44 protein-coding genes and 1 pseudogene are annotated in these 44,993 nt (G+C 67.5%); 19 read left to right on the top strand and 26 right to left on the bottom strand.

Annotated features, from left to right (window positions below):
• Positions 1-304: 304 nt before the first annotated feature.
• The 6 genes from scpB to K3F48_RS19530 all read right to left on the bottom strand — a co-directional run bounded on the left by scpB (position 305) and on the right by K3F48_RS19530 (position 7,296).
• Positions 305-1,048, bottom strand: a complete 744-nt coding sequence (scpB, locus tag K3F48_RS19555) for an SMC-Scp complex subunit ScpB (protein WP_222577122.1) — start codon at positions 1,046-1,048, stop codon at positions 305-307.
• A gap of 46 nt (positions 1,049-1,094) precedes the next feature.
• Positions 1,095-1,919, bottom strand: a complete 825-nt coding sequence (locus tag K3F48_RS19550; RefSeq protein WP_222577121.1) for a ScpA family protein — start codon at positions 1,917-1,919, stop codon at positions 1,095-1,097.
• Between the two features lie 40 nt (positions 1,920-1,959).
• Positions 1,960-2,967, bottom strand: a complete 1,008-nt coding sequence (gene nagZ, locus K3F48_RS19545; RefSeq protein ID WP_222577120.1) for a beta-N-acetylhexosaminidase — start codon at positions 2,965-2,967, stop codon at positions 1,960-1,962.
• 25 nt (positions 2,968-2,992) lie between these two features.
• The gene (locus K3F48_RS19540; protein ID WP_222577119.1) at positions 2,993-4,330 is read right to left on the bottom strand and encodes an SPOR domain-containing protein; all 1,338 of its coding nucleotides are present in this window, start codon (positions 4,328-4,330) and stop codon (positions 2,993-2,995) included.
• Between the two features lie 78 nt (positions 4,331-4,408).
• The gene (gene argS / locus K3F48_RS19535) at positions 4,409-6,187 is read right to left on the bottom strand and encodes an arginine--tRNA ligase (RefSeq protein WP_222577118.1); all 1,779 of its coding nucleotides are present in this window, start codon (positions 6,185-6,187) and stop codon (positions 4,409-4,411) included.
• A 407-nt stretch (positions 6,188-6,594) separates the two neighbouring features.
• Positions 6,595-7,296 (bottom strand): YqgE/AlgH family protein, encoded by a 702-nt coding sequence (locus K3F48_RS19530; RefSeq protein ID WP_222577117.1) that lies wholly within the window; start codon positions 7,294-7,296, stop codon positions 6,595-6,597.
• A 90-nt stretch (positions 7,297-7,386) separates the two neighbouring features.
• Between K3F48_RS19530 and K3F48_RS19525 the strand changes: the two genes are divergently transcribed.
• Positions 7,387-8,181 carry a protein-disulfide reductase DsbD domain-containing protein gene (locus K3F48_RS19525; RefSeq protein WP_222577116.1) on the top strand — a complete coding sequence of 265 codons (795 nt, stop codon included), beginning with the start codon at positions 7,387-7,389 and terminating at the stop codon, positions 8,179-8,181.
• An 81-nt stretch (positions 8,182-8,262) separates the two neighbouring features.
• Here the strand turns inward: K3F48_RS19525 and rnhA are convergent, their stop codons facing one another.
• The 3 genes from rnhA to ispH are packed head-to-tail and all read right to left on the bottom strand — an operon-like array spanning position 8,263 to position 10,721.
• Entirely contained in the window at positions 8,263-8,742 is a 480-nt protein-coding gene (rnhA, locus tag K3F48_RS19520) for a ribonuclease HI (protein WP_222577115.1), read from the bottom strand.
• On the bottom strand, positions 8,739-9,701 hold the full coding sequence (gene thrB / locus K3F48_RS19515; RefSeq protein ID WP_222577114.1) for a homoserine kinase: 963 nt from the start codon (positions 9,699-9,701) through the stop codon (positions 8,739-8,741). Before thrB ends, rnhA begins: the two co-directional genes overlap by 4 nt.
• Before the next feature lie 51 nt (positions 9,702-9,752).
• Positions 9,753-10,721: a 4-hydroxy-3-methylbut-2-enyl diphosphate reductase gene (gene ispH / locus K3F48_RS19510; protein WP_222577113.1), complete on the bottom strand. Its 969-nt coding sequence runs from the start codon at positions 10,719-10,721 to the stop codon at positions 9,753-9,755.
• A gap of 216 nt (positions 10,722-10,937) precedes the next feature.
• Between ispH and K3F48_RS19505 the strand changes: the two genes are divergently transcribed.
• The 3 genes from K3F48_RS19505 to K3F48_RS19495 are packed head-to-tail and all read left to right on the top strand — an operon-like array spanning position 10,938 to position 12,265.
• Positions 10,938-11,309 (top strand): hypothetical protein, encoded by a 372-nt coding sequence (locus K3F48_RS19505; RefSeq protein ID WP_222577112.1) that lies wholly within the window; start codon positions 10,938-10,940, stop codon positions 11,307-11,309.
• A 24-nt stretch (positions 11,310-11,333) separates the two neighbouring features.
• Complete coding sequence (locus K3F48_RS19500; RefSeq protein WP_222577111.1) at positions 11,334-11,897, top strand: glycoside hydrolase family 19 protein; 564 nt, start codon at positions 11,334-11,336, stop codon at positions 11,895-11,897.
• A 23-nt stretch (positions 11,898-11,920) separates the two neighbouring features.
• Positions 11,921-12,265 carry a DUF4087 domain-containing protein gene (locus K3F48_RS19495; RefSeq protein WP_222577125.1) on the top strand — a complete coding sequence of 115 codons (345 nt, stop codon included), beginning with the start codon at positions 11,921-11,923 and terminating at the stop codon, positions 12,263-12,265.
• A gap of 217 nt (positions 12,266-12,482) precedes the next feature.
• Here the strand turns inward: K3F48_RS19495 and K3F48_RS19490 are convergent, their stop codons facing one another.
• On the bottom strand, positions 12,483-14,849 hold the full coding sequence (locus K3F48_RS19490; RefSeq protein ID WP_370631456.1) for a TonB-dependent receptor: 2,367 nt from the start codon (positions 14,847-14,849) through the stop codon (positions 12,483-12,485).
• A gap of 360 nt (positions 14,850-15,209) precedes the next feature.
• On the opposite strand from K3F48_RS19490, the gene K3F48_RS19485 reads away from it, so the two are divergent.
• Positions 15,210-15,917: a DUF937 domain-containing protein gene (locus K3F48_RS19485; protein WP_222577109.1), complete on the top strand. Its 708-nt coding sequence runs from the start codon at positions 15,210-15,212 to the stop codon at positions 15,915-15,917.
• A gap of 7 nt (positions 15,918-15,924) precedes the next feature.
• Here the strand turns inward: K3F48_RS19485 and K3F48_RS19480 are convergent, their stop codons facing one another.
• Positions 15,925-16,092, bottom strand: a complete 168-nt coding sequence (locus K3F48_RS19480; RefSeq protein WP_222577108.1) for a Flp family type IVb pilin — start codon at positions 16,090-16,092, stop codon at positions 15,925-15,927.
• A 337-nt stretch (positions 16,093-16,429) separates the two neighbouring features.
• Between K3F48_RS19480 and K3F48_RS19475 the strand changes: the two genes are divergently transcribed.
• Together K3F48_RS19475 and K3F48_RS19470 are read left to right on the top strand one after the other, a co-directional pair.
• The gene (locus K3F48_RS19475) at positions 16,430-17,803 is read left to right on the top strand and encodes a glutamate--cysteine ligase (protein ID WP_222577107.1); all 1,374 of its coding nucleotides are present in this window, start codon (positions 16,430-16,432) and stop codon (positions 17,801-17,803) included.
• A 235-nt stretch (positions 17,804-18,038) separates the two neighbouring features.
• A complete protein-coding gene (locus tag K3F48_RS19470; protein WP_222577106.1) occupies positions 18,039-18,377 on the top strand; it encodes a CCDC90 family protein in 339 nt (112 codons plus the stop codon).
• Between the two features lie 11 nt (positions 18,378-18,388).
• Here the strand turns inward: K3F48_RS19470 and K3F48_RS19465 are convergent, their stop codons facing one another.
• Positions 18,389-18,703: a hypothetical protein gene (locus K3F48_RS19465; RefSeq protein WP_222577105.1), complete on the bottom strand. Its 315-nt coding sequence runs from the start codon at positions 18,701-18,703 to the stop codon at positions 18,389-18,391.
• A gap of 202 nt (positions 18,704-18,905) precedes the next feature.
• A complete protein-coding gene (locus K3F48_RS19460; RefSeq protein WP_222577104.1) occupies positions 18,906-19,649 on the bottom strand; it encodes a 16S rRNA (uracil(1498)-N(3))-methyltransferase in 744 nt (247 codons plus the stop codon).
• Between the two features lie 128 nt (positions 19,650-19,777).
• Between K3F48_RS19460 and K3F48_RS19455 the strand changes: the two genes are divergently transcribed.
• The 3 genes from K3F48_RS19455 to K3F48_RS19445 are packed head-to-tail and all read left to right on the top strand — an operon-like array spanning position 19,778 to position 21,478.
• The gene (locus K3F48_RS19455) at positions 19,778-20,215 is read left to right on the top strand and encodes a hypothetical protein (RefSeq protein ID WP_222577103.1); all 438 of its coding nucleotides are present in this window, start codon (positions 19,778-19,780) and stop codon (positions 20,213-20,215) included.
• A gap of 41 nt (positions 20,216-20,256) precedes the next feature.
• Positions 20,257-21,168 carry a 4-hydroxybenzoate octaprenyltransferase gene (gene ubiA / locus K3F48_RS19450; RefSeq protein ID WP_255609416.1) on the top strand — a complete coding sequence of 304 codons (912 nt, stop codon included), beginning with the start codon at positions 20,257-20,259 and terminating at the stop codon, positions 21,166-21,168.
• A complete protein-coding gene (locus tag K3F48_RS19445; protein WP_255609415.1) occupies positions 21,158-21,478 on the top strand; it encodes a hypothetical protein in 321 nt (106 codons plus the stop codon). The genes ubiA and K3F48_RS19445 overlap by 11 nt, the downstream gene beginning before the upstream one ends.
• Positions 21,479-21,646: 168 nt before the next feature.
• Here K3F48_RS19445 and K3F48_RS19440 read toward each other — a convergent pair whose 3' ends face one another.
• Positions 21,647-22,180, bottom strand: coding sequence for a DUF6101 family protein (locus K3F48_RS19440; RefSeq protein WP_222577101.1), 534 nt, complete (start codon positions 22,178-22,180; stop codon positions 21,647-21,649).
• Positions 22,181-22,409: 229 nt separating this feature from the next.
• On the opposite strand from K3F48_RS19440, the gene K3F48_RS19435 reads away from it, so the two are divergent.
• The 4 genes from K3F48_RS19435 (at position 22,410) to lpxK (ending at position 25,831) form a co-directional block, all read left to right on the top strand.
• Positions 22,410-23,228 (top strand): 3'(2'),5'-bisphosphate nucleotidase CysQ, encoded by an 819-nt coding sequence (locus K3F48_RS19435; protein ID WP_222577100.1) that lies wholly within the window; start codon positions 22,410-22,412, stop codon positions 23,226-23,228.
• Positions 23,225-23,482 (top strand): DUF4170 domain-containing protein, encoded by a 258-nt coding sequence (locus K3F48_RS19430; protein WP_222577099.1) that lies wholly within the window; start codon positions 23,225-23,227, stop codon positions 23,480-23,482. The genes K3F48_RS19435 and K3F48_RS19430 overlap by 4 nt, the downstream gene beginning before the upstream one ends.
• Positions 23,483-23,558: 76 nt before the next feature.
• Complete coding sequence (locus K3F48_RS19425; RefSeq protein WP_222577098.1) at positions 23,559-24,836, top strand: 3-deoxy-D-manno-octulosonic acid transferase; 1,278 nt, start codon at positions 23,559-23,561, stop codon at positions 24,834-24,836.
• Positions 24,836-25,831: a tetraacyldisaccharide 4'-kinase gene (lpxK, locus tag K3F48_RS19420; protein WP_370631457.1), complete on the top strand. Its 996-nt coding sequence runs from the start codon at positions 24,836-24,838 to the stop codon at positions 25,829-25,831. The genes K3F48_RS19425 and lpxK overlap by 1 nt, the downstream gene beginning before the upstream one ends.
• Here lpxK and K3F48_RS19415 read toward each other — a convergent pair.
• Positions 25,815-26,036 carry a DUF2093 domain-containing protein gene (locus K3F48_RS19415; protein WP_222577096.1) on the bottom strand — a complete coding sequence of 74 codons (222 nt, stop codon included), beginning with the start codon at positions 26,034-26,036 and terminating at the stop codon, positions 25,815-25,817. The genes lpxK and K3F48_RS19415 overlap by 17 nt on opposite strands.
• 361 nt (positions 26,037-26,397) lie before the next feature.
• On the bottom strand, positions 26,398-28,026 hold the full coding sequence (locus tag K3F48_RS19410) for an OprO/OprP family phosphate-selective porin (protein ID WP_222577095.1): 1,629 nt from the start codon (positions 28,024-28,026) through the stop codon (positions 26,398-26,400).
• A gap of 635 nt (positions 28,027-28,661) precedes the next feature.
• Here K3F48_RS19410 and K3F48_RS19405 point away from each other — a divergent pair.
• Positions 28,662-30,272 carry an OprO/OprP family phosphate-selective porin gene (locus tag K3F48_RS19405; RefSeq protein ID WP_255609414.1) on the top strand — a complete coding sequence of 537 codons (1,611 nt, stop codon included), beginning with the start codon at positions 28,662-28,664 and terminating at the stop codon, positions 30,270-30,272.
• A gap of 438 nt (positions 30,273-30,710) precedes the next feature.
• The gene (locus tag K3F48_RS19400) at positions 30,711-32,381 is read left to right on the top strand and encodes a porin (RefSeq protein ID WP_222577094.1); all 1,671 of its coding nucleotides are present in this window, start codon (positions 30,711-30,713) and stop codon (positions 32,379-32,381) included.
• An 8-nt stretch (positions 32,382-32,389) separates the two neighbouring features.
• Here the strand turns inward: K3F48_RS19400 and K3F48_RS19395 are convergent, their stop codons facing one another.
• From K3F48_RS19395 to erpA, 3 genes are all read right to left on the bottom strand, one after another.
• Positions 32,390-33,517 (bottom strand): Ppx/GppA phosphatase family protein, encoded by a 1,128-nt coding sequence (locus K3F48_RS19395; protein ID WP_222577093.1) that lies wholly within the window; start codon positions 33,515-33,517, stop codon positions 32,390-32,392.
• Between the two features lie 271 nt (positions 33,518-33,788).
• A complete protein-coding gene (locus K3F48_RS19390; RefSeq protein ID WP_222577092.1) occupies positions 33,789-34,688 on the bottom strand; it encodes a PfkB family carbohydrate kinase in 900 nt (299 codons plus the stop codon).
• A 250-nt stretch (positions 34,689-34,938) separates the two neighbouring features.
• A complete protein-coding gene (gene erpA / locus K3F48_RS19385; RefSeq protein ID WP_222577091.1) occupies positions 34,939-35,283 on the bottom strand; it encodes an iron-sulfur cluster insertion protein ErpA in 345 nt (114 codons plus the stop codon).
• Between the two features lie 113 nt (positions 35,284-35,396).
• Here erpA and K3F48_RS19380 point away from each other — a divergent pair, with 113 nt between their 5' ends.
• The 3 genes from K3F48_RS19380 (at position 35,397) to K3F48_RS19370 (ending at position 38,293) form a co-directional block, all read left to right on the top strand.
• Complete coding sequence (locus K3F48_RS19380) at positions 35,397-36,584, top strand: deoxyguanosinetriphosphate triphosphohydrolase (protein ID WP_222577090.1); 1,188 nt, start codon at positions 35,397-35,399, stop codon at positions 36,582-36,584.
• Between the two features lie 136 nt (positions 36,585-36,720).
• Positions 36,721-37,725 (top strand): complex I NDUFA9 subunit family protein, encoded by a 1,005-nt coding sequence (locus tag K3F48_RS19375; RefSeq protein ID WP_222577089.1) that lies wholly within the window; start codon positions 36,721-36,723, stop codon positions 37,723-37,725.
• A gap of 16 nt (positions 37,726-37,741) precedes the next feature.
• A complete protein-coding gene (locus K3F48_RS19370; RefSeq protein ID WP_222577088.1) occupies positions 37,742-38,293 on the top strand; it encodes a GNAT family N-acetyltransferase in 552 nt (183 codons plus the stop codon).
• 43 nt (positions 38,294-38,336) lie between these two features.
• Here the strand turns inward: K3F48_RS19370 and K3F48_RS19365 are convergent, their stop codons facing one another.
• The 7 genes and pseudogenes from K3F48_RS19365 to K3F48_RS19335 all read right to left on the bottom strand — a co-directional run.
• Positions 38,337-39,026, bottom strand: a complete 690-nt coding sequence (locus K3F48_RS19365) for a sulfate transporter family protein (protein WP_222577087.1) — start codon at positions 39,024-39,026, stop codon at positions 38,337-38,339.
• 89 nt (positions 39,027-39,115) lie between these two features.
• Complete coding sequence (locus K3F48_RS19360) at positions 39,116-40,216, bottom strand: GSCFA domain-containing protein (protein WP_222577086.1); 1,101 nt, start codon at positions 40,214-40,216, stop codon at positions 39,116-39,118.
• Positions 40,213-41,013 carry a hypothetical protein gene (locus K3F48_RS19355; protein WP_222577085.1) on the bottom strand — a complete coding sequence of 267 codons (801 nt, stop codon included), beginning with the start codon at positions 41,011-41,013 and terminating at the stop codon, positions 40,213-40,215. The genes K3F48_RS19360 and K3F48_RS19355 overlap by 4 nt, the downstream gene beginning before the upstream one ends.
• Positions 41,014-41,372: 359 nt before the next feature.
• The gene (gene ychF, locus K3F48_RS19350; RefSeq protein ID WP_222577084.1) at positions 41,373-42,470 is read right to left on the bottom strand and encodes a redox-regulated ATPase YchF; all 1,098 of its coding nucleotides are present in this window, start codon (positions 42,468-42,470) and stop codon (positions 41,373-41,375) included.
• 313 nt (positions 42,471-42,783) lie between these two features.
• Positions 42,784-43,215, bottom strand: a complete 432-nt coding sequence (locus K3F48_RS19345; protein ID WP_222577083.1) for a hypothetical protein — start codon at positions 43,213-43,215, stop codon at positions 42,784-42,786.
• A gap of 359 nt (positions 43,216-43,574) precedes the next feature.
• Positions 43,575-44,129, bottom strand: coding sequence for a 16S rRNA (guanine(966)-N(2))-methyltransferase RsmD (gene rsmD, locus K3F48_RS19340; protein ID WP_222577082.1), 555 nt, complete (start codon positions 44,127-44,129; stop codon positions 43,575-43,577).
• A 113-nt stretch (positions 44,130-44,242) separates the two neighbouring features.
• Positions 44,243-44,993: pseudogene (locus K3F48_RS19335) on the bottom strand (hypothetical protein); the annotation flags it as partial.

Genomic DNA, 44,993 nt, shown 5'->3' with positions numbered 1-44,993 from the left:
GACCCACGCCAATACGAGATAATACTATGCCTATCTTGAACCGGACAGCCGTGCGACAAGCGCGGGCATGACGCGGTTGCACGGAATTTTGTTAACCTGGATTCGAAGCCGTGCCTCCGGAGCCCGGGGCGATCGGGTGAAGGACTACCGGCGTGATTCAGCCGATTTGACAGGATGAAAGGGCGAGCCTGAGAGGCTCGCTGTCGAAGCCCGGCGAATTCGTCGACGCGAGCCGCTACAGCCCATCGCCCGATCGCCCTGCTCCGAAGCCGATCCTGGGGATTTTATGCGGGCTCCCCGGGAATTACTCGGCCTCTCGCGCGTCGTCGGGCGTCTCCGGCTCGTCGAGAAACTCCATTTCCAGGGCCTCGGCGGCTTCGGCTTCCAGAGGGTCTTCGTCCTCCTTCAGCGTCGCGTCGTCGGAGGGCTGCGGCACGCCGAAACCCTTCGGCAGCGCGCCGTCGAACAGGCCGGCGCCCTTCAGCTCGTCGAGCCCCGGCAGGTCGCCGATCTGCTCGAGCCCGAAATGCATGAGAAAAGCGTCGGTTGTTCCATAGGTGAGCGGCCGGCCCGGCGCGCGGCGCCGGCCGCGCAGACGCACCCAGCCGGTGTCGAGCAGCACGTCCAGCGTGCCCTTGGCGACCGCGACTCCTCTGATCTCCTCGATCTCGGCGCGCGTCACCGGCTGGTGATAGGCGATGATGGCGAGCGTCTCCAGCGCCGCGCGTGAGAGCTTCTTCTGCTCCACCTGCGCGCGGGCCAGCACCCAGCCGAGATCGGCCGCCGTGCGGAAGAACCATTTGCGGCCCGCGCGCGTCAGCTGCACTCCGCGCGGGGCGTAATCCTCGCGCAGGCGCTGCAGCACGGCCTGCGCATCGGTTCCGGCCGGAAGGCGGCGCGCGATCTCGGATTCGTCCAGCGGCTCGCTCGCGGCGAACAGCAGCGCCTCGGCGATGCGCGCGGCCTCGCGCAACGCGGCCTCCGCCCCGGCGGCCGCCGCGTCGTCGCGCGCATCGAACAGATCGATGGGTCTTGCGGCTTGCGCCATCTCCTCTCCCTGCTTATGGACCGTGAGCCTCGCGGCTCGCTTCGCTTCAGGCGTCCTCGTGCGAGCCCGAAGGCTCGTGGTCCGCTTCCTCGTTCCGGCGCCTCAGCCAGATCGGCGCGAAAGCGCGATCCTGGCGAATCTCGAACCGGCCCTCCCGCACCATTTCCAGCGAGGCCGAGAAGGAGGAGGCGCGGACCGTGCGCGCGGTCTGAGCGTCGACGCAATAGCGCAGAAGATAATCGTCGAGCGCGGTCCATTGTGTGGCGAGGCCGGCGAATCGCTCCAGCGCCTCGCGCGCCTCGGCGAGCGACCAGACCGTGCGCTGGCGCAAGGTGACCTTGGATTTGGCCTGCTTCTGGCGCTGGCGCGCATAAGCGGTGAGGAGATCATAGAGGCTCGCCTGATAATCCGACGTCGTCTCGATCTCGATTCCCTCCGGCCCGCCGCGCAAAAACATGTCGCGGCCGAGGAGGGCGCGCTCCTGCAGCCGGTCGGAGGCGGCGCGAATCGCCTCGAGCCGCCGCAGCCGGCTGGCGAGCGCGGCGGCGAGATCGGCGGCGGAGGGCTCGTCGCCGGTTTTCGGCGGCTCGGGCAGCAGCAGGCGGGATTTGAGATAGGCGAGCCAGGCCGCCATCACCAGATAATCGGCGGCGAGCTCGAGGCGCAGCCGGCGGGCCGCCTCGATGAAGCCGAGATATTGCTCGGCCAGCGCCAGGATGGAGATGCGGGCGAGATCGACCTTCTGCCGCCGGGCGAGCTCCAGCAGCAGGTCGAGCGGCCCCTCGAATCCGTCGACGTCGACGAGGAAGGCGGGATCGGTCTCGGCGCGATCCTCGGAGCCCGCCGTCTCGAATGCCAATTCCCGCGCCATTCGCCCTCACGCCCACGAAAGAGGGGCGAGATTGGTCCGATCAGGCGGTCGCCGCAAGCGCCGCGTCCAATTCGCGGGCGCCGTCCACAGGATCGAAATCCTCCGGGGCGCCGCGGCGGGCCAGCGCCGCCTGCGCTCTCGCCAGCGCGCGGCCGGCGAGCTCGCCCGCGCCCTCGGCCACGGCGCGCGCTTCGTCCAGCGCGCCGTTGCAATGGAGGACGATGTCGCAGCCGGCGCGAATCGCGCCCTCGGCGCGGTCGCGGAAGCCGCCCGAGAGCGCCTTCATCGAGAGGTCGTCGGTCATCAGCAGCCCGTCGAAGCCGATCCAGCCGCGGATGATCTCGCCGATCACCGTCGGCGACAGCGTGCCGGGCCGCTCCGGGTCGATGGCCGTATAGACGACATGGGCGGTCATGGCGAGCGGCAGGTCGGCGTCGGCGCGAAAGGGGAGGAAATCCTGGCCCTCGAGCTCGGCGCGCGCGGCGTCGACCGCCGGCAGCTCCAGATGGCTGTCGGCGCGGGCGCGGCCGTGCCCCGGGATATGCTTGATGACCGGCAGCACGCCGCCGGCGAGGAGGCCCTCGGCCGCCGCCCGTCCGAGCCGCGCGATCTCGGCGGGGTCGCGGCCATAGGCGCGGTCGCCGATGACGTCATGGGCGCCGTCGCAGGGCGTGTCCAGCACCGGCAGGCAGTCGACGTCGACGCCGACCTCGCGGAGGTCATGGGCGATGAGCCGGGCCGACAGTCGGATGAGGCGGGCCGTCGCCGCGCCGTCGCGGCCGAGCCGGGCGAAGGCCGCGGCGGCGGGATAGGCGCGCCAATGCGGCGGGGCGAGCCGCTGCACCCGGCCGCCCTCCTGATCGACGAGGATCGGCGCGTCGGCGCCGAGCTGCGCGCGGATCTCGCCGGTCAGCGCCCGCAGCTGCTCGCGCGAGGCGACATTGCGCCGGAACAGGATCGCGCCGAAGGGCCGCGCCTCGCGCAGAAAGGCTTTCTCCTCCGCCGAGAGGCTCGTCCCGGCGCAGCCGCAGATGAAGGCGCGGGTCATCGGCTCCTCGCTGTCCGGCGCGCGGTCAATTGCCGGCGACGAAGCAATTGCCGCCTGACGCCTTGACCTTCTGGCAGACGCCGACCGCCGCCTCGCGGCTCATGCCGGCCGCCCGCACGCGATAGACGGATTTGTCGCCGACCTTGGCGAATTGGAAGGAGGGGCGGCGTCCGCCGAGCTGCGCGCCGAATTTGGCCGAGACGTCCTGGATCATCTTGCGCGCCTCCGCTTCCGAGCCGGCGGCGCCGAATTGCACGGCGAAGGCGCCGGTCGCGGCGGTCGGGGCCGGATCATGCGCAGGGACCTCGGCCGAGGCGGTCTGTTCGGCCGCCGGCTTGGCGGCGGGCTTTTCCACTTTCGGCTGAGCCGGCGCGGCGGCGCGCGGCGTCGTCGCCGGCTTGACCGGGCTCTTGGGCGTCGCGGCGCCGCCGTCCGGGGATTGCGTCGCCTTCGCGGCGCCGGGCGCGGGCTGCCGCGCCGCGGCGGGCGGGGCGGCAGGCGCCGGGCGGGCGAGGGCTGGCGTCGGCGCATCGCGCTCGATGACGGTGCCGTCCGGACGCACCGAAACGGTCTTGACCCGCTTCGGCTCCGCGCCGCCATAGGGCGCCGGGGCCGGCTCATGCGGCGCGTCGACCGGGCCGTCGCCGAGCCGCACCACCCGCACGGCTGCGGCCGGATCGATCGGCCGCTCGTGATTGGCGATGACCTGCTTGACCGGCGCGCTCTGGCTGCGGTCGAGAATGGTCGCGCCGGGCTTGGGCGCGGAGGCGTCGGCGACGGCGCTCGGCTGCACCTTGGCCGGTCCCTCCGGCGCGCGAATGGTGGCGATCTCCTGCGGCGCGACCACGCCGCTGCGATGGCCGAACACCATGCCGACGCTGACCGCGCCGAGCGTCGCCAGGCCGGCGACCGCATGCCAGGGCTTCAGTCGCGAGCGCAGAGTGGAGAAGAATCCCTGCGGCCGCTCCGGCTCCCCCTCGGCGCTCTCGTCGGGATCGACGCCATAGTCGAGATAATCATGCGCCTCGTGCTGCGCCCAGTCGGTCGGCGCGGCGGCGGGCTCGTCCTGGTGATAATAGGGCTCGGCCTCGACGGTCGGCGGCAGCGTGCCGCGCAGATCGCCAGGCGTGAAGGCCGGCGGTTGCGGCGCGGAGCGCGGCTGCGGCTCGGCGCGCCCGCTCTCGGGGGCGAACATGCGTCCGTAAGGGTCGTGCGGCGCCTCGGCGTCGTCGCCGTGCAGCAGCCGGGCCAGCTCGGCGAGCGGATCGCCCGCCGGCTTCTGCTGCTTGGGCTCGGAGCCGCGCAGGCGCCGTTCGAACTCGCTGATGTCGATGGAAGGCCCTCGGGCCGTCGCCTCGCGCATGCTGCACCTTCCCGCTCACTGGTCGACAAGGGCGTCGACGCGCCGGCCGCTCACCTCGCCGCGGCCTGGCCGCACGGATCACCGCATTTCGTCGGGAGCGCTCACGCCGAGCAGTCGCGAACCCGACGCCAGGACGCAAGCCAGTGAAGCGACCAATGCGATACGCGCGCAGGTCGAATTTCTATCGTCTGCATTAACAAAGCGTAATTGTGGCCGATCTTTGCCTTTGTTCCAATGGGCGTGGAAGATGCTCGCGAGGTCGTGGAGATAGAAGGCGACGCGATGCGGCTCATGCGCCGCCGCCGCCTGCTCGACGAGCCGCGGATAATGCGCGATGGCCTTGGCGAGCGCGACCTCGCCCTCGTCGGCGAGCAGATCCAGCGGCGCGCCGGCGAGCGCCGCGGGCGTGACGTCGAGGTCGGGGAAGGCCGCGAGCGCCTGGCGCACCGCCGACTTCGCCCGCGCATGGGCGTATTGGACGTAGAACACCGGATTATCCTTCGACTGCTCGATCACCTTGGCGAGATCGAACTCCAGCGGCGCGTCATTCTTGCGATAGAGCATCATGAAGCGCACCGCGTCGACGCCCACTTCGTCGACCACTTCGCGCAGCGTGACGAAATCGCCGGAGCGCTTCGACATCTTCACCGGCTCGCCATTGCGCATCAGCTTCACGAGCTGGCACAGCTTCACGTCGAGCTCGACCTTGCCCGCCGAGAGCGCGGCGACGGCGGCGGCCATGCGCTTCACATAGCCGCCGTGATCGGCGCCCCAGACATCGACCAGGGTCGTGTAGCCGCGGTCGATCTTCGATTTGTGATAGGCGATGTCGGCGGCAAAATATGTGTTGGAGCCGTCCGACTTCTTCAGCGGCCGGTCGATGTCGTCGCCGAAGTCGGTCGAGCGGAACAGGGTCTGCTCGCGGTCCTCCCAATCGTCCGGCAGCTGGCCCTTGGGCGGCGGCAGGCGCCCCTCATAGACGAGGCCGCGCGCGCGCAATTCGTCGATCTCCTTATCGATCTGCGAGACGCCATTCACCTTTTCGTGCAGCGTCCGCTCGGAGAAAAACACCTCGTGGCGAATGTCGAGCGCGGCGAGGTCGTCGCGGATCATCGCCATCATCGCATCGATGGCGGCGCGCTTGACCGGCTCCAGCCAGTCGCTCTCCGGCTTGTCGAGCAGAGCGCGGCCATGCGCCTTCGCGATCGCCTCGCCGGCGCTTTTCAGATAATCGCCGGGATAGAGCCCTTCGGGAATCTCGATCGTCTCGCCGAGCGCTTCGCGATAGCGGAGAAACGTCGAGCGGGCGAGCACGTCGACCTGGGCGCCGGCGTCGTTGATGTAATATTCGCGCGTCACCTCGGCGCCGGCGAACTCGAGCAGATTGGCGAGGGCGTCGCCGAAGACGGCGCCGCGGCCGTGGCCCACATGCATGGGCCCGGTCGGATTGGCCGAGACATATTCGACATTGATCCTGCCCGCGAGCGCGCCGCGTCCCTGCGGGCGGCCGTAGCTTTCGCAAGCGGCGAGCACGGAGCGCAGCACATCGGCATAGACGGAGGGCTTCAGGCGGATGTTGATGAAGCCGGGCCCGGCGACCTCGGCCTCCGCTACATTCGGCTCGTTCGCGAGCGCCGCGGCGATCTCGACCGCGAGCTGGCGCGGATTGGGGAAGTGCGGCTTCGCCTCCTTGGCGAAGACCATGGCGGCGTTGGTGGCGAGATCGCCATGCGTCGGGTCCTTGGGCGGCTCCACGACGAAACGCGAGGCGTCGAGCGTCTCCGGCAGCCGCCCGGAGGCTTTGATCCATTCGAGAATGGCGGCGATGATCGCGTGGAAGTCGGAAAAAATGTTCATCTCGGGTCCCGGGCCGAAGGTTTCGGCCGGGCGGTTTAGCAGACCGGGGCCGAGAACGCACCTTCGGGGGCGGAGGCGCGTCCAGGGCGAGCGAGTGAAGGAATGCAGAGACGTTACCCCCTTCAGGGGCTACCGCCCTGCTATGCATGCCGCGGTCATGGCCGGGCTTGTCCCGGCCATCCACGCCAAGCCGCGGAGACATGCCGGAAAAACAGACTCGATCTGCGGATTTCACGCTTCAAGCCAAGTCGTCGAGCCTATGGCCGCAACGTCGACGCCGTGCCTAAAATTGCGAGAAACCTCGGGGTTACGGCGTGGATGGCCGGGACGAGCCCGGCCATGACGGTCTCCTGGAAATGTGTGATTCCCTTAGCCTTCAGAGGGCTTCGTCCCCGCTCCCGGGAATGTCAGCCGTGGCCGGCGGCGGTGGACAGGCGTCCGAGATCGATGCCCATCAGCCGCATCGCCCGCGCATATTTGGACTCGAGGTCGGTGTCGAACACGATGGCGGGGTCGGCGGGGCAGTGGAGCCAGCCGTTGAGCTGGATCTCATTCTCGAGCTGGCCCGGGTCCCAGCCGGCGTAGCCCAGCGCGAGCAATGCGCGATGCGGCCCCTCGCCCTGGGCGATGGCGCGCAGAATGTCGATCGTCGCCGTCAGCGAGACGGTCTCGTCGATCGGCATGGTCGAATTGTCGATGAAGAAATCGGCCGAATGGAGCACGAATCCGCGGTCGGTGTGCACGGGCCCGCCATGCAGCACCTGAATGTCTTCGGCGCCCTGGGGCAGAGTGATGCGCTCCTGCGGCCGGATGACTTGCAGCTGCACCAGAAGATCGGGGAAATTGCGGACCTGCGACGGCTGATTGACGACGAGGCCCATTGCCCCGTCCTCGGAATGGGCGCAGAGATAAATGACGGAGCGGGCGAAGCGCGGGTCGGTCATGCCGGGCATGGCGACGAGCAGCTGCCCGTCGAGATAGCGGCGGCCGGTCGATTTCGTCCCCGCTCCCAGCGCCGGGGGAGCGTCGGACGCGCCGAGGGTCGGCTCGCCTCGCTTCCTGCGGGAGCCCGGCTCCTTATGGCCTTGTTTCTTCCCGATCGGGCTCATAGGATCGATATTACCCCTCGCGTCCCCCCTTCACAAGCGGCGTTCGACGCGCGAAAAAGCGGCGCAGGGGCGCTCTACGGACATCCTCGCATGAACAAAAGACGATTCGTCGCGCTCGCGGCCTGCGCGCTGCTCGCGCTGCCCCTTCTCGGCGCCGCCCGGGCGGAGCCTTTCGCCTCGGAGCCGGCGCGGGCGACGCGCTCGACCGCGCGCCTCATCGCCGCGCCGGGTCCGAACGGCGGCCTCTATCGCGCCGGCGTCGAGATCGCGCTCGACCCGAAGACGATCACCTATTGGCGCCAGCCGGGCGATTCCGGCGCGCCGCCGGTGTTCGATTTTTCCGGGTCGGAAAATCTGGCCTCGGCCGAGCCGCTCTTTCCCGTTCCCAAGCATCTCGACGAGGCGGGCCTCGTCGTCGCCGGCTATGACGAGAGCGTCGTCTTTCCGCTGCGCGTCACGCCGAAGGTCGTGGGCGAGCCGGTGGTGCTGAAGCTCGCGCTCGATTACGCCGCCTGCGGCGACATGTGCCTTCCCGCCAAGGCGAAGCTGTCGCTGACCCTGCCGACGAGCGGCGCCTCGCCTTACGCCGAGCGGCTCGCCGCCGCCGAGGCGCTGGCGCCGAAGCGGATCGGGGACGCCGAGGCGCGCGCCCTCGTCTCGCTGACCAGGGCGGGCGACGGCTGGACGCTGCGTTACACCGGCAAGGGCAAGGCGGAAGACGTCTTCATCGAGGCGCCGGAGCCCTACATCATCGACGCCGCCCGCGACGACTCCGGCGGCTTCTCGCTGAAGCTCGCGGCTGGCGAGCGGGGACGCGTGATCGGCGCCCGCGCGACGATTCGGACGGGCGAGGGCGGCCTCGAGCTGCCGCTGCGTCTGGAATAAGAGGAGATAAGACCGGAGCGGCCGCCGCGGCCGCGCCGGAGTAGAGAAGAAGAGTTCTACGCCAATCGAAATGGGGGCCCGCTAGGCGCCCGGCAAGGGGTCGGGCGCGGCGGCCCGGCGATTTCGCTGGAACGGCGCCATGCCCTTGCGCGCCAGCGCATCGGCGCGCTCGTTCATCTCGTCGCCGGCATGGCCGCGGACCCAGTGCCAGGCGACGTCATGGCGTTCCTGCGCCGCGTCGAGGCGCCGCCAGAGCTCGGCGTTCTTGACCGGCTTGCGGTCCGCCGTCTTCCAGCCGCGCGCCTTCCAGCCGTGAATCCAGGAGGAGACGCCGTCGCGCACATATTGCGAGTCGGTGTAGAGGTCGACCGGGCAGGGGCGCGTCAAGGCCTCGAGCGCCATGATCGCCGCGGTCAGCTCCATGCGATTATTGGTCGTCGCCGCCTCGCCGCCGCAGATTTCCTTCTCGCGGTCGCCGAAGCGCAGGATCGCGCCCCAGCCGCCGGGACCCGGATTGCCCGAGCAGGCGCCGTCGGTCCAGATCGCGACCCGCCCGCTCATGCGAGGCCGTAGTCGCGCGCGGCGCGGATCGTGCGGTGGAAGCGCAGCCGGGCGAGATATTCGCGCGGGTCCTTGGGCCGCACCAAGGCGCCCGCCGGCACGTCGAGCGAATCGACGAAGCGCGTCAGCAGGAAGCGCATCGCGGCGCCGCGGGCGAGCAGGGGAAAGGCGTCGATCTCCGCCGCGCTCAGCGGGCGCAGCCGCCGATAGGCGTCCAGCATGGCCGCGCCCTTCTGCGCGTCGTAATTCCCCGCGGCGTCGAAGCACCAAGCGTTGAGGCAGATCGCGAGATCATAGGCGAGTGCGTCGGTGCAGGCGAAATAAAAATCGATGAGGCCGGAAATCTGGTCTCCGAGGAAGAACACATTGTCGGGAAAGAGATCGGCGTGGATGACGCCTTCGGGCAGGCCGCGCGGCCAGTCGCGCTCCAGCAGCGCGAGCTCGGCGGCGATGAGCGCGCCGAAGTCGGCCGCCACCTCGCCGGCGCGCGCGGCGCAGGGCGCATAGAGCGGCCGCCATCCCGCGACCGAGAGCGCATTGGCGCGGCGCATCGGAAAATCGGCGCCGGCGAGATGCAGCCGCGCCAGCGCCGCTCCGAGCCGCGCGCAATGGACCGCCTCGGGATGATGGATGGAATAGCCGTCGAGAAAGGTGACGATGACGGCGGGCCGTCCCGCGAGCCGGCCGAGCGCCGCGCCGGCGCGATCGCGCACCGGCTGCGGGCAAGTCACTCCTCGCGCGGAAAGATGCTCCATCAGGCCGAGGAAGAAGGGCAGATCGGCCTCGGCGACGCGCTTCTCATAGAGCGTGAGGATGAAGCTGCCGGCGCTGACATGGAGATAGAAGTTCGAGTTCTCGACTCCCTCCGCGATGCCCTTGCAGGACAGCAGGGCGCCGAGATCATAGGCGCGCAGGTAGCCGATCAGCTCCTCGTCGTCGACATCCGTGTAGACGGCCATGGTCTTCGCGTTTCCGGGAGTTGGGCGACGGCGGATCGGGCGGCGCGCGCGTCAAGCGTGCGCGCGCAGCTCCTTGGGCAGCGGGAAGGAGACGTCCTCATCGGCCGCCGAGACGGTCTCGACCGTGATCTCGTAGCGCTCGGCGAAAGCGTCCATGATCTCCTCGACCAAGACCTCCGGCGCGGAGGCGCCGGCGGTGATGCCGAGCGTGGCGATGGAGCCGAACAGGTCCCAATCGATCTCGGCGCGGCCCTGCAGCAGCCGGGCGGGGGCGCCGGCGCGCTCGGCGACCTCGCGCAGGCGCTGGGAATTGGAGGAATTGGGCGAGCCGACGACGATGACGGCGTCGACCTGCGGCGCCACCTGCTTGACCGCCGCCTGGCGGTTGGTGGTGGCGTAGCAGATATCCTCCTTGTGCGGCCCGACGATCTGCGGAAAGCGGCGGGTCAGCGCCGCGACGATCTCCTGGGAATCGTCGATCGACAGCGTCGTCTGCGTGACATAGGCGAGATTGCTCTCGTCGCCGAAGGCGAGATCGGCGATCGCGCCGACCGATTCGACCAGCACCACGGCGCCCGGCGGCAGCTGGCCCATCGTGCCGACCACTTCCGGATGGCCGGCGTGGCCGACGAGGAGGACCGTGCGGCCCCGCTTCCAGTGAATTTCCGCCTCGCGATGCACTTTGGTGACGAGCGGGCAGGTCGCGTCGATGGCGAGCAGGCTGCGCTCCTCGGCCTGCGCGGAGACGGATTTGGCGACGCCATGGGCGGAGAAGATGACCGGCGCCTGCGTGTCCGGCACTTCCTCCAGCTCCTCGACGAAAATGGCGCCCTTGGCCTTCAGCGCCTCGACGACATAGCGATTGTGCACGATTTCGTGGCGCACATAGACCGGCGGCCCGAATTTGGCGATGGCGCGCTCGACGGCGTCGATGGCGCGCACGACCCCGGCGCAGAAGCCGCGCGGCGAGCACAGCAGGATCTTCAGCGGCGGCTTGGGCGGGCGGGGCTCGAACGTCATGGCTTCACGCCTCTCCTCGGAGACTGCGGGTCGTTTGCGCCGCTGGGTTCTAATGTCCCGCGCGAGGATAGGCGTCAAGTGCAAGCAAACCGGCCGACGATCGCAGAAGCGGCGAAGCAACGACATTTTCGACGCGAATGGCGATATCAGCCGGTATCGCTGGTTGCATCGGCGGCGACCCGTGCTATGATTCAGTATAAGCGGAAGAGGTGTTTCATGCGTTTTGCCGGCATTGCCGCGATGCTATTCGTTGTTTTGACGCGGAATGCGTCAGCCGAAGAATTTGTCTGCACGAATCAAGATGTGGAAGTTGCGTGCAGTAAAGGAAAATGCGAAAAATCGGACGGATTCACGCCGTCGAGCGTCAGTATCGACACCAAGAGCGGCGCCAGGTCTGTCTGCATGTATTCGATGTGTCTCGAAGGAACGGCGGATCGGCTCGATGTGAGCAAAGGATTCGTGGTCGCACGCAGCGATCAGCTGAAGAGCAATACGGGAAGCGGCGCCATCGTCATAAATCTCGAAAATTACGCCGCTGCTATGGTCTCGCGGGCGTTTATCAATCCGATGATTTGCGAGAAGCATTGAGCGGTTATTTGGAGGTCGAAGGCCATGTCGCAAATAAATCGCAAGTTCTTCTTCGACTATACGCGCAAGGCGCTGTTCAACGGCTCGTTCAGTCAGAGCCAGGTGGATGGTCTCGACACGTTGCTCGACGTGTGGGAGGACAGTTATGCGGCCGAAGACGATCGATGGCTGGCCTATATTCTCGGCACAGCTTATCATGAAGTCGATCGTACGATGCAGCCGATCAGGGAATACGGAAAAGGCAGGGGGCGCCGCTATGGCGCGCCCGATCCTGAGACCGGCAAGGTCTATTATGGCCGTGGATTCGTGCAGCTGACATTCAAGGCGAACTACCAGAGGATAGGCGATCTCATATCGGTCGATTTGGTGCATAATCCAGATTTGGCGTTGGAACTCGATAACGCATCAAAAATATTATTCATAGGCATGATAAAAGGAATTTTTACCGGAAAGAGCTTGAATGACTATTTTAATGATGATGTCGAAGACTGGACGAATGCGCGCCGTATCGTCAATGGCACGGATCGGGCCGAGACGATCGCCGATTATGCGCAAGCATTCTACGCGGCCATCAGCTATATGAAATAGGAGGGGACGTGGCGCGAACGGTCATGCCAATCGCGGCATTGTTTCTCCTCGGTCTGGGTTGCGGTTACGCCTCGGCGGAGACGCGTTGCGGTTGGCTCCATAATCCAACGCCGGCCAATTGGTGGTTGACGGACACTGAAGCCACATGGACGATCATGACTCAGGGCGGACCAGAACCACCCGGATTCGAACACGTCGCCGACATTTCACGAAAGCGCTTCGTCGGCACAAATCGGAATTACGGCTATGCGTGCGCCTGCATCGGAGGCGAGTTCGACGTCTCCGCCGGCAAAGTCGTTCGCATCACCGCCTTTAAGCAGATGCCTCTCCGAGTCTGCCGGAGCAATCGGGCTCTCTCGAAGCCTTGAATAGCGACGCGTCCGAGGTGCGCTTCGATATGTCAGGATTTTTGTCGTTTGCCTGCGCTGTCCGCTCGGTGAAGGCGACGCAGGCATAGTGCATCCTGGCGAGAGCGACGACAATCAGAGCATCCGGCCCAGCCATCGAGAATTATCGCCCCGGCGGTGACCGGACTGTGGAGCCGGCGGCCGCGCGCTGTTCCGCTCGCGCATCCGCCTTCCGCTTTCAGAGCGTGAATCTCAACGTTCCTCCGATCGTTCGAGGGAAGCGGTAGAAATTGACGGTCGCCGGCGCCGTCGCCGTGCCGGCGTCGATCGCTGTCGCCCCCGTGTTCACGATCGGAATCTGATTGGTCAGATTTTTCACCCAGGCGTTGAGGCTGACGCTCTCGTCCTCGGTCTTGATTCCCAATCCGAGATTAGTGATGGCGTAGGCGGGCTGCCAATAGGTGACGACCGCGTCCGGATTGGTCACCAGCGTCTTGTTCTGCCAGGCCACATTCACATAGGCGAAGCCGACGAGCGGCTTGCTCCACCACTCTCCCTCGCCCTCGAAGAGACGGCCGAGCCTGGTCTCGTAATTGGCGCCGATGTTGAACTGGAACGTCGGCACGGCGTTGAAGCGCGTGTTGCTGCGGCTGACCTTCGTCGGCGCCCTGAGGCCGGCGTAGGGGCCCGTCGTCGCGATCGTGCTCCAGGTCCAGGACGGATCGAGTGGCGCGTCGTCGAAGTCGATCCAGCGCGCCTCGATGACGGCGCCGGAATAATTGAGCCAGAAGCCCTCGAAAGCGTTCCAGCGCCCGTCGAACTCGAAGCCGCGCAGGCGCGCATGTGGGGCGACGCCGAGATAGGTCTGGCGGGTCGGCACGCCATTGCCGTCGAGGATCGAGGCGTCGACGAAGTTCGTCTGGAAATTATAGATGTCGTTCCAATAGAAGTTGCCGTTGAGGACGAGCCTACCCTCGTCCCAGACGGTCTTGATCCCGGCCTCGTAATCCCAGGATACTTCCGGCTTGGTGACCACCGGCTGGAACTTCTGGAACACGCCGTCGACATAGATCGCCTGGGCGCCCGTGTTGACCGCGCCGGCCTTCTCGCCGCGGCCGACCAAGCCGTAGACCGTCACATTTTCGGTGACCTTGTATTGCGGATTGAAGATGCCCGTGAGCGCGTTGAGCGTCGACTTCTGTCCGCCGGTGTCGTAGGCTCGTTGCCCTCCGCCCGCGACGATCGCCGCCTGCTGCTCCTCGAAGGTTCCATTGCCGGGGACGAAGGTGAACCAGCTGAAATTGGAGCCGGACCGCACTTCCCAGCTGTCGCGCAGTCCGAGCGTCACGCTCAGCTGATCGTCGAAATGAAAGGTTCCATTGCCATAGGCCGCGACCTGGATGTCGCGCGCGTTGCCGTCGCGATTGCTGGCCATGTCGCGCAGCAGATGAGAGTTGCTGAACCAGGCGGCGGCGTCGGCGCCGAAGATGGTGTTGGCGCGATTCCAGACGTAATCATAGAAGCCGAACAGCCCGACCTGCCATTCGAGCGGCTGGTCGCGTGGCGAGGTCAGCCGGACCTCCTGCGAGAACTGATCGACATAAGTATCGGTCGCGCCTTTGCTGATCTCGGTCAGATTATTGCCGCGCGAATTGCGCGGCAGCAGCCGGAAGTGGCCGTAGGCGCTGATCGAGGTCAAGACGTTTTCGCCAATATTGACGTTCAGCTCGTTCGACACGGTGTGCAGGCTCTGGTCGAGCGTGCCCTGGTCGGTGTTGGCGGGGCTGAAAGGATCGAGAGTGCGCAACGGCCGGCCGAGCCGCGAGGCGAGATTCTGCGCATAGGTGCGGGCGGGGCGCGTTCCGTTCCAGTAGGTCAGGAACGTGTCGGCGTAGGGGCCGCTCGCATTATTATTGTATTCGTGGGACTGCGAAATATTGAAGATGAGGCGGTCGGTGAAATCCTCGCCGACATAGAGCAGCTGGCCGCGTGCGCCCCATCGATTATTGTTCAGATAAGTCGCTCCGGAAACCTGATCGGTGATCCAGCCGTCGCCCCGATCGATGTAGGCGGCGACGCGGTAGGCCAGCTTGTCGTCGATGATCGGCCCGGTGGTGTTCACCTGCTGGAGGACATGCGAATAGCTGCCGAACTGTGTTTCGAAGGTCGTCTTGCGCTCGAAGGACGGCAGTTGCGTGCGGACGATGAAGCTGCCGACCGTCGTATTCTTGCCGCCGGCTGTTCCCTGCGGTCCAAGGGCGATCTCCGCCGAGTCGATGTCGATGAAATTCGCCCATTGAAAGCCGACATGCTTCCAAAACACATTGTCGATCATGAATCCCGTGTCGAATTCGGAGCCGTCGCCGGTCCCCGCGCCGGCGCTGACGCCACGAATGGCGGGACGCGCGGTGCGCGGATTGCCCGAGCCGGGATTGTAGTTCGGGATTTTCTGGGCGAAGTCCTCGAGGCGGTACAATTGCTCGCGCTGCGCCGTCTTCGGATCGACGACGACGATGGGACGCGGGATTTTCTGCACCTGAGCCTTTCGTTTCGACAATTCTCCCGGCTTGTTCTTGTCACTGCTCGTGACGACGACATCCTGCACGGCGGCGTCCTGTGCAGCGGCGTCTTGGGCGCGTGCTGCGCCATGAACCGACAGCGACGCGACCACGCTCCAAAATACGCCAGAACGGAAAAAACTCTTCGAACGCTCGACCCCGACCATCGCCCTCACTCCAATAAATACATTTACATACTATAAAAGTATGATTTAAGCGTGAGCGCAAGCGAATTTCGAGCCTTGGCGATCATTTGCCGCGCGCCTCCCGCCCGAGGGCGCTCGATCGCCCTGCGGAACGCCTCCTCCTCCCTCGCCGGAATTCGCAAAAACGGTTAAGAAGGTGCATTGGAGACGATGACCGGCCGCGCCCAGGTCTCGCGGCCTCACGAGGGGACGGGAGGGCATATGTCGAATATCGACGATATCGTGAAATCCGCTCAGGGCGGCCGGCTCATCGACAATCTTTCCGAGCGGATCGGCCTCGCCTCCTGGCAGACCGAGGCGGCGGTGCTGGCTTTGACGCCGGCGCTTTCCGCCGCTCTGACGAGAGCGGCCGAGACGCCCGAGACGCTGCGTCCGCTCATCGCCGCGATGGGCGACCCGCGCTACAAAGCGGCTTTCGAAAGCGCCGAGAGCGCGCAGTCCGACGCGAGCGTCGAGGCGGGCGACGCAATGGTCGCGCAGTTGTTCGGCTCCCCGGCCGCGGCCGGGGAGGTCGCGCAGCTCGCCGCGCGCGCGAGCGGCCTGCGCGCCGACGTGTTGCAGCGCCTCCTGTCCGCGCTCGTCGCGCTCGTCGCCGGAGGGATTTCGTCGACCTTGTCCCAGCGCGGCCTCGACGAGGCGCTCTTGCAGGCGGGGGCGTCCGCCGCGTCTGCGCCCGTCGCCCCGCGCCCCGCGCCGGTGGGCGGCCTGACCGGATTTCTCGCCTCTCTGTTCGGCAAGCGCCCGGCGCCGGTCGCCGCGCAGCCCGAGGAGCCGTCTCCCGCGCCGGCTCCGGAGGAGGTCGCGGCTCAAATACGACAGATCTTCGCGACCAGCGCGCCTGTCGCGACGGACCAGGAGGCAGAGCTCGATGCGCTGCTCGGCAGGGTCTCGGCTCCCCCGCGCAGCTGAGTTTCGGTCAGGTCAGATTGCCCACCACGGGCATGAGATAGGTCGAGGACAGCTTCGTTCCGATGAATTTCGTCGCGGAGTAGATGAGGATCGATACAAACGCGCCGATGGTCGCATATTCGATCGCGGTCGCCCCGCTGCGGTCGGCGAGAAATCTGCGGAGCGGTTCCGGCATGCTCTGATCCTCTCGTCGCGGCGCGGTCGCCTCGGACCAGCATGGCGAACGAAGCCTTTCCGGATCGGGCGAACCATCGGAAGGCCGTCGACTGCACCATAAGCCTGCGGGGCTGTCGAAAGCGTTAACAGCTTCGAAGAACGGAGTTTTTCCGCGCGCTCTTGCGCGCGGGCGGCTTTTCGGCCAATTCAGCCGCCGGAACGCAGTTTGCTTCGGCGGCCCTCGCCGGAGGCGGCTTTGTTCACGCCACCCTTCCGTCCCCCCGCGCGGAAGGCGCGACTAGATAATCTTAAGGACTGCGACGCGCTTGCGGCCGGTCCCGCTACGAAAGTTGCCGATGGCTCGTGACGTAAACGATTCGACGCCGGTCACGTCGCGAGACGCGCTCGTGGAATGGCTGGAGGCCGGCATCAAGAGCCCGGACGCCCTCGCCGTCGGCACGGAGCACGAAAAGATTCCCTTCTTCGTCGGCCGGCGCGCGCCGGTCCCTTATGATCCGCCGGGCGGCGGCGTCCGCGCGCTGCTTGAGGGGCTCGGCTCCGCCCTCGGCTGGGCGCCGATCATGGACCGGGACGCGCTGATCGGGCTCTTCGACGAGCATGGGGGAGGGGCCGTCTCGCTGGAGCCGGGCGGCCAGTTCGAATTATCGGGCGCTCCGCTTCCCACCGTCCATGCGACCGAGGCGGAGACCGACGCCCATTTCGCCGCGCTGGAGCCGGTGGCGCAGCGGCTCGGCATCGCCTTTCTCGATCTCGGCGCGAGCCCGAAATGGCGGCGCGAGGAGACGCCGGCGATGCCGAAGCAGCGGTATCGGATCATGGCCGGCTATATGCCGAAAGTCGGCTCGCTCGGCCTCGACATGATGTTCCGCACCGCCACCGTGCAGGTCAATCTGGATTTCGTCTCCGAGACGGACATGGTGGAGAAGCTGCGCGTCGGGCTGGCGCTGCAGCCGATCGTCACGGCATTGTTCGCCAACTCCCCTTTCATCGACGGGGAGCCGACAGGGCTGCTGTCGCAGCGCTCGGAGATTTGGCGCGACACCGACGGCGCGCGCACGGGCATGCTGCCCTTCGCCTTCGAGCCGGGAATGGGCTTCGAGCGCTATGTCGACTATGCGCTCGACGTGCCGCTGTATTTCGTCAAGCGCGGGGACGTCTATCACGACGTCGCCGGCGAGAGCTTTCGCGACCTGCTCGAGGGCAGGCTCGCCGCCCTGCCGGGGGAGCGCGCCACCATGGCCGACTGGACCAATCATCTCGGCGCGATCTTTCCCGAGGCGCGGCTGAAGCGCTATCTGGAGATGCGCGGGGCGGACTCCGGGCCGCGCTCCCATATCGCCGCGCTGCCGGCGCTGTTCGTCGGCCTTTTCTACGATCGGACGGCGCTCGACGGCGCGCTCGAGCTGATCAAGGGCTGGAGCGCCGAGCAGCGTGAGGCCCTGCGCGCGGATGTTCCGCGTCTCGCGCTGCGCGCGCGCATCGGCGGACGCGACGCGCGCGACATCGCGCGCGACATGCTGGCTCTGGCGCGAGACGGCCTCGCGCGGCGCGCGGCGCTCGACGCGCAGGGCCGCGACGAGACTGTCTATCTCGCGCCGCTCGATGCGATCGCCGACGCCGGGCGCACGCTCGCCGAGCAGCGCCTCGAGGCGTACCGCGGCCGCTGGCGCGGCTCGGTCGATCCAGCCTTCGAGGAATGTGTGATGTGAGGGACGACGGAGCCGGACCCTGGCTGCAGCGCGACCGGGTGAAGGCGAGAAGGGACGTTTCACCCCTTTTGGGGCTGAGGGAGCCCCCGAAGGGGAGGGTAAAACGCCCCGCCGTCATTTACCCGGTCGCCTTGCCCTGGCCGCGCTCGCCTCTTCTTCTAATTGGCGGTCATGAGCGCAGCCGCCAATTCTCAAGCTGCAGGCTTCCGGCTTTTCCGCCGAGCAAGTCTCCGCCTTGGCGGAGCTGCCGGACACACAGGTCTCCACGAAGGCCGATATCGAAGCCAGCGAGCATCGGCTCGAGCTGAAGATCGGCGCTCTCAAATCCGATCTCGAACTGCAGCTCAGCGAACTCCGATCGGAACTGGGATTGGAGATGAACGGATTTCGATCGGAAGTGGGGCTGGAGATCAGAGGGCTTCGATCGGACATGGATTTGAAGATCGCCGATCTGAAGTCGCAGTTTCAGGCCGACAGCGCCGAGACCAAATCCGAGATGCGCGTCATGCGATGGATGATCGGCTTCACTCTCGCCTTTCAGCTCGCGACCTTCGCGAAGCTCTTCCTCCACTGAAGGCGTGACGCTCAGCGCGGATAAAGTCCGGTCCAGCCGGAGGGCGCGCGCACATAGGAATGTCCGACGGGCCGCAGGTCGCCGCGCGACTCTGGCGCGCCGAGGGCGCCGCCATCCACTCGGACATGGCCGCCGAGGCGCACGCAGGCGCTCGATCCCGTGACCGGGACGAAGCCCTCGCCATAGCGAACGCATGGGTTCGGCGGCAGCGAGCCGGTCGTCTGCGCGACTCCCGTCGCGGGCGCGAGGAGCGCGGCGCCGAGCCAAAATCCAGCGACGAGGCGCGGGACGTCGAGCCCGAGCGGTTCGGCGGTCGAAACTCTCATGCGTCGATTAGCCTCGAAAGAGTGTCGGATCGCAACGGCGCAGAAAAACGGAGGGCGCCATGGATCGATGTTGCCGGCCGATTGCTTACCAACTCGTTATAACCACTCTGGTGACAATTACGCGGCAGGTCGCGGCGGCCGCGGCGAACCGATGGCTTCACTAGAAGGGAACATCATGGCGGGATCGTGTCGCCCGCGCCGATCACCGCCAATCTCCGATCGCGACCTGAACGATCGCCAGAGCGGCGACGGCCGCCGTATCCGCGCGCAGGATGCGCGGTCCGAGCGTGAGCCGCGCGACCCTCGGCGCGGCGAGGATGGCGGCGCGCTCCTGCTCGTCGAATCCGCCTTCCGGCCCGATGAGCACGCAGACCCCGTCATGATCCGGCGCCGCGCGCAGCGCCGCGACCGGATCGGCGATGGCGGCGGCTTCGTCGCAGAAGACGAGCAGGCGGTCCGCGGCGCGGCCGGCGAGGAAGTCCTCGAGCGAGGAGTCTTCCGCGACCTCCGGGACCGAGAGGACGCCGCATTGCTCCGCGGCTTCGATCGCATTGGCGCGCAGTCGCGTCAGATTGACGCGCCGCGCCTGGGTGCGGCGCGTGATCACAGGGACGAGGCGCGACGCCCCCATTTCCGTGGCCTTCTGCGCCATATAGTCGAGTCGCGCGTGCTTGAGCGGCGCGAAGCAATAATGCAGGTCGCGCAGGCTCGTCTGCTCGCGCGCGCGCGTCGTCGCGACGAGGTCGGCGGAGCGGCGCGAGACGTTTTCGAGTCGCGCCGCCCATTCTCCGTCGCGCCCATTGAACAGCAGAATGGTCGCGCCCTCGCGCATCCGCAGCACGTTGAGGAGATAATTCAGCCGGTCGGAGTCCGGAATAATACGCGCTCCGGCCTCGAGCCGCTCGTCGACGAAGAGGCGTTGCGCGGCGAAATCGTAAGCAGGCACGGGCGATCCGGGGGAAGGGCGGCGCGCCGCCATCAAGCCGCCGCTTTGCCGGCGACACTGCCCAAAGCTTGCAAGCGACGCAAGTGTCTTGCTAAGACCTTACGAAACGCAAAAAGGGGACCTCGGCCATGATCGCAGGAGGGGGAACGCGCGGACACATCGGCGCGCTGATTTCGGGACTTCTGCTCGCCGTCGCGGCGACGCAGGCCCTCGCTCAATCCTGCCAGGAAGATTTTCAGAAGCTGTCGGAAAAGCGCAATGCGCAGATGATGGCTCTGAACAATATCGGCAAGGCCGCCAAGGGCAAGATGGACCCGGTCGCCGCCTGTCCCGTCGCTCGCCGCCTCGTCGTGATCGAGACGGAGATGTTCGCCTATCTCCAGAAGAACAAGGAATGGTGCAACATCCCCGATCCGATGGTGGATAATTTCAAGCAGCAGCGCGCCAAGACGCAGACTTTCGCGACGCAGGCCTGCTCCTTCGCCGCCAAGGCGAAGAAGATGCAGGAGGAGCAGGCGGCGGGAGTGGCTCAGCAGGCGCAGAAGCTGCCGGCCGGCCCATTGTGAGCGCCGCCGAGCGCGCGGCGCCCGACCCGCGCGACGAGCGCTTGCCCGACGCCGTCCCGGATCATTTTCTGCTGCGGCTGGCGCCGGCGCGGCTGCGGCCCTTCGTTCAGCTGGCGCGGCTCGATCGGCCGATCGGCTGGCAGCTGCTGCTGCTGCCCTGCTGGGAGGCGAGCGCGCTCGCCTCCGCATCGCTCGGCCGCCCGCTCGATCTCCTTCATCTCGCGCTGTTCTTCATCGGCGCCGTGTCGATGCGCGGCGCCGGCTCGACCTATAACGACATCGTCGACCGCGACATCGACGCCAAGGTCGAGCGCACGCGCGGGCGGCCGCTGGCCAGCGGCCGCGCCAGCCTGCGCGCCGCCATCGTCTTTCTCGTGCTGCAATGCCTCGTCGGCCTCTGCGTGCTGCTGTCGTTCAACGGCTTCACCATCGCGCTCGCCCTGGCCTCGCCGCTGATCGTGCTGATCTATCCCTTCGCCAAGCGGTTCACCTCCTGGCCGCAGGCGGTGCTCGGGCTGGCCTTCGCCTATGGCGCGCTGCTCGGCTGGACGGCGCAGGCGGGCGCCCTCGCCGCGCCGGCGGTCCTTCTCTATCTCGCGGCGATCTTCTGGACGATCGGCTACGACACGATTTATGCGCTGCAGGACAAGCGCGACGACGCCATCGCCGGCGTGCGCTCGACGGCGCTGCTGTTCGGCGCGCGCGTGCGTCTCGCCGTCGGCGCGCTCTATGCGGCGTCGGTCATCGCCGCCGAGCTCGCCGTGCTGACGGCGCATCTCGGCGTCGCCGCGCAGATCGGCGTTCTCGCCTATGCGGCGCATTTGTGCTGGCAGGTCTGGCGTACAGGGCCGGGCGTCGAGCCTGCGACGGCCTTGATGCTGTTCCGCTCCAACTGGAACGCGGGATTATTGTTGTTCGCGGGGCTGGCGATCGAGGCGCTTCTTGCGGCGTGATTCAGCCGATTTGAGCGCGCCTGACGGCTCGCGTGTGGATCGATTGGAAGGCTGGGTGGTTCTCACTGACGAACAGCAGGCATGGCTTGCCGCGCAGGTCGCGGCTGGCGTGTCCCCGACGATGGAAGCCGCCGTGCAACAGGCCATAGCCGAACGCATGGCGTCGGAGGCCGCCGGCATCGACGCCGCTGATGTGGCGTGGCTGAAGCCGCTCGTCGATGAAGCTCGCGCCTCCGTGATGCGTGGCGATAGTTTTACCCTGGAGGAGCATCGGGCGCGAAATGCCGCTCGCCGTGCTCTGCGCGGATAGTGGCGCGGATCATTATCGCGAGAGGCCCGCTCCAGTCCCCTCACCCTGAGGAGCCCGCGCAGCGGGCGTCTCGAAGGGTGGGCGGCAGCGCGCGCTCTGGAGCATCCTTCGAGACGCACCCTACGGGCGCTCCTCAGGATGAGGGCGAGGCGCTGTAATCGACCGGCCTCACTCGTAGCAAATAATCTCCCGCTCGTCCTCGTGCACCACGACCAGCCGCGCCGTCTCCCCCGTCTTGCGGCGCGCCGCAAAGCGCGGGCGGCGCTGCTGCACGGCGACATTGCGGCGGCGCTCCAGCGCGCCACGATAGGCGACCTCTCCGAGGCGCGGGTCGAGCGTCTCGAGCTCGCCGTCGCGGCAGGAGAGGCGCGGCAGGTCGAGATAGGCGGCCCAATATTTCCAGTCGGCGGAGACGGCGCCGCCGTCGGCGGTCTCGGCCAGCACGACATCGAGATCGGGATCGCGATGGGCGAGCGACAGGCGATAGGAGGCGCCGCCATCGCCGCGCGGCTCGACGTCGAGCGCGACGCCGCGATAGGCGCGGACCGGGACGCTGATCATCATGGAGACGCCGGCGAGGCGGCGCGTGATCAGAATATCGCGGCGGCCGACGCGGACGCGCCGCTCGCCCTCGTCGGCCCGCCGGTCGGGCTGGACCGCGAATTGCGGGAGGGCTTCCGCCGCCTTGCCATGCTCGAACATGCTGTCTCTCCGAAAAGTGAGGCTCGTGTCTCGGTGGAGGCATGTTGCGCGACGCCCATGGCGAAGCTTGCTAACGAGGCTGGTGAATCCGTCGTAAACCATTGCTTCTTAGCCAAAATCGCCGATCTTGGGTGAACGGGCGGCAAATGCGGTCGATCAAATCGACGACATTTCGCCGCAAAAAGGCGCCTTGCGGGGCGGGCCCGCCTCGCTTAACCAATTCGACCCAATGGCCGATAATCGAACCGACCTCGCGGTAAAGCTGCCGCTGCTCGAAGCCGTTGCGCGTCGGGCGGGGGAGATCGCCCTGGCCTATTTCCGCCCGGGCGCCCGAACCAGCGCCGAAATCTCCTATAAGGAGGGCGGCTCGCCCGTCACCGAGGCCGATTTCGCCGTCGACCGCTTCCTCTTCGAGGCCGCGCCGTCGCTGTTCCCGGACGCCGGCTGGCTTTCGGAGGAGACGGCGGACAGCGAGGCGCGCCTGTCGCATTCGCGCATCTTCATCGTCGATCCGATCGACGGCACCTTCGCCTTCTCGCGGGGCGACACGCGCTGGGCGGTGTCGATCGCGCTGATCGAGGACGGGCGGCCGATTCTCGGCGTCATTCACGCGCCGGCGATGGAGGCGACCTTCGTTGCGGCGGCGGGTTCGGGCGCCTTTCTCAATGGCGAGCCGATCCGCGTCTCGGCGCGCGCCTCCCTCGAGGGCGCGCGCATCGTGGCGCCGCGCGGACTCGCCGGCTATTTCGCGCGCTCTGCGCACAAGTTCGATCTGCAGACGCGCACGCCCTCCCTCGCCCTGCGCCTCGCCGACATCGCCGCCGGCCACAATGATCTCGCCATAGCGTCGAAGGATTCGCGCGACTGGGACATTGCCGCGGCCGATGTGATACTCACCGAGGCGGGCGGCGTGCTGTCCGAGCTCGAGGGCGCGCCCTTGCGCTATAATCGCCCCGAGCTGCGGCGCGACATGCTGGTCGCCGCGCCGCAATCGATCTTTCCCGAGAGCCTCGCATTGGCGCGAGCCGTTTCGAAAGGCGAAATATGAGCAAATCGGCAGTCGGTGCCGGCGCTGCGCCGGCGCAGCCCCTTCACCTCGTGTTCGGCGGCGAGCTCGCCGATCTGCAGGGCGTCGCCTTCCGCGACCCCGCCAAGCTCGACATCGTCGGCATCTTCTCCGACGCCGACGCCGCGCTCGCCGCCTGGAAGGCCAAGGCGCACGCCACCGTCGACAATGCGCACATGCGATATTTCGTCGTGCATCTCAGCGGCCTGCTCGATCCCGAGGCCGAACGGGCCTGAAGGCCGATCGGCGCCGCCGGGGACGGCGCGCCATCGGCCTCTCCTCCTGTCTCGGAACGCCTGTCTCGGAACGTCGATGCCATTGCTGACGCTCTATAGATTGCTGACCATCGGACTGACGCCCTTCGCCGGCGGCGTGCTCGCCTGGCGGGCGCGACGCGGCAGGGAGGACCCGGCCCGGCTGATGGAGCGGGTCGGCGTCGCCAGCGCGAAGCGTCCCGAGGGCCGGCTGGTCTGGCTGCATGGCGCCAGCATCGGCGAAAGCCTCGCGCTGCTGCCGCTCATCGACCGCTTCATCCAGCGCGGGGTGGACGTGCTGGTGACGACCGGCACGGTCACCTCGGCCAAGGTGGTGAAGGCGCGCCTGCCCGCCGGGGCGACGCATCAATATCTGCCGCTCGACGCGCCGCGCTTCGTCGAGCGCTTCCTCGGCCATTGGCGGCCCGACATCGTGCTGTTCGCCGAATCGGAGCTGTGGCCCAATATGATCCGCGCCGTCCATGCGCGGCGGCTGCCGCTGATCCTCGTCAACGCCGCCATTTCGCGCCGCTCGGCGGAGCGCTGGCGCCGTCTGCCCGGCGGACCCGGCCGGCTGCTCGGCAAGATCGACCTGTGCCTCGCGCAAAACGCCGAGAGCGCGGCGCGCTATCTCGGCCTCGGCGCGCCGCGGGTGCGCGTCTGCGGCAATCTCAAATTCGACGTGCCGCCGCCGCCGGCTGGCCCGGCCAGGCTCGCCGCCTTCACCGGCGCGATCGGCGCGCGCCCCGTCTGGGCGGCCGTCTCCACGCATGAGGGCGAGGAGCGGATCGCGATCGAGGCGCATCTCGCGCTCTGCCGGGACGTTCCGGACCTCCTCACCATTATCGCGCCGCGCCAGCCCGAGCGCGGAGGAGAGATCGCCGCTTTGGCGCGCGCCGCGGGGCTCGAGACGGCGCAACGCACGCTGGACGGCGAGCCGCGACGCGCAACCGCGATCTATGTGGCGGATACGGTCGGCGAATTGGGCCTGATCCTGCGCGCGGCGGGGGTCGTGTTCATGGGCAAGTCGCTGACCGCCGCCGGCGGCCACAGCCCGATCGAGCCGGCCAAGCTCGGCTGCGCGGTGCTGCACGGGCCGCATGTGGAGAATTTCGCCGACATCTACGCCGAGCTCGCGACGGCGCGGGCGGCGGCGCGGGTGACCGACGCCGAATCGCTGTCGCGCGCGCTGAGCTATCTGCTGGCGGAGCCTTCGCGCATGCGCAAGATGGGCCGCGCGGGAGGCGATGTGGTGACGCGCCTCGGCGGCGCCTCTCAAAGCATCATGGCGGCGGTCGAGCCCTATCTCGCGCAATCGGCGCTGGAGCAGAAATGATCCGCGCGCCGGGCTTCTGGCGGCGCGCGCCGGCTTCCCCGCTCGCGCGCGCGCTCGCCCCGCTCGCCGCGATCTATGCCGCCGCGGCCGGCGCGCGGCTGATGCGGCCGGCGCCGCGCGCCGAGCTGCCCGTCGTCATCATCGGCGGACTGACGCTCGGCGGCGACGGCAAGACGCCGACCGCCCTCGCCGTCGCGGCGCTGCTGCGCGAGCTCGGCGAAGAGCCGGCGTTTTTGACGCGCGGGTATGGGCGCGGTCGGCGCGGCGCGCCGTTTCGCGTCGACCTCGCGCGTCACACGGCGGCGGAGGCGGGCGACGAAGCGCTGTTGCTGGCGCGCCGCGCGCCGACCTTCGTCGGCGCCGATCGGCTCGCGGCGGCGCGGCTCGCGCGCGCGGCCGGCGCGACGGCGCTGATCTGCGACGACGGGCTGCACAGCCGCCGGCTCGACGCCGATCTCGCCATCGCCGTCGTCGACGCAGCGCATGGGGCGGGCAATGGCCTGTGCCCGCCGGCGGGGCCGCTGCGCGCGCCGCTCGCGCGCCAGCTCGATATCGTCGATTGCGTCGTCATCGTCGGCGCGGGCGAGGCCGGCGAGGACATCGCCGATCGGTCGCGCGCTTGCGGCAAGCTCGTGCTTCGCGCGCGCATGCGGCCGGATCCGAAGGTCGCGCGGAGCCTCGCCGGCGCGCCGGTTCTCGCTTTCGCGGGGATCGCCCGTCCGGAAAAATTCTTCGCGACGCTCGAGGAGGCGGGGGCGCGGCTCGTCGGACGGCGCGCTTTCGCCGATCATCATCGCTTTCGGCGGCGTGAGATTTTTTTGCTTCGGCGCGAGGCGCGCGCGCTCGGGGCGAGGCTCGTCACCACGGAAAAGGATGCGGCGCGCTGTCCCGCCGGCGCGGCTCTGCCGGTCGCGCTCCATTTCGACGAGGAGGCGGCGATGCGTCTGGCGCTGGCGCGGGCGCTCGCCCGCGCGCGGCTCACGCGCGCGGCTTGACGCCGAGCCGCGTCAGCTTGGCCTGCGGACTGCTATAGGCCTCCTGCAGGTCGACGTTCCAATAGCGCAGCTCTTCGAGCGGGATAGGCTCGCCGGTGACGGCGCAGCGGACGAAATTGCCCGCCCGACGCACGCGGAACTCGCCGTCGCCGTACTCGACCTCGGCCTCCGCCGCTGGCTGCGGATGTCGCTCGAACTTGTTCATTCTCATCCCGCGTCTGGCGCGCGCCGCGAGGCGCCGCATCGACGAAATAATCGAGGTCATGCGGGATTTTCAATAGGCGCGCGGCGCTTGGCAAGAGGAAAGGCGGCGCCGGACAGGGAAATCGGGTGAACGAGACTTCTCACCGGAGAGGCGTGCTCCCCGAGTCTTTGCAGTGAAACCCCACCCCGTCCGGCTTCGCCGGCCGACCCTCCCCCTGAAGGGGGAGGGTAAAAACGCCCCTGCCGTCATTCACCCGATCGGCCCTGCGGCGCCGGAGAAGAAAACGGCCGCCCCGAAGGGCGGCCGGGACTCTATCGGACCTCGATCCGGCCTGCGCCGGCCGCGCTCGCCAGAAGATCGCTCACCAGAAGACCTGGGCGCGGGCGAGGAAGAGATCGGGATGCTGGCCGGTGAGCCAGGCGCGGTCGCTGGGGCCGACGAGCGTCAAGGCATGCGTCCAATTGGCTTGCAGGCGCACGCCGCGCACCGGATACCAGTTGAGCGCGAGGGTGAAGTTCTCGAGCCGCCCGCCGAGCAGCGGGGAGGCGCCGCCATTCTGCAGATTGAGCTCGCTGAAGCGCGCCGCGACCTCCCAGGCGCCGAGGCCGCCCTTGTTCAGCGGGTTCTTGATCTGCACGTCGCTGAATGTGCCGGGCGAGTTCCAGCTCTTCGCATAGGTGTTGTAGGAGGCGGCGCGCGATTCGCCGGTCAGGAAGGCGGAGCCCTGGACGTAATAGCCGCTGTAGAGCAGGCTGGCGCCGCCGGGCGCGCCGGAGGCCGCGACGAGCGCGCCGTCGCGCTCATATTGCGTGGCGATATATTCGGCCTGGGCGGAGAAGGGGCCGTAGGCGGTCGCCGCCTCGAAGCCGTAGCTGTAGGAGTATTTCAGACAGCCCTTGCCGGTATTGAGGAAGCTGGAGACGACGGTCCCGTTGGCGTCGTTCCCGACCCGGAAGCAGTTCAGATCCCAGGTCGGCGTCGTCGTGCCGTTGCCCGGCGCGCGGATGAAGGCGCCCGAGCCGCCGAGGATGTCGGTCTCCTCACGCTCGGTCGAGCGTCCCGGCAGCAGGCCGGCGGCGTCGGTGAGCTGGGTCGTGTTGTTGGCTTCGTGGTAGCGGAACGACCCGCCGACATGCAGCAGCGCATCCTCCTCGACGATCGGCGAGTAGATGCCGCGCACCGCGACGTCCCAATATTGGGAGGAGCCGGCCGGCGGCGAGGTCGAGGTGTCCTGCGGGCTGGTGGAGAACACGCCGGTCTTGAGCGCCCAATTCTTGTCGCCGATGGTGACCGCGGCGCCGATATGACGGCTGGGAGCCAGGGCGGACGGCAGAGAGCGCTCGAGGAAGGTGATGTGCTTGGTCGAGCTCACGGCGTCGAGGCCGAAGGGCTCGAAGAAATTACCGACCTGGAAGCTGACCGGCTGAGACGTGATCTCCTCCGGCAGCAGCTTCTGGCGATAGCCGAGCCAAGCGTCGCGGATGCCCTGAGCGCCGGAATTGGTGAACTCGTATTGGAACTTGTAGTACCAGTTCTTATACGCCTTGCCCTCGACCTCGAGCTGGGCGCGGCGGAAGCCGGCGTTGCTGGCGGAGAACAGGTTCTGGACCTTGCCCTTCGAATCGACATAGCTCGCCGGACCGCCGAAGCCGCCGTCGGCCTGGATGCGGCCGCCGATCTTGAAGCTGAAGGCCTTGTCCTCGGTCTCGACGAACAGGCCGTTCTTGAAGCTGACGAACACCGGGGGAGGAGCGACGATGCCGGGCTCGGTCTTGGCCGAGTTCACGGCGTTCTTGACCTGGGCGTTGGTCTTGGCCTGCTCGGCCATGCGCGCTTCGAGCCGCTTCAGCTGCGCCTTCAGCGCCGCGATCTCGCTCGCCGTGTCGGCATAGGCGGCGGCAGGCAAGCCGAGCGCGCAGAGCAGCGTCGCAAGCCCTGCGCCTGCCTTCAACCGCGATGCGCCCATGGCGCCGAATCGTTGGTCTTTCATCTACATCCCCTTTGAACGCGCCGCGCGGTCATGCGCGAGCCACGAAATACGGCCGACTCTCCCGCCGCCTCCCCAGTCGTCGGGCCTTCGTCGGCCAGATGGAGATCGCCTGCCGCGTGCGACTCGCGGCAGAACATGATCTCGATGGACTTATCAGGAATAGATTTTTGTTACATATCGACAGCCAAGGCAAGGTTGGAGTCGGCGAAGACGTACGTGTTATCGCCAGCGTGACATTTCGGTCACACCAACGTCGGCAGGGTTTGTGCCGATGACGTGGGAAAGAGCGGGGGCAGCTGCGTCCCTGTCCGAGTCGTGCGCCGCTCGGACCTCGGCGGTTCGCCCGACGGAGGCGAGACGGCTCGCGGCCAGGACGCCGGCAGTCTCCGTGAAATATTCCAGCAATATCGATAGAGCTATCAGAAATAGAATCCGTTTCTATTTATAGAAACGCCTTACATATCGATCGGTCGACGCCCGAGGATCGCGGGCGATATTCGTTGCGCTCGTACAACACCTTACGAAAAAACCGCTGTCACAAACTCCAGAGCTTCAGATTTATGATGATTGTGTCACGAGTCGGCCTTAGCGCTGCCCGAGCGGTAGCAAACCAATGATATGGATCGAGGCCGACTATGACAGATATGACGCGCCGGCATGGCGGGGCTCAGAAGCTCGCGTCCGCGAGAGGCGTAAGGCTTGCTAAGCTCGAGGGCGGCGTCGCCCTGATCGCTCTCTGCGGCGCCTTGGCGCTTCCCACGGCGGCCTTCGCCGACACGGCGAGCGAGATTGCGGCGCTGAAGGCGCAGCTCAAGCGGCTCGAGGCGCGCATGGCCGAGCAGGCCAAGACGACCCACCAGGTGAAGAACGCGCTGAACTCGGCGAAGTCCGCGCCGGGCGCCGGCGCCCCGCCGCCGGTGTTCGTGAGCTTCAAGAACGGCCTGTTCGTCGAGACCGAGGACGGCGACTTCAACTTCAAGGTCGGCGGCCGCATTCAGGTCGACGGCGGCTTCGGCGGCCCGGCCAGCTTCGGGACCAACAACCTCTATTCCGCGAGCAATGTCGGCTTCCGCCGCGCCCGCCTCGAAGTGGAGGGCAAGGCCTATAAGAACTGGTTCTACAAGTTCCAATACGACTTCACCGGCTCCGGCGCCGCCGGCATCCGCGATGCGTTCCTCGCCTATCGCGACAAACTGCTGCCGGAAGAGATCACCTCGCAGCCGGTCACCTTCCAGGTGGGCAATCAATATGAGCCGTTCGGCCTCGAGACGCTGAACTCCTCCAAGCACATCACCTTCATCGAGCGCGCGATGACGGAAGCGCTGACCCCGGCCCGCCATATCGGCGCGTCGATCGGCGTCGGCGACAAGCAGTGGAGCGTCAAGACCGGCATCTTCTCGACCAGCCCGCAGGACGCCTCGACCTCGCCGCCGGCGGGCCAGGGACAATATTGGGACGCCGCGATCCGCGCCACCTATGCGCCGATCAAGCAGGACGACGCGCTCGTCCACCTCGGCGCCTCGTTCCTCTATCATCAGCCCGAAAACACGACGAGCGCGACCGACGCGAATTTCCTGCGCCCCGGCCAGGCGAGCCGCGACGAGTTCGACGTTCTCGGCGGCGGCGGCACGCTGATTCGCCTGCCGGTGAACGCGACGTCCTCGGATCTCGCCTGCGCCAAGGTCGCCGCCGGCGCGACCACCGCCAGCCTCGCGGGCAACAGCTGCCTGAAATATTCCTATAACTACGGCTTCGAGGGCGCCGTGGCCTATGGGCCGTTCTCGGCTCAGGCGGAATATGTCGGCGCGCAATATGAGCGTGACGCGGCCAACATCGCGGCGCGCGGCGCCAATGGCGGCTCCAGCATCAACTTCAGCAGCTATTACGTCTACGGTTCGGTGTTCCTGACCGGCGAATCGCGGGCCGCCTCCTATCGCGGCTACGATAAGGACTGGAACACGCCCGGCACCTTCCACGATGTGGCGATCAAGAATCCGCTCGGCAAAGGCGGCTACGGCGCCTGGGAGTTCGCGGCTCGCTTCAGCGAGCTCAATCTGAACAACTCCGGCCTGTTCGGCGGTCGCGAGGAGAACCTCACCCTCGCGCTCAACTGGTATCCGGTCCGCGGCGTCCGGTTGCAGGCAAATTGGACGCGCGTGATGAATCTCGTCGGGCCGTCGGACCGCGCCTATCTCACCGGCCAGCATCCGAACGCCTTCATCGCCCGCGCCCAGGTCTTCTGGTAAGCCCCGCGACGAGCGCAAGCGCGCCTCGTCATCGCGAGCGAAGCACAGCAGCATCAGAAAGGCCGCCCCCGAAAGGGGGCGGCCTATTTACGTTCACCCGATCGCCCGGGGGGGGTAGGGGCGATCGGGTGAAGGATAAAATCCCCAACCCGCGTCCTGAGGAGCCGCCGCAGGCGGCGTCTCGAAGGACGACCGCGGGGCGAAATCAAAGGTTTCTCCCGTTGCCGTCCTTCGAGACGCCCGCTTCGCAGGCTCCTCAGGACGAGGGTGATGGGGGTCTAGTCCTTCATCCGATTCCCTGGGGCGTTGAGGGACGAGGCTCCACAATCTCGGCCGAATCGCCTATGAATTGAATAATGTCTGCGCTCGCGGACGCTTATCGCATCCGCTTTCTGTAGTTCTGCGTATCTTTTCATCTTGTATTGCAGACGAAAGCGCATGAGGGAATTACTTAAGCTGTTCGGGCTGGGCGGGCTCGCGGCCTGCTTCGGCGAGGCCGCGGTCGCGGCCGATCTGCCCAAGCGCCAGGCCGCGCCGATCGAATATATGCGCATCTGCGATCAATATGGATCGGCCTATTTCTACATTCCCGGCACCAACACCTGCCTGCGCATCGGCGGCGCCGTGGTCGGCGAATGGCGGACGTGGAGCACCTCCTATCGCATGTCCCGCAACATCATCGCGACGGATAATCCGGTCGCCTTCGGAACCGGCGGCGTCGCCAATGCGCTCGGCCTCCCCGGCCATGTGCCCTATCTCGGCTACGCCAACGCCCGCAGCGGCGACAACAGCGGCTTCGTCGGCGTCGGCCGCGTCGAAATGGATGCGCGCGCGCCGACGGAATATGGGACCATGCGCGCCTTCCTGAGGCTCGAGGCCTGGTTCGGCTCGGACAGCAGCGCGGCGACCGGCTCGCTCAGCGGCTCGCAATATTTCGGCGGCTCCAATTTCGCGAACGCCACCGTGTTCCGGTCGACGGCGCGCGAGACGACGATCCTCAACAAGGGCTTCCTGCAATTCGGCGGTCTGACGGTCGGCCGCACGCAGTCCTTTTTCGATTTCTACACCGACAACATCAATTGGGAGGCGCTGCGCGGCTCCAACGCCACGGTCGGCGCGCTGGCCTATACTTATATGCTTCGCGACGGCGTCGGCCTGAGCATGGCTCTCGAGGACAATGTCTCGCGGCGCGGCTTCATCGGCTCGACGGTCGGCAATTTCAATTATCTGGCCGCGGTCAATGGCCTCACCGGCTCCACCGCGGCGGCGGCCGCGAACGCCTATGGCACGCGCTTCACCGGCGTGCCGGACGGCGTGCAAATTCCCGAGATCGTCGGCTCTCTGCGCGTCGACCGGCCCTGGGGCGCCTGGCAGATTTCGGCCGCCTCTCACCAATTGCGCACGTCGATCTACGCGCGCAACGCCGCCGTGGCGACGCCGGTCGCCGGCTCGCCGCTCGGCACGGCCATTCCCGCCACCAGCCAGAATGATTTCGGCTATGCGTTCCAGCTCGGGACGCAGTTCAATCTCGACAAGCTCGCTCCGGACTATTTTCCCGAGGGCGACAAATTATGGATTCAGGGGACGTTCGCGAAGGGCGCGGTCGGCTATCTGATGGGCAATAATCTGAGCTTCAACGGCGGGCCGGTGAACGGCAACGCCTTCTATGGCTATGGCAATGGCGGCGTCAAAGCCAGCAATGGCTGGGAGTTTGCGAGCTTCGACTGCATTTGGACCGCCGCCGCCCATTGCGACAAATCCACCGGCTGGGCGGTGCTCGCCGCATTCAAGCATTATTGGACGCCGACGCTCTCCTCGGGCTTCTACGGCTCTTTTCTCGCGCTCTACAACAGTCCGACCGCCATCGCCGATTTCGGCAATGGCGTCGGCGCCGTGAACACCACCGAATATCGCATCGGCTCCAATCTCGTCTGGACGCCGATCAAGAATTTCGATCTCGGCGGCGAGCTGATGTATCTGCGCGACAATCATCACAGCCGGCCGGTCGGGCTCGCGCCGGACGTCGTGCTCTGGCACGCCGGCCTGCCCTCCTGGAAGGGCTCCAACGCCACTGTGGAGGGGCGGCTGCGCCTGCAGCGGTCCTTCTGACCCCCTTCTCAGCGCGGCGGCGCGGCGCCGTCCTCCTCCATCAGCTCGAGCAGCATGCCCTCGCGCAGGCCGCGGTCGGCGATGCGCGTACGCGTGGCCGGGAAAATGCCGCGAATCGCCTCGAAGATGGCGCAGCCGGCGAGCACGAGATCGGCGCGCTGCGGCCCGATGCAGCCATTGGCGGCGCGCTGGTCGAAATCCATGCCGCGCAGCTGCTCGATGGCGCGCGTCGCATCCTGGTCGGAGAGCCATAATCCATCGACGCGCCAGCGGTCGTAGCGCTCGAGGCCGAGATGGACGCCGGCGAGCGTCGTCACCGTGCCGGAGGTGCCGAGCAGATGAAAGCGCTGGCAGCGCCGCTCCGCCGCGGTGAGCGCGGCGAAGGACGCCAGCGCCTCCAGCGTATGGGCCGTCATCGTCGCGAAGGTCGCCTCGCTGACGCTGCGGCCGCCATAGCGCTCGGCGAGAGAGACGACGCCGAGCTCGAGCGAGGTCCAATGGCGCAGCTCGAAAGCGCTCGCCTCGCCCCCGCGCGCCAGCCAGACCAATTCGGTCGAGCCGCCGCCGATATCGAACAGGAGCACGCTCTCCGCCTGCGGATCGGCGAGCGAGCCGCAGCCGCGGGCGGCGTAGCGCGCCTCCGTCTCGCGGTCGATGATCTCGAGCTCGAGGCCGGTGCGCTCATGCACCCGCCGCACGAAGTCTTCGCCATTTTCGGCCGCGCGGCAGGCCTGGGTGGCGACCAGCCGCGCGCGGGTGACGCCGCGCGCGTTCATCTTGTCGCTGCAGACCTCGAGCGCCGACAGCGTGCGCTCGATCGCCTCCTCGCTGATGCGGCGAGCGCGGCCCATGCCCTCGCCGAGACGCACGATGCGCGAGAAGGCGTCGACGACGCGGAGCATGTCGGATTTGCGTCGCGCGCGATGCTCGCGGCGGGCGATCAGCAGCCGGCAGTTGTTGGTCCCGAGGTCGAGAGCGGCGTAGACGGGCTCGCGCTCCTCTGTCGCGCAAGGTCCGGCCGCGGGGCTGGCGGCCTCTTCGCCGTGCGAAGCCGGAACGCGCGCGCCGCGCGCCGAGGCGAAACGATCGTGCCGCGGCCCGCCGTCCGTTCCGCTCCAATGTTCCGGCTTTCTCAACGCTCCTCCCGCCCGGCCGCGCTGGACGAGGGGCGTTCCGCTCGCCGCGCACCATTCTCGACTCACGAGCATAGCAAGGACGGCAGGAATGCCAAGAACAGGTTTATGCAGAACAGACGTCTCCCGGCTGGCGGGGACAATGGCAGAGCTTCAGATCGGGCGCATAGCGCCGCCCGGCGCGACGCCGGGTCAGGCTCGTGGTCCGAGCGTGGCCCTGGACCGCGAGCCTTAAAGGCTCGCTCTCGAGAGGCTTCAAATTCGTCGACGCAGATCACTGATCGATCGGCGGAAACAGTGCGAGCGTCGCCGTAATATCATTATGCGTCGGCAGCCCGGCCTCATTGCCGAGATGCTGGATCTTATACGCGGAGGCGGCGCGGGCGAAGCGGAAATGCTCGCGCCAGGACGCTTGCGGCCGCTCGATGAAAGACGCGACATAGGCGCCGTGGAACACGTCGCCGGCGCCCGAGGTGTCGACGACCTTCTCCTTCGGCACGGGCAGAGCGGGAAGCCGCGAGATCTCGCCGCTCTCGTCATACCAGAGCATGCCGTGCTCGCCGGTGGTGACGCCGCCGATGCGGCAGCCTTTTTCGCGCAGGAAGGCGAGCATCGCGGTCTCCGAGAGCGACATCTGCTCGCAGAGGCGCTCGGCGACCACCGCCACATCGACATGGTCGATGAGCTCCAGAATGCCCGGGCGCAGCGCGCCGCCGTCGAGCGAGACCAGAGCGCCGCGCTCGCGGGCGGCGCGCGCGTAGTGAATGGCGGCGTCGCTCATATGGCCGTCGACATGCAGCACGCGCAGCCCGGTCGGATCGACGCGCGGAAAATCCTCGAGGAAATCGGCGTCGCGCGCGCGGAGGATGGCGCGCTTGCCGTCCTTCGGCAGAACGAAAGAGAGCGAGGAGCGCCGCACGCGGCGCGGATGCACGCGGACGCCATAGCTCGCCGCCATGTCCATGAACATGTGCCCGAGCCAGTCGGGCGCGAGCGAGGTGACGAGATCGACGCTCTTGCCGATGAGCTTGGCGCAGGCAAAGCCGGCCGTCACCGCATTGCCGCCGAAGGAGATGGCGTAATCCTCGGCGACAGCCTTCTGGTCGGCTTGCGGCACGACCTGCGTGCGCATGGTCACATCGATGTAGGCATGGCCGATGAAGAGCGCGTCCAAGCGAGGCTCCGCGGTTCGAAAAACCTAGAGCGCTTTCCGATCGAACGGAAACGTTCGATCGATCAGAATTCGCTCAAACTCAAGAATGCTATCCATTCGGATCGGATAGCGCTCCAGTTGCGAAGGCGGGCGCGCGCCCACGGCGCGCCGTCGCCGGCTCGCGCGGCGCCGGCCGCTCCCTCGTCCGCGAAGCGGGGGAGGGTGAGGGAGGGGGACGCTTCGGATCGCAGCGAGCATGCGAGCGAACCGGTCAGAGCGAGAAGCTCGCACCGCAGCCGCAGGAGGAGGCCGCGTTCGGATTTTCGATGCGGAAGGACTGGCCCATCAGATCCTCCACATAATCGATGCGCGCGCCGGCGAGATAGGCGAGCGAGACCGGATCGACCACGAGCTTGGCGCCGTCGCGCTCGATCGTCACATCATCGGCGCCAGGCGCGGGCTCGACCGAATAGGTGTATTGGAAGCCGGAGCAGCCGCCGCCGCCGACGCCGACGCGCATCGCCGCGCCTTCCGCCTCGCTGGCGAGAAGCGCGAGGATGCGCTTAGCCGCCCGCTCGCTCAGCTCGGGTTTCGCGATCGTCTGCGCAACATTCATTCTTGCCGGCCTTTCCGCTCGCAGGCTCGGACCCTTGCGCGCCGCCGCCGGGCCGAGATATCTCACGCAACATATGGCCGCCCGCGTGACCTTGCAATGACAGGAGCCGCCGTATGGCGACCTCGGAGCTTCCCGGCGCCCGCCGCGCCGTCTACGCCAGCGATCCGGCGACGTCGCGCGGCCGCCTCCATCCCGAGCACGCCTCGCCGACGCGCAGCGAGTTCCAGCGCGACCGCGATCGCATCATCCATTCGACCGCCTTTCGCCGCCTCGCGCACAAGACCCAGGTGTTCGTGCCGCTCGACGGCGATCATTTCCGCACGCGGCTGACGCATACGATCGAGGTGGGGCAGATCGCGCGGGCGCTGGCGCGCGCGCTCGCGCTCGACGAGGATCTGGCCGAGGCGGTGGCGCTGGCGCATGATCTCGGCCACACGCCCTTCGGCCACGCCGGCGAGCGCGCATTGCAGCGCTGCATGGCCGATCACGGCGGCTTCGACCACAACGCCCAGGCCCTGCGCGTCGTCACCCTGCTGGAGCGCCGCTACGCCCGCTATGACGGGCTCGATCTCACCTTCGAGACCTTGGAAGGGCTGGTCAAGCACAATGGCCCGCTCGCGGGGCCGAAGGCGGCGCGGGCGCTGCCGGCCTATGTGGCGGAGTTCGACGCGCGATTTCCGCTGGAGCTGGACAGCTTCTCCGGCGCCGAGGCGCAGGCGGCGGCCATCGCCGACGACATCGCCTACGACGCCCATGACATCGACGACGGCCTGCGCGCCGGCCTGTTCTCGCTCGCGGACATCGCCGCCGTGCCCTTCATCGGCGTGATGCTCGAGGAGATCGCCGCGGTCTATGGCGAGATCGAGCGCGCGCGCGTCATTCACGAGCTGGGGCGGCGCGTCATCACCCGCTTCGTCGAGGATGTGATCGTTCAATCGAAGAAGCGGCTGGCGCTGACGGCGCCGCAGAGCGTCGAGGATGTGCGGCAAGCCGGCGTCGCAATGGTCGCCTTCTCGCCGCCGATGGCCGAGGCCGACCGCTCGATCAAGGCCTTTCTGTTCCCGCGCATGTATCGCCACGAGAAGGTGGTCGGCGTCTGGGAGCGCGCCGAGCAGGTGATCTCGCGGCTGTTTCCGGTCTATCTCGACGATCCGGGGCGGATGCCGGCCGAATGGGCCGAGCTGGCGCGGGCGGACGGAGCGCGGGCGCGCCATGTCGCCGATTACATCGCCGGCATGACCGACCGCTACGCGCTCGGCGAATATCGCCGCCTGTTCGGCGAGAAGGTGGCGCTGGGGTGAGGGGCGAGCATGACCGAAACGCCCGGCGCGCCATTCCATTTCCACGTAATTCGCGCTATGGCGTCGGCGCGAGACAATGGGTTTTGAGGATGCGCCGGCTCGGGAAGCCGGGCGTCATCGGCAAGGGGCTTCAGCAATGAGCGCAGAGGTGTTGGAGCCGGGTCGGCTCGTGACGGTGTTCGGCGGGTCCGGCTTCATCGGCCGCCATGTCGTGGGCGCGCTCGCCCGCGACGGCTGGCGCATTCGCGTCGCCTGCCGCCGGCCGGATCTCGCCTTCCATCTGCAGCCGCTGGGCAAGGTCGGGCAGATTTTCCCGATCCAGGCCAATCTGCGCAACAAGGCCTCGATCGCCGCGGCGGTGAAGGGCGCCGACGCGGTCGTCAATCTGGTCGGCATTCTCGCCGAGGGCGGCAAGCAGAGCTTCTCGGCCCTTCATGCGGAGGGCGCCAAGGCGGTCGCCGAGGCCGCGGTGGCGGCGGGCGCGACCCATTTCGTGCAGATCTCGGCGCTCGGCGCCGACGCCAATTCGACCTCGGTCTACGCCCGCACCAAGGCCGCGGGCGAGGCGGCGGCGCGTGAAGCCTTTCCCGCCGCGGTGATACTGCGGCCGTCGGTCGTGTTCGGGCCCGAGGATGATTTCTTCAACCGCTTCGCCACTATGGCGCGCTATTTCCCGGTGATCCCGGTGGTCGGCGAGGCGACGCGCTTCCAGCCCGTCTATGTCGGCGATGTGGCGCGCGCCGTGGCGCTGGCGGTCGACGGCCGCGCCGCCGCCGGCGCGACCTATGAGCTCGGCGGGCCGGAGGTGAAGAGCTTCCGTGAGATCGTCCAATATGTGCTCGAGGTGACGGAGCGCGATCGCCGCATCCTGCCGCTCTCCTTCGCGACCGGCAGGAAGGTGGCGGCGATCACCGGCCTCGCCAGCAAATTGTCCTTCGGCCTGTTTCCGAAGCTGCTGTCGATGACGGGAGATCAGGTCGAGCTGCTGCGCCACGACAATGTCGTCTCGGCCGAGGCGCAATCGACCGGCCTGACGTTCGAGGGGCTCGGCCTCGCCCCGACGGCGATCGAGGCGATCGTCCCGTCTTATCTCTACCGCTATCGCAAGACCGGCCAATATCAGGCGCAGCGCCTCGCCTGACCGCGAGCGAACTGGAATGGGCGACGATCTCTTTCCGCCGCTCGAGACAGATCGGCTGCGGCTGCGCTGCGTGGCGCAGCGAGACGCGGTTGCGACCTCGCGATGGATGACGCCGGCGGTGAGTCGCTGGCTCGCGTCCTGGCCGCTTCCGTTCACTCCGGCGATGGCCGCGGAGCGCATCGAGCATTGGCGGGCGCTCGCGCGCGCCGGCGATGGACTCGGCTTTGCCATCGCCGACATAGCCACAGACGAACTGCTCGGATGGGCGACGATCGAGCGCGAAGACGATTCGTCCTCGGGATCGTTCGGCTATTGGCTGGCGGAGCCGTTCCAAGGCCGAGGCTACATGCGCGAGCTGGCGCCGGTCGCGCTCGCCGCCGGCTTCGAGCGGCTCGATCTCGCCAGAATTCGCGCCGGCGCGCAGATCGAGAATACGGCCTCCTTCGCAGTCATGCAGGCGTGCGGAATGCGGCGCGTCGGCGAAGCGATGGTGTTTGCGCCCGCGCGAGGGCGTGAGGAGCCGTGCCTGTTCTATGAAGTCCATGCAGGCGATCTGGCGCGAGCCTGAAGGCTCGCTCTCGAGAGGCTTCAAATTCGTCGACGCACGCCGTTCACGGCGCGCGCACAAAAGGTCGCGGCGCGGGAGCCGCCGCGAGTCGCTTGTGCAGGCGCACCATGAAGGCGACGCCGAAGAGCGGCGTCAGCAGATTGAGCCCCGGCACGGACACGAAGCCGGCGATGAGCAGCCCCGCGAGGAACAAGGCGGTCGCATGGCGGCGTGTCAATTCGCGCGCCTCCTCGAGCGAACGGTAGCGCGTCGCGGCGAATGCGAAATATTCCCGGCCGAACAGGAAGGCGTTGGCGACGAGAAAGACGATCGCATTGATGCCGGGCACGAGCAGCAGCAGCAGAGCGATGAAATTGACGCCGGCCGAAACCAGCGCGAAGCGCAGCGCCATCACGAGGGCCTGACCGGCCGGGAGCGGGCGTCCGGGCTCGCCGGCGGGATCGATCTCCTTCTCGACGATCTCGGCGAGATCGTCGAGGAACAGGCCCGCCACCAGAACCGAGATCGGCGCGATGAGAAAGGCGAGGCCGACGACCAGCCCGGCGCCGGTCGCGAAGGTGATCGCCGTGTGCAGGATGACATTGTCGACGCTGACGAAGGAGAGGGTGAGCTTGTCGAGCCCGACCCAGGCGAGCGCCAGCAGCACGAAGGTCATGCCGAGGCTCTTGAACAGCACATTGCGGAAAGGCGGCGAGAGAATCTGGCGCGCGGCGTCGATGGCGGCTTGCAGCATGAGAACTCCGATCGGCGAACCCGTCGCCGAAATGGGAAGGCGAAGGCGCGGGCGCAAGTCCCGCGGCGTCGGTCGGATCACCCCTCGCGTCACCCCGCCCCGTCCGGCTTCGCCGGCCGATCCTCCCCCTCGAGGGGAGGCTCAGGCGCGCGATCCGCGGCCATTTCCTCGCATTCGCGCTCCGAGAGCGCTTTCGACAGCTCGCCGGCGCGGCGCATCTGCTCGCGCCTGGCGCGGTCGTCCGCCGTGCTCGCGGGCGTCTCGCTGTGGTGGAACAGCACATCCATCACCGCCTGCACGCCCGCGGGGCTCACCTGGCGCAGATCGGCCTCGAAGAAGCCGGCCGAATGCGGTCCCGTCACGATCTCATAGGCCGGGAAATAGACGAGGTCGGGCCAGTATTGCGCCGCCTCCTCGCATGCCACGCGCAGCGCCGCCTTGCTGTAGGCGGTCGCGCGCTGGACATGGGCGCCGGAGGCGGTCGCGACCAGCGGGACCGGCGAGACGGTCGCCATCATGCGAATGGCGGGATTGAATCGTTTCAGCAGCTGCATGCTCTCGAGCAGATCGTCGCGAATGTCGCTGCTGCGGAAATTGACGAAGGCGTGGCGCTCGGGATCGAAAGCGCCGGCGATCGTCCCCGGACAGGCGGGAAAGACCGCCCCATCCGCCTTGGAAACCCAGGCCTCGGTCAGCCCCAGGGTGAAGATGAAGAGGCTCGCCCGCCGGATGGCCTCGCGAAACCGCGCGTGGTGCGAATCGAGGATCAGGTCGAACTCCTCGTCCGATCCGGCCGGATCGGGGAGGCCCGGGCGGAACGGGTCGATCACCGCCTCGCCGATGCGCCAGCGGTCCTCGATCGGGCGAAACGAGCCCGCGAGCCGCTCCAGCAGCTGCCGCAGCTGGCGCGCCGTGTAGATGTTCCCATAGGCGGCGGAATAGAGATGATAGCCATAGCGATCGGCTTCATCGACGAATTCCGTGCGGACGTATGGGAAGCCGGCGCTCTCGAAGAAAGGGATGATATTGGCGGCAAAGCAGCTTCCCGCCGACATGATCTTGTCGTCGGCGCGCAGCAGCGGCGCTGCGGGGTCGACGAGCGCGCGGGCGTCGTAGCTCCGCGCGACGGACCTCGACCAGAACGCCGTGTCGGGCAGCGTCAGATAGGGATGGCTCGCGCCCTTCTTCACCGAGCGACTTGCTCCAGCACCTTGCGCAGAACGATCGCCCCATAGGCGGCGTTGGCGTGAGTGACGTCCGGGTGCCAATATTGCTCCAGCAGATAGCCGTCCTCGTCCTGCAGCTCGCTCGGCACCGGGATGAAGCGGGCGCCGTAACGCTCGCTGATCTCGGCGATCATATCCTGCAGCAGGAACCACATCTTGAGCCGGATGTGCGGCTCGGTGATCTTGATCTCGGCGACGCTCTGGCCGAGCTGCGCCGCCCAATCGCAGAAATAGGGCTCTCTTTCCAAGAGCTTGCGCAGAGCCTCCGTGTCCTTCTTGGGCGGCGGCGTGCCGACCAGCGTCACCGAGGCCGGCATGCGCGCGTTCAGAATCGGCAGCACGCGGTCGAGCTCAAAGAGATCGATCTCGTTGAAGCGGCGCCTGATGCGGCTCTGCGAGACGATTTGAAAGCTCGGGACCAGCCGCTTCACCTTGTTGGACAGGAAGTCGAAAGCGAATGCGGCCTGGAAGAAAAAGCTGACATTGTGCTCATTGCCGCCCCACACGATCACGACATGGGCGCCGGCGGCGTGGTCGGCGAGCGCCCGCCAATAGGCGGGGTCGCGCGGCCAGGTTCCTTCCAGCACGTGCAGATTGCCGTGCTGGCGCAGCGCACGCAACGCAGGCGGGTTCTTCACGTGATTGACAGTCAAGGCGGTCAAATGGGAATGTCCCGCGAGGATCACCTTCGTCGCCGGCTGAATGGATGCGGTTCCCGCGGCAGTGTCTTTGAGGTCTCGGTCCGGGGCGTAGACGACCATCTCGACGCTTGATCCTTTGTTGTCGCGAGCCTTTCCGGCCCTATCGCCATGCGGGGCCGCACCGCCGGCGGTGAAGACTGACGAACCGGTCACGCCACTCGATTCTATTCATACGACCGCCTGCGCCCCGAGATCAAATGTTGGTTTCCGATGGCGGGCGATCGGGTGAAGGACTGCAGACCCATCACCCTCGTCCTGAACTCTCGAAGCGGGCGTCTCGAAGGACGGCAACGGGGAGAAACCTTTGAATTCGCCCTGCGGCCGTCCTTCGAGACGCCGCCTGCGGCGGCTCCTCAGGACGAGGGTCGAGGATTTTTTCCGTGGTGCAATTGCCCTCGGTTCACGACAGCCGGGCCGCGTCACGTATTGAACCGGAAATGCAGCACGTCGCCGTCGGCGACCACATAATCCTTGCCCTCGAGCCGCAGCTTGCCCGCCTCGCGCGCGCCGGCCTCGCCGCGCAGCGCGACATAATCGGCAAAAGCGATGGTCTCGGCGCGGATGAAGCCCTTCTCGAAATCCGTATGGATGACGCCCGCCGCCTGTGGCGCGCGCGTGCCCGCCTCGATCGTCCAGGCGCGCGCCTCCTTCGGCCCCACGGTGAAATAAGTGAGGAGATGCAGGAGGTCGTAGCCGGCGCGGATGACGCGGTTGAGGCCGGGCTCGGCGAGGCCGACCGCCTCGAGATAATCCGTCTGCTCCTCGGCCGGCAGCACGGCGATCTCGCTCTCGATCTTGGCCGAGACGACCACCGTCGCCGCGCCTTCCTCGCGCGCCCGCGCCGCGACCTTTTCCGAGAAGGAATTGCCGGCCGCCGCCGCGCCCTCCTCGACATTGCAGACATAGAGCACGGGCTTGGACGAGAGCAGGCCGAGGCCGGCGAGCGCGCCGCGCTCCTCCGGCTTGATCTCGACGAGGCGCGCCGGCTTGCCCTCGCGCAAGAGATCGAGGCAGCGCCGCATCAGATCGAGCAGCTCTTTCGAATCCTTGTCGCCGCCCTTGGCCTTCTTCTCGAGCGGGATCACCCGCTTTTCGAGGCTGTCGAGATCGGCGAGCATCAGCTCGGTCTCGATCGTCTCGATGTCGCGGATCGGATCGACGCCGCCCTCGACATGGGTGACGTCGCCGTCCTCGAAGCAGCGCACCACATGGGCGACGGCGTCGCATTCGCGAATATTGGCGAGGAACTGATTGCCCAGCCCCTCGCCCTTGGAGGCGCCGCGCACGAGGCCGGCGATGTCGACGAAGGTGAGGCGCGTCGGGATGATCTGCTTGGAGCCGGCGATCTCGCACAGCTTGTCGAGCCTCGGATCGGGCACGGCGACCTCGCCGACATTGGGCTCGATCGTGCAGAAGGGATAATTGGCCGCCTGCGCCGCCGCGGTCTGCGTCAGCGCGTTGAACAGGGTCGACTTGCCGACATTGGGCAGGCCGACGATTCCGCATTTGAAGCCCATGGCGTCCTTAGTCCTCGCAGAAAGCTCGCTGCGGCGCGGTATGGGCGGGAGCGGGAAAAAAGGCAAGGGCGGGGGCGAGGCAGGCCGTGAGGTCGGCCGCGTCCGGGTGGCCGGGGCTCCGCGCGCCTGCGCCCAGCCGAGGCGGCGTCACGCTCGTCGAAATTCGTTCACCGATTGTCGCTTCAGTCTTGCTGGCGCGAGGGCTCGCGGCCGCGGCGGCGGCGCGGCCAGCTCCAACCAGCTCATTGTCGCGGCCCGGCCCACGCGCTTCTCCGCTTGCGCTCGCCGTTTTGCTCGACGCCCTCGGTCCACGTCACTGCTTGTATCGCTTCAGCTTCGCCGCGAATTCGTCCGCCGTGATCGGCGTGGGCTCACTTTCGGTCTCGGCGAGGCCGGCGGCCGGCGCAGCGGCGGCCGGCACGAGATAGCCATGCAGGAAAGTAAGGCCCACGTTGGATGTCGACGCGACGGAAACGGTCTTGCCGGGCTTCACGAGAATTCCGACGCCGAGATCGATGGCGATCGGAGCATACAGGCTCGAGTTCGACACAGGGGAAAAATGACTCGTCAACACGGCGCCCTGACAGTTCGCTTCGTCGTAAACAGTAATTCCGGCATAGGACAAATTATAATATTGCTCATATCCGCTGATGGCCGTGATGATCAATGCTTTGCCTGCGGGAACCTTGTATTGAAAACGTGTCTCGCATCTAGATATGTTGTTGCTTACGTAAATCTCGACCATGTTCAAAGGGTTGTTCCGATATCCCGCGATCGGGTCGAAAACGGATAGTCTTCGACTGCTATCGACCCACGCTTGTTTTCTGGTGAAAGGATCGACGATCGCGACCGATTGAAAAGTCACGGCGGCTCCGACCGCGCCCGGGACCAAGATCGCCGCCAAGATGATCGCCGTGAGTTGACGGCCCGAAAATTTGTTCACAAGCTCGCGTAGCACGGTGTTCGTCCGTTCTTGAAAGTCTCTGCGCAATTCGGACGCCGGTCGACGATTTCCGCATTTGGAGACCATGCGCGTCCCCGGTCGTATAGAAAATCGCTGCGGCGCAGTATGGACGGCGCGGGGCATCACAGGCAAGTCTACGCTCAGACGCGGCGCGCGAAGACGATCTGTGTGTCGCCATAGCGACGACGCTCGGCTTCGGCGACGCCTTCTGGCAGGGGCAGCGGCTCCTCGGCCGCCTCCTCGACGACGATCAGCGCCTCCTCGGCGAGCCAGCCGCCCGCGAGCAGCGCGCTCAATGCGCGAGGCGCGAGGCCGCGGCCATAGGGCGGATCGAGAAAGGCGAGGGTGAAGCGCTCGCCCGGCGGCGCGAGGCCGAGCTTGGTCGCGTCGCGCCGGAAGATGCGGGTGACGCCGCCGAGGCCGAGCGCTTCGATATTGGCGCGCAACAGCGCGCGCGCCTCGGCGCCGTCGTCCACAAACATGGCCCGCTCGGCGCCGCGCGAAAGGGCTTCGAGGCCGAGCCCGCCGGCGCCGGCGAAGAGGTCGATGACGCGGGCGCCGGGGACCGGATCGCCATAGGCATGGGCGAGAATGTCGAAGATCGATTCGCGCAGCCGGTCCGAGGTCGGGCGAATCGACTGGCTGTGCGGCGCCTTCAGCACGCGGCCGCGCAGCGCGCCGGCAACGATGCGCATCGCCTAGCCGCCCCCGCGCGCAATGCCGATGAAGAGCCGAATCCACTCCCTCTCCCGTGCTGCGGGGGAGGGCCGGGGAGGGGGCTCCGCGCATCCGAGACCCTGCCCGAGCATTACTTGTCTCCGCGCGGCTTGCGCGGGCTGCCGCTCGGCCTGCCCCCGCGGGGCTTGCCGTTGCCTGGCTTGCCGGCTCCAGGCTTGCCGCCTCCGGGCTTGCCGCCGCGCGGTGGGCCGCGCCGCTCGAAGCCCTCGCGCTCGCCGGAGCGGGGCCGCGCCTCCTTGCGGTCGTCGCGGCGCGGCTTGGCGAACCCCGTCTTGGCGCCTCCCGTCTTGGCGAACCCCGTCCTGGCGGGCGCATCGCCCTCCGGACGCGGGCGGCGGGGCCGTGCGGCGCGCTCGCCGTCGCGCTGGAACTCCTCGCGTCCGCGGCGCTCGACATTTTCGCGCCGCTCGGAGCGCGCACCGGACGAATAGTCGCGGCGCGGTCTGGCGGCCTCGCCGTCCGGCCGTGGGCGGCGCGGCCGCGCCGCGCGCTCGCTATCGCGCTGGAAATCCTCGCGGGGGCGGCGCTCGACATTTTCACGCCGCTCGGGGCGGGGACCGGACGAATAGTCGCGTCGCGGTCTGGCGGCCTCGCCGTCCGGACGCGGGCGGCGAGGTCGCGCCGCGCGCTCGTCCTCGCGCCGCAAATCCTCGCGGCCGCGCCGCTCGAATGTCTCGCGCCCTTCGGAGCGGGGACCGGATGGCCGCTCGCTCCGACGCGGGCGCGCAGCCTCGCCTTCCGGCCGCGGCCGGCGGGGCCGCATCTCCTGCCGCGCTCCGGCGCCGCGCGGCCCGCGGCGCTCCTCGGCGCCTGCCCGCGCC

The sequence above is a fragment of the Methylosinus sp. Sm6 genome, assembly GCF_019802345.1.
Taxonomy (GTDB): Bacteria; Pseudomonadota; Alphaproteobacteria; order Rhizobiales; family Beijerinckiaceae; genus Methylosinus.
Note: the sequence above shows the minus strand (reverse complement) of the source record. Positions and strands in the feature narration are given on the sequence as shown.

Excerpts from the sequence above, each read along its gene's own strand:
- K3F48_RS19475 (WP_222577107.1), top strand. The coding sequence starts at position 16,430 with ATGGCTCGTGACGTAAACGATTCGACGCCGGTCACGTCGCGAGACGCG.
- nagZ (WP_222577120.1), bottom strand. The coding sequence starts at position 2,967 with ATGACCCGCGCCTTCATCTGCGGCTGCGCCGGGACGAGCCTCTCGGCG.
- K3F48_RS19365 (WP_222577087.1), bottom strand. The coding sequence starts at position 39,026 with ATGCTGCAAGCCGCCATCGACGCCGCGCGCCAGATTCTCTCGCCGCCT.
- K3F48_RS19430 (WP_222577099.1), top strand. The coding sequence starts at position 23,225 with ATGAGCAAATCGGCAGTCGGTGCCGGCGCTGCGCCGGCGCAGCCCCTT.
- K3F48_RS19500 (WP_222577111.1), top strand. The coding sequence starts at position 11,334 with ATGTCGCAAATAAATCGCAAGTTCTTCTTCGACTATACGCGCAAGGCG.
- K3F48_RS19480 (WP_222577108.1), bottom strand. The coding sequence starts at position 16,092 with ATGCCGGAACCGCTCCGCAGATTTCTCGCCGACCGCAGCGGGGCGACC.
- K3F48_RS19465 (WP_222577105.1), bottom strand. The coding sequence starts at position 18,703 with ATGAGAGTTTCGACCGCCGAACCGCTCGGGCTCGACGTCCCGCGCCTC.
- K3F48_RS19345 (WP_222577083.1), bottom strand. The coding sequence starts at position 43,215 with ATGGTCGAGATTTACGTAAGCAACAACATATCTAGATGCGAGACACGT.
- rnhA (WP_222577115.1), bottom strand. The coding sequence starts at position 8,742 with ATGAGCGGGCGGGTCGCGATCTGGACCGACGGCGCCTGCTCGGGCAAT.
- erpA (WP_222577091.1), bottom strand. The coding sequence starts at position 35,283 with ATGAATGTTGCGCAGACGATCGCGAAACCCGAGCTGAGCGAGCGGGCG.
- K3F48_RS19415 (WP_222577096.1), bottom strand. The coding sequence starts at position 26,036 with ATGAACAAGTTCGAGCGACATCCGCAGCCAGCGGCGGAGGCCGAGGTC.
- K3F48_RS19425 (WP_222577098.1), top strand. The coding sequence starts at position 23,559 with ATGCCATTGCTGACGCTCTATAGATTGCTGACCATCGGACTGACGCCC.
- K3F48_RS19495 (WP_222577125.1), top strand. The coding sequence starts at position 11,921 with ATGCCAATCGCGGCATTGTTTCTCCTCGGTCTGGGTTGCGGTTACGCC.
- K3F48_RS19440 (WP_222577101.1), bottom strand. The coding sequence starts at position 22,180 with ATGTTCGAGCATGGCAAGGCGGCGGAAGCCCTCCCGCAATTCGCGGTC.
- K3F48_RS19400 (WP_222577094.1), top strand. The coding sequence starts at position 30,711 with ATGAGGGAATTACTTAAGCTGTTCGGGCTGGGCGGGCTCGCGGCCTGC.
- K3F48_RS19485 (WP_222577109.1), top strand. The coding sequence starts at position 15,210 with ATGTCGAATATCGACGATATCGTGAAATCCGCTCAGGGCGGCCGGCTC.
- K3F48_RS19355 (WP_222577085.1), bottom strand. The coding sequence starts at position 41,013 with ATGGTCGTCTACGCCCCGGACCGAGACCTCAAAGACACTGCCGCGGGA.
- K3F48_RS19505 (WP_222577112.1), top strand. The coding sequence starts at position 10,938 with ATGCGTTTTGCCGGCATTGCCGCGATGCTATTCGTTGTTTTGACGCGG.
- scpB (WP_222577122.1), bottom strand. The coding sequence starts at position 1,048 with ATGGCGCAAGCCGCAAGACCCATCGATCTGTTCGATGCGCGCGACGAC.
- K3F48_RS19550 (WP_222577121.1), bottom strand. The coding sequence starts at position 1,919 with ATGGCGCGGGAATTGGCATTCGAGACGGCGGGCTCCGAGGATCGCGCC.
- K3F48_RS19380 (WP_222577090.1), top strand. The coding sequence starts at position 35,397 with ATGGCGACCTCGGAGCTTCCCGGCGCCCGCCGCGCCGTCTACGCCAGC.
- K3F48_RS19370 (WP_222577088.1), top strand. The coding sequence starts at position 37,742 with ATGGGCGACGATCTCTTTCCGCCGCTCGAGACAGATCGGCTGCGGCTG.
- K3F48_RS19375 (WP_222577089.1), top strand. The coding sequence starts at position 36,721 with ATGAGCGCAGAGGTGTTGGAGCCGGGTCGGCTCGTGACGGTGTTCGGC.
- rsmD (WP_222577082.1), bottom strand. The coding sequence starts at position 44,129 with ATGCGCATCGTTGCCGGCGCGCTGCGCGGCCGCGTGCTGAAGGCGCCG.
- K3F48_RS19530 (WP_222577117.1), bottom strand. The coding sequence starts at position 7,296 with ATGAGCCCGATCGGGAAGAAACAAGGCCATAAGGAGCCGGGCTCCCGC.
- argS (WP_222577118.1), bottom strand. The coding sequence starts at position 6,187 with ATGAACATTTTTTCCGACTTCCACGCGATCATCGCCGCCATTCTCGAA.
- K3F48_RS19435 (WP_222577100.1), top strand. The coding sequence starts at position 22,410 with ATGGCCGATAATCGAACCGACCTCGCGGTAAAGCTGCCGCTGCTCGAA.
- K3F48_RS19540 (WP_222577119.1), bottom strand. The coding sequence starts at position 4,330 with ATGCGCGAGGCGACGGCCCGAGGGCCTTCCATCGACATCAGCGAGTTC.
- K3F48_RS19525 (WP_222577116.1), top strand. The coding sequence starts at position 7,387 with ATGAACAAAAGACGATTCGTCGCGCTCGCGGCCTGCGCGCTGCTCGCG.
- K3F48_RS19405 (WP_255609414.1), top strand. The coding sequence starts at position 28,662 with ATGACAGATATGACGCGCCGGCATGGCGGGGCTCAGAAGCTCGCGTCC.
- ychF (WP_222577084.1), bottom strand. The coding sequence starts at position 42,470 with ATGGGCTTCAAATGCGGAATCGTCGGCCTGCCCAATGTCGGCAAGTCG.
- K3F48_RS19410 (WP_222577095.1), bottom strand. The coding sequence starts at position 28,026 with ATGAAAGACCAACGATTCGGCGCCATGGGCGCATCGCGGTTGAAGGCA.
- K3F48_RS19455 (WP_222577103.1), top strand. The coding sequence starts at position 19,778 with ATGATCGCAGGAGGGGGAACGCGCGGACACATCGGCGCGCTGATTTCG.
- ispH (WP_222577113.1), bottom strand. The coding sequence starts at position 10,721 with ATGACGTTCGAGCCCCGCCCGCCCAAGCCGCCGCTGAAGATCCTGCTG.
- thrB (WP_222577114.1), bottom strand. The coding sequence starts at position 9,701 with ATGGCCGTCTACACGGATGTCGACGACGAGGAGCTGATCGGCTACCTG.